Source organism: Labrys sp. 22185, from assembly GCF_052045555.1.
Lineage (GTDB): Bacteria > Pseudomonadota > Alphaproteobacteria > Rhizobiales > Labraceae > Labrys > Labrys neptuniae.
In genome coordinates this window covers 166006-222229 of sequence record NZ_JBQEPH010000006.1, presented here as the reverse complement: position 1 = coordinate 222229, position 56224 = coordinate 166006, and the positions used below count along the sequence as shown (strand labels likewise).

Annotated in this window: 50 protein-coding genes and 1 pseudogene (2 of these 51 running past the window's edge); 31 read left to right on the top strand and 20 right to left on the bottom strand. The window is 64.9% G+C overall.

What is annotated here, in order from left to right; all coding sequences use genetic code 11:
• Nucleotides 1-707, top strand: partial view of a 4-hydroxybenzoate octaprenyltransferase gene (gene ubiA, locus ACTJKX_RS14730; RefSeq protein WP_440725705.1) — the 3' portion only. It extends 256 nt beyond the left edge of the window; only the last 707 of its 963 coding nucleotides appear in the window; its start codon lies off the left edge, out of view; its stop codon occupies nt 705-707.
• 8 nt (nt 708-715) lie between these two features.
• On the opposite strand, the gene ACTJKX_RS14725 is transcribed toward ubiA, so the two are convergent.
• Entirely contained in the window at nt 716-1615 is a 900-nt protein-coding gene (locus ACTJKX_RS14725; protein WP_440725704.1) for a LysR family transcriptional regulator, read from the bottom strand.
• A 103-nt stretch (nt 1616-1718) separates the two neighbouring features.
• Here ACTJKX_RS14725 and ACTJKX_RS14720 point away from each other — a divergent pair, with 103 nt between their 5' ends.
• Nucleotides 1719-2708: a zinc-dependent alcohol dehydrogenase family protein gene (locus ACTJKX_RS14720; RefSeq protein ID WP_440725703.1), complete on the top strand. Its 990-nt coding sequence runs from the start codon at nt 1719-1721 to the stop codon at nt 2706-2708.
• A gap of 65 nt (nt 2709-2773) precedes the next feature.
• Here the strand turns inward: ACTJKX_RS14720 and ACTJKX_RS14715 are convergent, their stop codons facing one another.
• Both ACTJKX_RS14715 and ACTJKX_RS14710 read right to left on the bottom strand, forming a co-directional pair.
• Nucleotides 2774-3145, bottom strand: coding sequence for a bleomycin resistance protein (locus tag ACTJKX_RS14715; protein ID WP_311943268.1), 372 nt, complete (start codon nt 3143-3145; stop codon nt 2774-2776).
• The gene (locus ACTJKX_RS14710; protein ID WP_440725702.1) at nt 3142-4020 is read right to left on the bottom strand and encodes a ChuX/HutX family heme-like substrate-binding protein; all 879 of its coding nucleotides are present in this window, start codon (nt 4018-4020) and stop codon (nt 3142-3144) included. Before ACTJKX_RS14710 ends, ACTJKX_RS14715 begins: the two co-directional genes overlap by 4 nt.
• 246 nt (nt 4021-4266) lie before the next feature.
• On the opposite strand from ACTJKX_RS14710, the gene ACTJKX_RS14705 reads away from it, so the two are divergent.
• From ACTJKX_RS14705 to ACTJKX_RS14665, 9 genes are all read left to right on the top strand, one after another.
• Nucleotides 4267-6393: a TonB-dependent hemoglobin/transferrin/lactoferrin family receptor gene (locus tag ACTJKX_RS14705; RefSeq protein ID WP_440725701.1), complete on the top strand. Its 2127-nt coding sequence runs from the start codon at nt 4267-4269 to the stop codon at nt 6391-6393.
• A 10-nt stretch (nt 6394-6403) separates the two neighbouring features.
• Nucleotides 6404-7288 (top strand): heme/hemin ABC transporter substrate-binding protein, encoded by an 885-nt coding sequence (locus ACTJKX_RS14700; protein WP_440725700.1) that lies wholly within the window; start codon nt 6404-6406, stop codon nt 7286-7288.
• 73 nt (nt 7289-7361) lie between these two features.
• Nucleotides 7362-8348: a FecCD family ABC transporter permease gene (locus ACTJKX_RS14695; protein ID WP_440725699.1), complete on the top strand. Its 987-nt coding sequence runs from the start codon at nt 7362-7364 to the stop codon at nt 8346-8348.
• Nucleotides 8345-9175 carry an ATP-binding cassette domain-containing protein gene (locus ACTJKX_RS14690; protein WP_440725698.1) on the top strand — a complete coding sequence of 277 codons (831 nt, stop codon included), beginning with the start codon at nt 8345-8347 and terminating at the stop codon, nt 9173-9175. Before ACTJKX_RS14695 ends, ACTJKX_RS14690 begins: the two co-directional genes overlap by 4 nt.
• Complete coding sequence (locus tag ACTJKX_RS14685) at nt 9172-9603, top strand: hypothetical protein (protein ID WP_394311760.1); 432 nt, start codon at nt 9172-9174, stop codon at nt 9601-9603. The genes ACTJKX_RS14690 and ACTJKX_RS14685 overlap by 4 nt, the downstream gene beginning before the upstream one ends.
• A gap of 67 nt (nt 9604-9670) precedes the next feature.
• Nucleotides 9671-10339 carry a MotA/TolQ/ExbB proton channel family protein gene (locus ACTJKX_RS14680; RefSeq protein ID WP_394311761.1) on the top strand — a complete coding sequence of 223 codons (669 nt, stop codon included), beginning with the start codon at nt 9671-9673 and terminating at the stop codon, nt 10337-10339.
• Nucleotides 10336-10797 (top strand): ExbD/TolR family protein, encoded by a 462-nt coding sequence (locus ACTJKX_RS14675; protein WP_394311763.1) that lies wholly within the window; start codon nt 10336-10338, stop codon nt 10795-10797. Before ACTJKX_RS14680 ends, ACTJKX_RS14675 begins: the two co-directional genes overlap by 4 nt.
• Nucleotides 10794-11774, top strand: a complete 981-nt coding sequence (locus ACTJKX_RS14670; protein ID WP_440725697.1) for a TonB family protein — start codon at nt 10794-10796, stop codon at nt 11772-11774. Before ACTJKX_RS14675 ends, ACTJKX_RS14670 begins: the two co-directional genes overlap by 4 nt.
• A gap of 18 nt (nt 11775-11792) precedes the next feature.
• Nucleotides 11793-12128: an antibiotic biosynthesis monooxygenase family protein gene (locus ACTJKX_RS14665; RefSeq protein WP_149251786.1), complete on the top strand. Its 336-nt coding sequence runs from the start codon at nt 11793-11795 to the stop codon at nt 12126-12128.
• Between the two features lie 269 nt (nt 12129-12397).
• Here ACTJKX_RS14665 and ACTJKX_RS14660 read toward each other — a convergent pair whose 3' ends face one another.
• Both ACTJKX_RS14660 and ACTJKX_RS14655 read right to left on the bottom strand, forming a co-directional pair.
• The gene (locus ACTJKX_RS14660) at nt 12398-13240 is read right to left on the bottom strand and encodes a helix-turn-helix domain-containing protein (protein WP_394311767.1); all 843 of its coding nucleotides are present in this window, start codon (nt 13238-13240) and stop codon (nt 12398-12400) included.
• Nucleotides 13237-13602: a nuclear transport factor 2 family protein gene (locus tag ACTJKX_RS14655; protein WP_311943245.1), complete on the bottom strand. Its 366-nt coding sequence runs from the start codon at nt 13600-13602 to the stop codon at nt 13237-13239. The genes ACTJKX_RS14660 and ACTJKX_RS14655 overlap by 4 nt, the downstream gene beginning before the upstream one ends.
• A 338-nt stretch (nt 13603-13940) precedes the next feature.
• Between ACTJKX_RS14655 and ACTJKX_RS14650 the strand changes: the two genes are divergently transcribed.
• From ACTJKX_RS14650 to lpxK, 6 genes are all read left to right on the top strand, one after another.
• Complete coding sequence (locus tag ACTJKX_RS14650; RefSeq protein ID WP_440725696.1) at nt 13941-14459, top strand: GNAT family N-acetyltransferase; 519 nt, start codon at nt 13941-13943, stop codon at nt 14457-14459.
• Nucleotides 14460-14563: 104 nt separating this feature from the next.
• A complete protein-coding gene (locus ACTJKX_RS14645) occupies nt 14564-15355 on the top strand; it encodes a 3'(2'),5'-bisphosphate nucleotidase CysQ (RefSeq protein WP_394311769.1) in 792 nt (263 codons plus the stop codon).
• Nucleotides 15356-15473: 118 nt separating this feature from the next.
• Nucleotides 15474-15716 (top strand): DUF4170 domain-containing protein, encoded by a 243-nt coding sequence (locus ACTJKX_RS14640; protein WP_367626259.1) that lies wholly within the window; start codon nt 15474-15476, stop codon nt 15714-15716.
• A gap of 28 nt (nt 15717-15744) precedes the next feature.
• A complete protein-coding gene (locus tag ACTJKX_RS14635; RefSeq protein WP_311943238.1) occupies nt 15745-16449 on the top strand; it encodes a lysophospholipid acyltransferase family protein in 705 nt (234 codons plus the stop codon).
• Nucleotides 16446-17726: a 3-deoxy-D-manno-octulosonic acid transferase gene (locus ACTJKX_RS14630; protein ID WP_440725695.1), complete on the top strand. Its 1281-nt coding sequence runs from the start codon at nt 16446-16448 to the stop codon at nt 17724-17726. The genes ACTJKX_RS14635 and ACTJKX_RS14630 overlap by 4 nt, the downstream gene beginning before the upstream one ends.
• Complete coding sequence (gene lpxK, locus ACTJKX_RS14625) at nt 17723-18739, top strand: tetraacyldisaccharide 4'-kinase (protein WP_440725694.1); 1017 nt, start codon at nt 17723-17725, stop codon at nt 18737-18739. The genes ACTJKX_RS14630 and lpxK overlap by 4 nt, the downstream gene beginning before the upstream one ends.
• 93 nt (nt 18740-18832) lie before the next feature.
• Here the strand turns inward: lpxK and ACTJKX_RS14620 are convergent, their stop codons facing one another.
• On the bottom strand, nt 18833-19054 hold the full coding sequence (locus ACTJKX_RS14620) for a DUF2093 domain-containing protein (protein WP_105862435.1): 222 nt from the start codon (nt 19052-19054) through the stop codon (nt 18833-18835).
• A 54-nt stretch (nt 19055-19108) separates the two neighbouring features.
• Nucleotides 19109-20686 carry an exodeoxyribonuclease VII large subunit gene (gene xseA / locus ACTJKX_RS14615; protein WP_440725693.1) on the bottom strand — a complete coding sequence of 526 codons (1578 nt, stop codon included), beginning with the start codon at nt 20684-20686 and terminating at the stop codon, nt 19109-19111.
• Between the two features lie 199 nt (nt 20687-20885).
• On the opposite strand from xseA, the gene ACTJKX_RS14610 reads away from it, so the two are divergent.
• Together ACTJKX_RS14610 and ACTJKX_RS14605 are read left to right on the top strand one after the other, a co-directional pair.
• Nucleotides 20886-21905: a zinc-dependent alcohol dehydrogenase family protein gene (locus ACTJKX_RS14610; RefSeq protein ID WP_440725692.1), complete on the top strand. Its 1020-nt coding sequence runs from the start codon at nt 20886-20888 to the stop codon at nt 21903-21905.
• Between the two features lie 134 nt (nt 21906-22039).
• Nucleotides 22040-23203, top strand: coding sequence for a winged helix-turn-helix domain-containing protein (locus ACTJKX_RS14605; RefSeq protein WP_440725691.1), 1164 nt, complete (start codon nt 22040-22042; stop codon nt 23201-23203).
• A 166-nt stretch (nt 23204-23369) separates the two neighbouring features.
• Here the strand turns inward: ACTJKX_RS14605 and ACTJKX_RS14600 are convergent, their stop codons facing one another.
• The gene (locus tag ACTJKX_RS14600; protein WP_440725690.1) at nt 23370-25358 is read right to left on the bottom strand and encodes a M1 family metallopeptidase; all 1989 of its coding nucleotides are present in this window, start codon (nt 25356-25358) and stop codon (nt 23370-23372) included.
• A gap of 264 nt (nt 25359-25622) precedes the next feature.
• Here ACTJKX_RS14600 and ACTJKX_RS14595 point away from each other — a divergent pair, with 264 nt between their 5' ends.
• Nucleotides 25623-26645 carry a GlxA family transcriptional regulator gene (locus ACTJKX_RS14595; protein ID WP_440725689.1) on the top strand — a complete coding sequence of 341 codons (1023 nt, stop codon included), beginning with the start codon at nt 25623-25625 and terminating at the stop codon, nt 26643-26645.
• A 22-nt stretch (nt 26646-26667) separates the two neighbouring features.
• On the opposite strand, the pseudogene ACTJKX_RS14590 reads toward ACTJKX_RS14595, so the two are convergent.
• Both ACTJKX_RS14590 and ACTJKX_RS14585 read right to left on the bottom strand, forming a co-directional pair.
• Nucleotides 26668-27115: pseudogene (locus ACTJKX_RS14590) on the bottom strand (VOC family protein).
• A 3-nt stretch (nt 27116-27118) separates the two neighbouring features.
• On the bottom strand, nt 27119-27610 hold the full coding sequence (locus ACTJKX_RS14585; protein ID WP_440725688.1) for a tautomerase family protein: 492 nt from the start codon (nt 27608-27610) through the stop codon (nt 27119-27121).
• 118 nt (nt 27611-27728) lie between these two features.
• Here ACTJKX_RS14585 and ACTJKX_RS14580 point away from each other — a divergent pair, with 118 nt between their 5' ends.
• The gene (locus ACTJKX_RS14580; protein WP_440725778.1) at nt 27729-28337 is read left to right on the top strand and encodes a TetR/AcrR family transcriptional regulator; all 609 of its coding nucleotides are present in this window, start codon (nt 27729-27731) and stop codon (nt 28335-28337) included.
• A 98-nt stretch (nt 28338-28435) separates the two neighbouring features.
• On the opposite strand, the gene ACTJKX_RS14575 is transcribed toward ACTJKX_RS14580, so the two are convergent.
• Both ACTJKX_RS14575 and ACTJKX_RS14570 read right to left on the bottom strand, forming a co-directional pair.
• Nucleotides 28436-30634, bottom strand: coding sequence for a patatin-like phospholipase family protein (locus ACTJKX_RS14575; RefSeq protein ID WP_440725687.1), 2199 nt, complete (start codon nt 30632-30634; stop codon nt 28436-28438).
• Nucleotides 30635-31210: 576 nt separating this feature from the next.
• Nucleotides 31211-31687, bottom strand: coding sequence for an Lrp/AsnC family transcriptional regulator (locus tag ACTJKX_RS14570; protein WP_394311785.1), 477 nt, complete (start codon nt 31685-31687; stop codon nt 31211-31213).
• A 178-nt stretch (nt 31688-31865) separates the two neighbouring features.
• Here ACTJKX_RS14570 and putA point away from each other — a divergent pair, with 178 nt between their 5' ends.
• On the top strand, nt 31866-35564 hold the full coding sequence (gene putA, locus ACTJKX_RS14565; protein WP_440725686.1) for a trifunctional transcriptional regulator/proline dehydrogenase/L-glutamate gamma-semialdehyde dehydrogenase: 3699 nt from the start codon (nt 31866-31868) through the stop codon (nt 35562-35564).
• Nucleotides 35565-35815: 251 nt separating this feature from the next.
• Entirely contained in the window at nt 35816-36622 is an 807-nt protein-coding gene (locus tag ACTJKX_RS14560; RefSeq protein WP_440725685.1) for a hypothetical protein, read from the top strand.
• Between the two features lie 165 nt (nt 36623-36787).
• Here ACTJKX_RS14560 and zwf read toward each other — a convergent pair whose 3' ends face one another.
• The gene (zwf, locus tag ACTJKX_RS14555; protein WP_440725684.1) at nt 36788-38164 is read right to left on the bottom strand and encodes a glucose-6-phosphate dehydrogenase; all 1377 of its coding nucleotides are present in this window, start codon (nt 38162-38164) and stop codon (nt 36788-36790) included.
• A gap of 143 nt (nt 38165-38307) precedes the next feature.
• Nucleotides 38308-38907: a GNAT family N-acetyltransferase gene (locus tag ACTJKX_RS14550; protein WP_440725683.1), complete on the bottom strand. Its 600-nt coding sequence runs from the start codon at nt 38905-38907 to the stop codon at nt 38308-38310.
• Between the two features lie 221 nt (nt 38908-39128).
• Here ACTJKX_RS14550 and ACTJKX_RS14545 point away from each other — a divergent pair, with 221 nt between their 5' ends.
• The 4 genes from ACTJKX_RS14545 to ACTJKX_RS14530 all read left to right on the top strand — a co-directional run bounded on the left by ACTJKX_RS14545 (nt 39129) and on the right by ACTJKX_RS14530 (nt 43651).
• Nucleotides 39129-40475 (top strand): extracellular solute-binding protein, encoded by a 1347-nt coding sequence (locus tag ACTJKX_RS14545; protein ID WP_440725682.1) that lies wholly within the window; start codon nt 39129-39131, stop codon nt 40473-40475.
• A 210-nt stretch (nt 40476-40685) separates the two neighbouring features.
• Nucleotides 40686-41564, top strand: coding sequence for a carbohydrate ABC transporter permease (locus ACTJKX_RS14540; protein WP_311943209.1), 879 nt, complete (start codon nt 40686-40688; stop codon nt 41562-41564).
• On the top strand, nt 41564-42397 hold the full coding sequence (locus ACTJKX_RS14535; protein ID WP_367627052.1) for a carbohydrate ABC transporter permease: 834 nt from the start codon (nt 41564-41566) through the stop codon (nt 42395-42397). Before ACTJKX_RS14540 ends, ACTJKX_RS14535 begins: the two co-directional genes overlap by 1 nt.
• 102 nt (nt 42398-42499) lie before the next feature.
• Nucleotides 42500-43651 carry a Gfo/Idh/MocA family protein gene (locus ACTJKX_RS14530; protein WP_440725681.1) on the top strand — a complete coding sequence of 384 codons (1152 nt, stop codon included), beginning with the start codon at nt 42500-42502 and terminating at the stop codon, nt 43649-43651.
• A 4-nt stretch (nt 43652-43655) separates the two neighbouring features.
• Here ACTJKX_RS14530 and ACTJKX_RS14525 read toward each other — a convergent pair whose 3' ends face one another.
• The 3 genes from ACTJKX_RS14525 to ACTJKX_RS14515 are packed head-to-tail and all read right to left on the bottom strand — an operon-like array spanning nt 43656 to nt 45853.
• Entirely contained in the window at nt 43656-44354 is a 699-nt protein-coding gene (locus ACTJKX_RS14525; RefSeq protein ID WP_440725680.1) for a TPM domain-containing protein, read from the bottom strand.
• A 1-nt stretch (nt 44355) separates the two neighbouring features.
• Complete coding sequence (locus ACTJKX_RS14520; protein ID WP_440725679.1) at nt 44356-45237, bottom strand: TPM domain-containing protein; 882 nt, start codon at nt 45235-45237, stop codon at nt 44356-44358.
• A gap of 13 nt (nt 45238-45250) precedes the next feature.
• On the bottom strand, nt 45251-45853 hold the full coding sequence (locus ACTJKX_RS14515) for a LemA family protein (RefSeq protein WP_068291742.1): 603 nt from the start codon (nt 45851-45853) through the stop codon (nt 45251-45253).
• Between the two features lie 186 nt (nt 45854-46039).
• On the opposite strand from ACTJKX_RS14515, the gene ACTJKX_RS14510 reads away from it, so the two are divergent.
• Nucleotides 46040-47200, top strand: a complete 1161-nt coding sequence (locus ACTJKX_RS14510; protein ID WP_440725678.1) for a S8 family peptidase — start codon at nt 46040-46042, stop codon at nt 47198-47200.
• Between the two features lie 100 nt (nt 47201-47300).
• On the opposite strand, the gene ppdK is transcribed toward ACTJKX_RS14510, so the two are convergent.
• Complete coding sequence (gene ppdK / locus ACTJKX_RS14505; RefSeq protein WP_440725677.1) at nt 47301-49967, bottom strand: pyruvate, phosphate dikinase; 2667 nt, start codon at nt 49965-49967, stop codon at nt 47301-47303.
• A 371-nt stretch (nt 49968-50338) separates the two neighbouring features.
• Between ppdK and acuI the strand changes: the two genes are divergently transcribed.
• From acuI to ACTJKX_RS14490, 3 genes are all read left to right on the top strand, one after another.
• Complete coding sequence (gene acuI / locus ACTJKX_RS14500; protein ID WP_440725676.1) at nt 50339-51325, top strand: acrylyl-CoA reductase (NADPH); 987 nt, start codon at nt 50339-50341, stop codon at nt 51323-51325.
• 216 nt (nt 51326-51541) lie between these two features.
• Nucleotides 51542-52441: an EamA family transporter gene (locus ACTJKX_RS14495; RefSeq protein WP_440725675.1), complete on the top strand. Its 900-nt coding sequence runs from the start codon at nt 51542-51544 to the stop codon at nt 52439-52441.
• A 186-nt stretch (nt 52442-52627) separates the two neighbouring features.
• The gene (locus ACTJKX_RS14490; protein WP_440725674.1) at nt 52628-53812 is read left to right on the top strand and encodes an MFS transporter; all 1185 of its coding nucleotides are present in this window, start codon (nt 52628-52630) and stop codon (nt 53810-53812) included.
• A gap of 40 nt (nt 53813-53852) precedes the next feature.
• Here ACTJKX_RS14490 and ACTJKX_RS14485 read toward each other — a convergent pair whose 3' ends face one another.
• Together ACTJKX_RS14485 and glyS are read right to left on the bottom strand one after the other, a co-directional pair.
• Nucleotides 53853-54770 (bottom strand): LysR family transcriptional regulator, encoded by a 918-nt coding sequence (locus ACTJKX_RS14485; RefSeq protein ID WP_311943186.1) that lies wholly within the window; start codon nt 54768-54770, stop codon nt 53853-53855.
• 366 nt (nt 54771-55136) lie between these two features.
• Nucleotides 55137-56224: the 3' portion of a glycine--tRNA ligase subunit beta gene (glyS, locus tag ACTJKX_RS14480; protein ID WP_440725673.1), read on the bottom strand. 1018 nt of this gene lie beyond the right edge of the window; only the last 1088 of its 2106 coding nucleotides appear in the window; its start codon lies beyond the right edge, outside the window; its stop codon occupies nt 55137-55139.

The following is a 56224-nucleotide window of genomic DNA, read 5'->3' as shown; positions in this document are numbered from 1 at the left end:
TCATGCGCGGTGCCGGTTGCACGCTCAACGACCTCGTGGATCGCGACATCGATGACAAGGTCGAGCGTACGCGCTCGCGGCCGATCCCGTCCGGGCAGGTCACCGCCCTTGCTGCCGCGGCCTGGCTGGCAGCCCAGGCCCTGGCCGGCCTTGGCATCTTGCTGCAGTTCAATCTTTTCGCCGTGCTGCTGGGCATTTCCTCACTGGCGGTGGTGGCTATCTATCCCTTCATGAAGCGGATCACCTCCTGGCCGCAGGCCGTTCTCGGTCTTGCCTTTTCCTGGGGTGCGCTGATGGGCTGGGCGGGCGCTGCGGCAGGGCTGGCTCTGCCGGCGCTGTTGCTGTTCGCCGGATCGGTGCTGTGGGTGATCGCCTATGACACCATCTATGCCTGCCAGGACAAGGAGGACGATGCGATCGTCGGCGTACGCTCGACGGCGCTGCTGTTCGGCGACAAGGCCCGCGGTGCGGTCGGTGTCTTCTACGCCGGCGCCGTGGTGCTGATCGGGTTGGCCCTGGCAGCCAACGGCGCCGGCCTGCTGTCCTATCTCGGCCTCATCGGTTTTGCGTTTCATCTCGCCCAGCAGGTCGTGCGCTTCGATCATCGCGACGGTGCGCTGTGCCTGAACCTGTTCCGCTCCAACCGCGATGCCGGTGCCATCCTGTTTGCCGGCCTGATGGCGGATTGCCTCTGGAACTGGCTCTGAAGCGGCCGTCAAGCCATCATCGCCGGCAGGGCCGCAGCCAGGGCATCGACCGTCACGCGCACCTTGCGCGGCAGATGCGGCGTTTCCAGCCATAGCGCATAGGCATCGTAGAGATAGTCCGGCTGATCCGGCAGGAGCTTGACCAGTGTCCCGGCCTCGAGGCGCTCGCGGACCAGCCAGGAGGGCAGCCAGGCCAACCCCATGCCGGCCGCCGCCGTGTCGGCGATGGCGGCGAGATCGTCCAGCCGCAACCGGCCGTTCGGCGTGAATTCCCGCGGCAGTCCCTGCGCCGCCGGGAAAAGCCAGGGACGGATCCGGCCTGAGCGGCGATAGATCACGCAGGCATGACCGGCCAGGTCCTCGACCTGTAGGGGCGTGCCATGATCGGTGAGGTAGGAGGGGGCGGCACACAGGATCATGCGCTGGCGCGCGACACGGCGCGCGATGATGCCGGCCCTGTCGTCGAGCATGCCGGTGCGGATCGCCAGATCGCAACCGTTCTCGGCAAGGTCGATGATGGGATCGCCCAGCGACAGATCGAATTCGAGGGCAGGATGCCGTTGCGCGAGTTCCAGCAGGACCGGCATGACGCAGTGGCGGCCGAACAGGGCTGGCATGGCCACCCGCAATCTGCCCCGCGGTTCGGACAACTGGTCCGCCGCGAGAGCGTCCGCGGCCTCGGCCTCCGCGAGCACGATGCGGCAACGCTCGTAATAGGCCCGGCCGAAATCGGTCAGACTATGGCGGCGGGTGGTCCGGTTGAGCAGGCGGACGCCGAGGCGCTCTTCCAGGAAGCGGACATGCTTGCCCACCATCGGCCCCGACAGATCGAGGGCGGCCGCCGCCGCGGCGAAGGAGCCGAGATCGACGGCCCTGACGAAGACGGCCATGCTTTCGAGGCGATCCATTATTCAAAACCAGCGGTTTCTTCTGCTCTGCCAGAACCATCATTTATCGCGGAAACTCGCTGACGCATAGCTTATTCAGTTCAATTGATTAGGAGTTGCGTCGATGTCTCGCGTCATTCGCTTCCATCGGCATGGCGGCCCGGAGGTCCTGCTCATCGAGGAGGCAGAGCTTCCTTTGCCGGGTCGGGGCGAGATCCGTATCCAGGTCAAGGCACTGGGGCTCAACCGGGCGGAAGCCTTGCTGCGCAAGGGCAGCTATATCGAGACGCCGGGCCTGCCGTCGGGACTTGGCCTGGAGGCAGCGGGCGTGGTCGAAAGCATGGGTGCCGGTGTCGACGGTTTCTCGCTCGGCGATGCCGTCAGCATCATACCGCCGCAATCGATGGTACGCTGGCCGGCCTATGGCGAGTTGGCAACCTTTCCTGCCGACCTCCTCGTCAAGCATCCGTCGTCACTCGGCTGGGTCGATGCCGCAGCGCTCTGGATGCCATATCTCACCGCTTATGGGGCCTTGATCGACATTGCCGGGCTCCGGCCGGGGGAGTTCGTGGCGATCACGGCTGCCTCGAGCAGCGTAGGGCTGGCAGCGATCCAGATCGCCAACCATGTCGGCGCCCGGCCGATTGCGATCACGCGGACTTCCGCCAAACGGCAAGCCTTGCTGGCTCAGGGGGCCGGCGACGTCCTTGCGGCCGAGGAGGAAGATCTCGAAGCGCGCCTGAAGGCGATCGCCGGGCCGCAAGGGGTGAGGGTGGTGTTCGATGCGATCGGCGGCCCGCTCTTCGTACCGCTCACGGTCGCCATGGCGCGCGGCGGCATGCTGATCGAATATGGCGGCCTGAGCAGCGAACCGACGCCTTTTCCGCTGTTCACGGTATTGAGCAAGAGCCTGACGCTGCGTGGCTATCTCGTCCACGAGATCACGGGCGATCCCGCGCGCCTGGAAGCTGCCAAGGGCTTCATCCTCGATGGGGTGCAGAAAGGTGCGCTTCGCCCCGTGATCGCCAGGACCTTCGCCTTCGACGAGATCGTCGAGGCTCATCGCTTCCTGGAGAGCAACCTGCAGCTCGGCAAGGTCGTGGTGACATTGTGAGCGATCTGCCCCGGTTCCGGTCGGAACGTGGTTCTGTCCGGAACCGGGGCAGATTTCCGAAGTGTTCAGTGTTCCTGCAGCTGTTCGGCGAAGCGGATCAGATTGCCGTGGCAATCCGTGATCGAGAATTCGCGCGTCCCCCAGGGTTTGGCCTCGAGATGACCCTTGCGGTGCACGATGTTGAGCGCGTTGAAATGCTCGTAGAGTGTCGCGATGCCGGTGACTTCCAGCCAGCAGCTGGTCGCCTGCGGTACCCGGCGGTTGCCTGTCAGCCAGAAGCTGAGGCGCACGCCGTCTCGATGCAAGAGCAGGAAGGAAATGTCGCTGTGCAGCACCTCGAAGCCGAGCTTCTGGTAGAACTGCGTGGTCTCCTCGAAGCTGAGCGAGGCAAGGGTTGGGATAGCGCCGGTGAGGCGTGCGGTCACGGCCTGGTTCATGAGGTCGCCACCTTTTCCAGGATGCCACGCCAGGCTGCCTGTTGAACGGCAGTGGCACCATCGTCGGCGTGCAGCCGCGCGGCCTCGCCGCCCGAGGCAAGGTGCAGCACCAGGCTCGGCCTGTCGCCGGGCTCGACGCTGCCGCCCGACAAGGGCTTCTCGTTGAGGTGCCAGTCGAAGCCGGGGTCGAGCACGTTCAGCCAGGGTCCCATCCTGACGATCCTCACCAGCGGCCCGCGATGGCTCTGCCTGACGCCGTGATTGGCGACTTCCAGCCTGACCGGAATGGCTTCGGCGGCTACGGCCTCCAGCACGGTCTGCAGGTCGACGGGCTTGCCGGCCGGGGCGGCATCGGCTGCTGCCGCGGCAGGTCGGGAGAAGGAGATGGGCTGCACGTCTTCAGGCCAGGCAAGGTCGGCCAGGAGCCGCTCGAAAGCGGCATGATCGGCCCTGTCACGGGCGTAGATCTTCCAGAGCGCGCCGCCTGCCGCATCGAACAACTGGATGCTGCGCAACGGTCCCTTGGGGTTGGCATCCTCTACATAGAAGGCATGCGCAACCGTTGATGGTATTAAGGTAAGGTCAAATCCTGCGTCGGTGAAACGAATCTCGCCATCGGATTCGACGCCAGCAGGAAAGGTCACATCCTTTTCGTGCACGGCCGACTCGTTGCGGATGAGTGACATGACGGTACCCAGGTGCGGCAAGGCAGCGCAGAGCGCGTCGATCCGGACGGCCAGGCGTTTCACACCTTCGTCGATCCGGGTCTCCAGCAGGGCGGCTTCCGAAACCCCCAATTGCGCCGCGGCATCGCGAATGCGCAATCCGGACTGACTTTCCCGGAGAGACTGCCACCGTTGTTTTAACTCGCTCATTTCCCTTCTTTCCTTCGGTTCTGATCGGCGCAAAATAGAAAAATTCAAAACTGGACGTCAGAAGGAATTATGCAGTTTAGAATAAAGAAAAACTGCGCAAATTATGCTAATAAAATCAAGCATTAATTCCTTGACACGTCCTGTTTGCTGCCGCAAATCGCTCAAAATTGTATGAAACGGCGTCTGCTTCTACAAGATAAATTATCTGTAGCGCAGTTTTGAATAATTATACGTTGCGGAGCCGAGATGGTCAGGTCGAATTACATGCGCAGTCGCAGCCTTGCGACAGTAGCTGCTCTTGCCTTGCTGGCGGGAAGCGTGACGCTGGCGCGCGCCCAGCAGGCTCCTGCCGGCCAGGCTGCCGCGGCCGACGAGCCGGTGGTGCTCGATACCGTAACGGTAACGGCGACCAAGACGTCGGAGAAGCTGATCGACACGCTGGGTGGTGTCAGTCAGATCACCCAGGCAGAGATCGACCGGGCCCAGCCCGCTTCGGTTTCGGATCTGTTGAAGACGGTGCCGGGTGTCGCCACGCAGGTGAGCTCGAACGACCCCATGCAGTCGATCAACATTCGCGGCATGCAGGACTTCGGCCGCGTCAATGTCTTGGTCGATGGGGCGCGGCAGGACTATCAGATCACCGGCCACAATGCGCAGGGCAGCTTCTATCTCGAGCCTGAGTTCATCAACAATATCGACATCGTGCGCGGGCCGATCTCCAACCTCTACGGCTCGGGCGCCATCGGTGGCGTGGCCTCCTTCACCACCCGCGGCATCGATTCCATCCTCACCCCTGACCAGAACTGGGGCGTGGAGCAGAAGGTCGGCGTGTCCTCCAATGGTCTTGGCGCCTTCACCTCGACCTCGGCAGGCATGCGCTTCGGCACGGTCGCCGACATCTATGGCCAGTTCATCTATCGCGGCGCCGGCGACTATCGTGACGGCAACAACGATCGCGTCACCTATACCGGCAAGAACAATTTCGGCGGCCTGCTGAAGTTCAACTATCATCCGGGCGACGGCCAGACCGTCAGCCTGAGCGCGATGAGTCAGAAGTTCGACTTCGACAACAACAATACCAGCCGCGGCAATTCACGCTGGCGCAATGACGTGGTTACCTCGACCTTCACGGCCGGCTACAAGTTCGAAAGCCCCGACAACCCGCTGATCAATTTCAACGCCAAGGTCTATTATTCGGAAACCGAGAACGAGAAGACGATCATCGTTCCCGGGACCTATGCCAGCCTGGGCGTGCAGGCGGGCGATAAGCTCTCCGACAAGGTCGGGACGTTCGGCTTCGACGTCTACAATACGTCGCGCTTCTCGACGGGAGCCTTCGACCATGCCCTGACCTACGGTGTCGACGCAGCCTTCGATCGGGTCGAGACGCGGGACGGTGCCGGTGGCTTTGTTACAGCCTTCACTCCGTCGGGCACGAGGCGTCTTCTCGGCGCGTATGTCCAGGACGAGGTCCGCTACGGCGACTGGCTCCGTGTAGTCGGGGGCCTGCGCTACGATCACTACCAGCTCGAAGGCGGCAAATACGAGTCCGACGGCAGCCATTTGTCGCCCAAGATCACCATCGGCGTGACGCCGATCAAGGGCATCGAACTCTACGGTACCTACGCGGAAGGCTATCGCTCGCCGTCGATCAGCGAAACGCTCATGGACGGTATCCATCCCATCCCGTCCTTCCCCATCAAGCCCAACCCGAACCTGCGGCCGGAAGTCGGCCACACCTTCGAGATCGGCGTGAACACGAAATATGACAATGTCTTCCGGGATGGCGATACGTTCCGAGCCAAGCTGAACGGCTTCGTCAACAATGTCGACGACTACATCGATATCGTTGCCGGGGCTCCTTATGTGCCGGGCTTCCCGGGCATTCCTGCCTTTGTCTGCAACGTTCCCAATCCAAATCCGCAGATCTGCTTTCCCACCCAGCAATATCAGAATATCGCTAAGGCACGCCTGATGGGCGTCGAGCTCGAAGCGGCCTATGACTGGGGCGGCGGCTTCGTGTCGGTCGCAGGATCGCATACCAACGGCAAGAACCGTGTAACCGACCAACCATTGAATTCTGTAGCGCCCAACAAGGTCAGCGGCACATTGGGCCTGCGCTTTCTGGATGACCGCCTGACAATCGGTTCGCGCGTCACCCTGGTCGGAGCGACGTCCCGCAAGGTGGACGAGCCCAGCGGGGGCTATGGCCTGGTCGACGTCTTCGCCAGCTACAGATACAGCGACAATGTCAGCGCCAGCCTGGCGGTCGATAACATCTTCGACCGCCGCTACAAGGCGTTCCTCAATTCCGATTACTCCACCGGCCTGGCGGCGAAGTTCGCGCTCACCGTCAAGCTCGCAGGCAAGTGAGGGGGCGGTGATGGGAAATTCCGAACTCAATCGTCGTGGTGTCCTAGGTGGAGCCCTGGCCGGTGCGTTCGCCTTGCTGGCCCTGCCGTCCGTCGCGCGCGCCGAAGGCATCCAGCGCGTGGTCTGTGCCGGCGCGGATGTCACCGAGATCGTGGCCAGGCTGGCCGGCGTCTCAGTCATCCAGGGCGTCGATTCCACGTCCAAGGCCCCGGCCGAGGTGACCAAGCTGCCTTCCATCGGCTATCTCAGGCAGATCTCGGTGGAAGGCATCCTCTCCCTCAAGCCGGACCTCCTGATCGCCAATCGCGATCTGGGACCGCCGACGGCGGTGGAGCAGTTGCGCAGCACGGGACTGCGCATCGAGATCGTCTCCTTCCCCCTGAACGGGGAGGGCATGGCGGCCAAGATCAAGCATGTCGGCGCCTTGCTCGGCCGCGAGAAGGATGCCGAGGCGCTGGCTGCGACGGTAAGTGCCACCATGGTTGATGTCGCCAAGCGCCTTGACGGCATCACCAGCCATCCCAAGATCGGCTTCATCCGCTCCATCGACGGCGGCACGCCGATGGCGGGCGGCAAGATGGGGCTGGTCGATGCCACTTACGCCCTGGCCGGCGGCGCCAATGCCTTCGGCGATTTCCCCTTGTTCAAGCCGGTGTCACGCGAGGTGCTCGCTGCCACGCCGCCGGATTTCGTCCTGGCCGACAGCGCGGTCGTTGCCAATACGGGCGGGGCGACGGCCTTTCTCGATCAATTGGGACTGACCTCGGCCTTTGCCGGCAAGCCCGACCGGCTGGTCGAGACCGACCTTTCCACGCTGTTCAGTTTCGGACCGTCGGCGGCCACGCAGATCCAGTCGCTGGCGCGGCGCCTGCATCCGGATCGGTTCTCGGGGTAGGATGATGAGTCTGGTGCAAGTCACACCGCGAAGCCTTGCCCAAGGCCTCTCCCCGCACCGGCGGGAGGCTTTGGTGCAGGCTGGCCTCGCGCTGCTGCTGGCGGCGGTCCTGGCCATGGGCCTCAGCTTCGGCGGCGTGCGCATTCCGGTCTCGACCTGGTTCTCGACGGCGACGGGTAGCTGGGATCTCTATTCGGGTATCCTGGTCAATATTCGCCTGCCGCGCGTGCTGCTGGGCATGCTGGTCGGAGCCGGCCTTGCCATGTCCGGGGCCGGTATGCAGGCCCTGTTCCGCAACCCCCTGGCCGATCCCGGGCTGACGGGGGCGGCGTCCGGCGGCATCCTCGCCGTGGTCGCCGGTATCGTCTTGCTGGAGCATGTCGGTGGCACCGGTGGCCTCGGCAGCTATGCGCTGCCCGCCGCGGCAGCGGCGGCCTGTGGCCTGTCCACGGTGATCACCTATCGCATCGCGCGCGATCGTGACGGCCATGTCAGCATCGCCAATCTCCTGCTGGCGGGCATCGGCATCAACGCTTTGGCCATGGCCCTGATCGGCCTGTTCATCACCATCGCCGACGACGCCCAGCTTCGCTCGATCCAGTTCTGGATGATGGGCTCGCTTTCGCGTGCCAACTGGATCGCCGTGCTGGCGGCGGGCGTGGCGCTCGCAATTGCGGCCGTGCTGCTCGCACAACAGGCGCGTGGGCTCGACGCCTTCACGCTCGGCGAAAGCGAGGCCTTTCTTTCGGGCGTCGACACCGTCCATCTCAAGCGCATGGTGATCGCGGCGACGGCCCTGGCGATCGGCGCGGCCGTCGCCTTTACCGGCCTGATCGGTTTCGTCGGACTGATCGCACCCCATTGCGTGCGCCTGCTGGGCGGGCAACGCTACCGCTTCGTACTGCCGGCCTCGGCCCTGCTGGGAGCTGCACTGGTGGTGGCGGCCGATACGGTGGCCCGGGTCGCGATCACGCCGGCCGAGCTGCCGATCGGTCTCGTCACCAGCCTGATCGGCGGGCCGGTCTTCATCGCCATTCTGAAGAAGGCCCAGCGCGCATGAGCCTTCAATTCGGCAATCTTCAAGTCCGCGATCTCCAAGTCCGCGATCTCAAGGTCGAGCGCAATGGCCGCCCTGTGCTGCACGACATCTCGTTCGCAGCCGTATCAGGCCGCGTTCTCATCGTGATGGGGCCGAACGGCGCCGGCAAGACGACCTTGCTCGCCGCGATCGGCGGAGCCATCAAACCGGCCGGCGGCGGGGTCGACTTCGGCGGGGTCCCGCTCACCGGCCTGCGCCCGCAGGCGCTGGCGGCCCAGCGCGCCTATATGGCGCAGCATTTCGATTGCCCCTTTGCCTACAGCGTCGAGGATATCGTGGCCCTGGGCCGGCTTTGCCATGCCGGCACGCCGCGCGCCGCGCGGGACAAGGCTGCAATCGCGGCCGCGCTTGCCAGCGCCGATCTCGCTCCCCTGGCCCGCCGCGCCGTCACCACGCTCTCGGGTGGCGAACGCCAGCGCGTGGCCTTCGCCAAGGCCGCGGCCCAGATCTTCGATCGCAGCACGGCGGGCGAGCCGCATCTCGTCATTCTGGACGAGCCGGTGTCCAGCCTCGATCCCGAACACCAGCATCGCCTGCTCGGCCAGGCCCGGCAGCTGGCCAAGCAGGGCGCGACCGTGGTGGTCACCCTGCACGACCTGACGCTGGCCTCGATCTATGGTGACGATGCGCTGGTGCTCGATCGCGGCCGCATTGCGGCGCAGGGCGCCATGGCTGAAACCCTTACTCCTTCCCTCATCGAGCGTGTCTTCAAGGTGCGTGTGGGTGCCGCCATCCAGGATGGCGGCCCCAGCATCATGCACGCCGTTCCACAGGACCAAGCCGCATGACGAAATTGTCCCGCTTCGCTGCCGTACTGGCACCCGCGACGATGCTTTTCCTGGCACCCCTGCCGGCCCTGGCTGCCGATGTGTCGATCGACCTCAACAAGCTCGAGACCCAGAACGGTAATTGCCGGCTGACCATGGTGCTGGTGAACGGACGCGCGGAAGCGGCGCAGAGCCTGCGTGCCGATCTGGTGATGTTTGGAGCGGACGGCGTAGTCGCCAAGCGGCTGGCCGTCGAGCTCGCCCCGATCCCGGCCAACAAGACCATCGTCAAGGCTTTCGACGTCGCCGGGCTCGCCTGCGAGGGCATCGGCAGCATCCTGCTCAACGACGTGCCGAGCTGCCAGTTCGCCAATGGCAAGGCAGGGGCTCCTTCCTGCCTCGAGGCGGTCAGTGTCAGTTCGAAGGCCGGACCCAAATTTTTCAAGTGAGGCCGAATTCTTCAATTGAGGCTTGGTTCAAACAGGCGTCGAAACAAAGAGTGAGAGCGAGAGTGCCATGACCGAAACCGCCACGCATTTTTCCTTCGTGAATATGCTGCTCAACGCCGATCCGGTGGTGAAGGCCGTCATGCTGATCCTTGTGATCTCCTCGGTCTTGTCCTGGGGCCTGAGCTTCGAGACGGTGAGGCGGCAGGCGAAGCTGCGTCGGCTGCTGAAAGCGGCAACGGCCAAGGGCCTCGGCGCGGCGCCGGCCGTAGGGCAGGCCTTGCATGCGCAGGGCGAGCAATCGGCCGGGCTCGCCGTGCCCGGCGAAACCGGCGGCGAATATCGAGCCCGGATCGAGCGAGCCATGCGCGAGGCGGCCGGCGGGCTGGTCGGCGCCAGCGATGCCGGTCTGTCGATCCTCGCCACCATTGCCGCCGTGACGCCCTTCATCGGGCTGTTCGGCACGGTGTGGGGCGTGATGAACTCCTTCTCCGCCATTGCCGGCGCCAACGACACCTCGCTGGCCACCGTTGCTCCGGGCATTGCCGAAGCGCTGTTCACCACGGCGCTCGGCCTGGTTGCGGCCATTCCCGCTCTGATCGCCTATAATCGATTGTCGCAGGGCATGGCCGGCCTCGGCCGCTTGTTCGAGCAGGTCCTGCGCCGCGAAGCGGAAACCATGGCGGCCCGCCGCGGAACGTCCGCCAAGGCCATTGGCTTCAGGGAGGCGGCAGAATGAGCTTCTCCCTTCAGGACCCTGAAGGCGGCGATGCGCCCGGTCATGCATCTTGGGCGCCCAAGGCCGTTTCGGACATCAATGTGACCCCCTTCGTCGACGTGATGCTGGTGCTGCTCATCGTCTTCATGGTGACGGCGCCCATGCTGGCGGCTGGCGTCAAGGTCGACCTGCCCAAGGCGAGCGGCGTGGCGGCGATGTCGCCGACCAAGGAGCCGCTGGTGGTTTCCATCAAGGCGGATGGCTCGCTCTATATCGGGCAGGACGCCCGCAGCGGCGAGGCTTTCGATGCCGATATCCGTGCCCGTCTCGCCGCCGATCCCAAGGTGATGGCGCATATCCGCGCCGACGCCAGCGTGCCCTATGAGAAGGTGCTGGATCTGATGGCCGATCTCAGCCGCAACGGTGTGAGCCAACTTGCCTTCATCGGCAAGGCCGACAAGGCGGCTGCCCAGCCATGACGTCGGCCGACATCTTCAGGGATTGGCGGGTCGGCATGATCGCGGGAGCGGCGCTCCTGCATCTGACGGCGTTCGCCGGTGCCTGGGTGATGGTGCCGCATGACGGCGTGGAAACGCACTTGAATCGCCCGATCGAGGCATCGCTGATGCCAGCGCCTTCGAATGATGCCGTAAACGAGGTAAGTTCGCCGCTGTCGCAGGAGGTCGTCTCGCCGGTAGCCGAGAGCGAGGCGCTGACCGAGGATACCGTCACCGAGATATCGCCCGATGCGGTCGCCGCCGAGCCCGCGGCGCCTCACGAGCAAAGCGCGGAATCCCCGCCCGTACAGGTGGCCGAAGAGGCTCTCCCGACGCCTGTCGAGCCGGACAGGATGGCAGCGTTGGTGCCTGACGTCGTCACCACGACGTCGACGCAGCCCAGTGCGACCGTTGCACCTGTTCCCGACACTGTGCGGAGCGAGACGGTGACGGAGCCGAAAGAGCCGATGATCGAGAAGCCCATTCCGGAAAAGCCCAAGAAAAAGGTTGAGAAGCCTAAAGAGCAACCCTTGAAGACGAAGGCGGTCGAAACGCCGGTCAAGGATAAGCCGGAGGTCAAGCGATTGGCCAAGCTCGACACGACCACGCAGACTCGTCATGCGCAGAAAGGCGGGGAGGGGGCGATGTCGGACATCGGTGTCGCCGACAGCGCCCGAACCAATGGTGCTGCGGTGAAAAAATACAATGCCATTCTTGTCGCGGCCGTGAATAGTCGCGTGAGGGCCATGGGCGGAATCGCGTGCCAAGGTGGCAGGCGTGCCACTGTTGGCTTCAATGTCTCCGCATCGGGTAGCGTTGGCAGCGTACGTCTCAGCAGCCCGTCGGGGGACTCTGCACTGGACGGAGCCGCGCTGGCGGCCGTCCGCGGAATATCGCCGCCGCCTCCACCGGGAGGCGCCGTTTCGCGCATCGTCCCCGTTCAATGTCCAAGATCCTAACAACGAAAGGAACCACCCATGTTCATCGCCATGAACCGCTTCCAGGTGAAGAAGGAATCCACCGCGGATTTCGAGACCGTCTGGCGCGATCGTGAAGTGCATATCGACAAGCTGCCCGGCTTCGTCTCCTTCCACCTGCTGCGCGGGCCGGAGCGGGAGGACCATGTCCTGTATTCCTCGCATGTGGTCTGGCGGTCCAAGGCCGATTTCGAGGCCTGGACTCAGTCGGAGGCTTTCCGCCTGTCGCATCGTAATGCCGGCAAGGGCCCGGCGCTGACGCTCGGCCACCCCGTCTTCGAAGGTTTCGAGGTCTTGCAGACTTTGGATGCGCCGACTGAGAGCAAGGCGGCCTGATCATCACGCATTTCCCCGCGCTACGAGGGGAATGACGGGCGGGTTTCGGCCTCGTCCTCCCGGGAGAAGGCGACCTCCAGCTTCCGGGGAGACCAGGGCAGGAACCCGCCCGTTTTCTATGCACTGCCTTGTGGGAGATGCTACTTCCGGGATCGCAGGCATCTCGGTGACATGCTTGCATGTCGCGATTGCCTGCTCTTCTTCTCCAACGGTCGAAGGGCTCTAAAGGCAGGCAGGGATGCCTGTGATCCCAGAAGTAGCGATTCCTCTCACAGCACCGTCCGCTTGAGGATCTCCGCCGTCTCGGCGTTGGCGGGGTAGAAACATTCCAGCGCCAGCTCCGACAGGGTGATGTCGACGGGCGTGCCGAACACGGTGGTGGTGGAGAAGAAGCACATCAGGCCCTGCGGTGTCCTGAGCTCGAAGGGCACGACGATGCCGCCGAGATCGGCGCGGGGCTTGCTGCGCGAAGCCGGAACCGGATAGGCGGAAAGTTCCTCGAGGAGACGAGCGAGGATCTCGTCGCCGCTGACGGCGATCTGCTGGCGCAGGCGCTCGAGCAGATGATCGCGCCATTCGGGCAGATTGGCGGTGTGAGGCGCGAGACCGCCGGGATGCAGGCCGAGGCGCAGCACATTGACCGGCGGCTCCAGCAGGCTCTTGTCGGCAACTCCGACCAACAGGGGTGCGATCGCCTTGTTGGCGGCGACCAGCGTCCAATGGCGGTCGACCGCAAGGGCGGGGTAGGGCTCATGCCCGCCGATCACCAGGTCGATCGCCTCGCGGGCCGGGGCGAGGGCCGGATCATCCAGCCCGCGCTCTTGATAGACCGGTGCGTAACCGGCCGCGAGCAGCAGGGCATTGCGCTCGCGCAGCGGCACTTCCAGCCTCTCGGCCAGATGCAGCACCATCTCGCGGCTTGGCTTGGAACGGCCGCTTTCCATGAAGCTGAGATGGCGCTGGGAGATTTCCGCCTCCAGCGCGAAATCGAGCTGGCTCATGCGGCGATGCTGGCGCCAGGCGCGCAGATGGTCGCCGACTCCCCGGGGGGCCCTCGCCTGCGGCGAGCCGCCCGGTCGGCGGGCGACCTGGATGCTGCCACGGGCGCTCATGCCGCTGCCGGGACCTGGTCGAGGAAGCCATTCACTTCGCGCAGCCGCCCCTGGTCGAGCCGGGCGAAGTCGGTGCCTTTGATCGGCCCATCGGCGCCTTCCGGACCGAGCTGCCAGGAGAAGCGGATCTGATCGCCATGGCCGTCCGCCTCGCCGATCAGGGAGAAGCGAAAATCGGGGAAGCGCTGCTGCACGGCTGCGATCAGGCCATCGATCTCGTCATGGCCCTGGCCGCGCATCAGCGGGTCGACATAGAGGGCGTCATGCGTCCAGGAGGCATCCAGCAGGGCGCGCCGGCGCCCAGGATCGGTCTCGTTCCAGGTGGCGATATAGATACGGGCAATGGTGGCGGGATCGGTCATCGACATGTTCCTATTGGCAGGCCTGATTGCTTCAGGCCCGCTCAGCATGGCCGGGAGAAGGGGGCGTCTCAATTACGCGCCAGGTAATCAAGGCGGTCTTTCTGGACGAATCTTTCCGAAGGCACATTATCGTCGTTGTCGACATGTCCTGGCCTTCCGGTCGCGCCTGTTTACAAGGTTACAGGAAACACGGAGTGTCAGCCTCCGGCTGACATCTTGCTTCCTTTCTTCAAGATGTCAGCCAGAGGCTGACACTCCAAATCCGCTTTCATGAAAACCGCAAGCGGCGACAGGGATGTTTCGGTCGGCAGGCCGCAATTTCGTGAGCGGAGAACACTGTGTCCCTCGATCCACCGCCCGCCGGCCTTGTCAGCGAACGTCTTCTGCTCAGGTCCTTCACACCCGATGACGCCGACGAGATCTTTGCCTGCATCACGCCGAGCCTGACGCGTTTCATGGCATGGGAGCCTTTGCCGTCACGCGAGGCCTTTGCCTCGATTTGGCGCAATTGGGAGACCTTGGCCGAGGTGGGCAGCGATCACATTTTCGTCGTCCGCCGGCGGGATGGACTGTTTCTCGGCCTGGCAGGGCTGCATCGGGCCGCGAGCAAGACGCCGGAACTCGGTATCTGGATCCGGGAAGACGAACATGGGCGCGGCTATGGCCGTGAGGCTGTCGCTGCGATTGCCGACTGGGCGTCCGAGGACCCGGCCGTGCGATATTTCGAATATCCCGTCGCAGAGGCGAATCTGGCAAGCCGCCGGATTGCCGAGGACCTGGGTGGAATCCCGGCGGCCGAGCGGCGTGACAGGAAATATACCGCCGTGATTTATCACGTGCCGCGGCGACGCCGCTGACACGCCTTGCGTGGCCAACCGCTCAGAACCCATGGTTCTCGCTTGCACGTACTGGCCGGCTCGCCTAAATCCGAGCCATGATCGAGAAGGATGGGGCAGGGCGTATGGCCCGGGGGTTGAGTGCGGGCGAGGCGTTGCCTCTGCTGATCGAGGCTGTGAGGGAAGCGGGCGAGATCGGGCTCGGCTTTGCGCGCGAAGGGGCCCGTGTCTTCGACAAGGCCGACAAGTCGCCGGTCACCGAGGCCGATCTTGCCATCGATGCCCATCTGGCCAAGCGGCTGCGCCACGTCTCCAGCGCGGTCGGCTGGCTGTCGGAGGAAGCCGTCGACACCACTGAGCGGCTGGACAAGCAGCAGGTCTGGGTGGTCGATCCCATCGACGGCACGCGCGGCTTCATCGCCGGCAACGGCGAATGGGTGATCTCGGCCGCGCTGGTCGAGGCCGGGCGTCCGCTGGCGGGCGTGCTCTTGCGTCCCAGCAATGGCGATCTCTATACGGGCGGTCGCGGCCTGGGCGCCTTCAAGAACGACGTTGCGCTCAACGCCAGCCAAGGAGCTCTCGCTGCCATTCGCACGCTGGCGGGCCCCAAGCCGATGTTCGATCTGGCCCAGCGCGCCTTGCCGCGGGTCGAGCGGGCCTCGTCGATGTCGTCCTTGGCCCTGCGCATCGCCATGGTGGCGGAGGGTAGCGTCGACGGCGCTTTCGCTTCGGGATCCTCGCATGATTGGGACATTGCCGCAGCCGATATCATTCTCAGCGAGGCCGGCGGGCTTCTCACTACCGTGGCCGGCAGGGACATCGTCTATAACCGCCCCGACCCCGTGCACCGGCCGCTCGTGATGGCTGGGCGGGAGCGTCAGGGCGCCCTGGTTGCCCTGTTCGAGGGCATGAACTGAATTTTACAGCAAAATGACTTTTCCCTGAATTGTCATTTTGATCTAACTATTTGTTTTAACGCGTTTTCTTGATCTAAGAGTCTGTCAGATTTTCCGGAAAACGCTATAGGAGCATGGGATGAGCGAACCTCAGAAACAATTGCTGCATCTGGTCTTCGGCGGCGAGCTGAGCTCGATCGAAGGCGTGGAGTTCAAGGACCTTCAGGGCCTCGACATCGTCGGCATCTACCCCAACTATGCCAGCGCCCAGGCGGCCTGGAAGGCCAAGGCCCAGGCGAGCGTCGACAATGCCCAGATGCGCTATTTCATCGTGCATCTGCATCGCCTGCTCGATCCGACGACCGACACGACCAAGCGCTGATAACCATGGTCGATGATAGGCCCCTGGAATGATCAAGAATATCGGCCGATCCCGCTTCGTGCAGAAGGCCATCGGCGAGGGCCTCGCCGCATGGCTGAAGCTCGTGCACGGCACCAGCCGCTTTGCCGACAGTCCGGCCGATCTCTACGGGCCCATTCGCGACCAATATCCCTATATCGTGGCGATGTGGCACGGGCAGCATTTCCTGGTGCCCTTCATGCGCCGCGAGGGGCATGAGTTCCGCATCCTGATCTCGCGCCATGGCGACGGCGAGATCAACGCGGTTGCGGTGACGCGTCTGGGGCTCGGCCTGGTGCGCGGCTCGGGTGGCAGGCCCCAGCGCCAGCACCACAAGGGCGGTCCCGCGGCCCTGCGCGAGCTGGTGGCCACCCTGAAGGACGGCCAGTCGGTGGGCGTGACGGCGGACGTGCCGCGCACCGGCGGCGTGGCCGGGCTCGGCATCGTCACGCTTGCGCGCCTGTCGGGACGGCCGATCGTGCCGGTCGCCGTGGCGACCTCGAACATGATCCAGCTCTCGACCTGGGACAAGGCCGTGATCAACATGCCGTTTTCGCGCGGCGCCTTCGTGGTCGGTGATCTCGTGCATGTGCCCGAGGATGCCGACAAGGCGCTGATGGAGGCGAAGCGCCTGGAGGTCGAGAACGCCCTCGATGCGGCGCATCGCACCGCCTATGCCATGGTCGGGCGAACCTTCGTGAAGGCAGGTACGTGAGCACAGCGCTTCCCCTCAGCCTCAGGGCCTACCGGCTGGCGACCAGCTGCTTTCGTCCTTTCGCCGGCCTGTTGCTGGACAAGCGCCAGCGCCGCGGCAAGGAAGATGCCTCGCGCCGGTCCGAACGCCTTGGCATTGCCGGCCGGCCTCGGCCCGAGGGGCGGCTGGCCTGGCTGCATGGTGCCAGTGTCGGGGAAGCCATTACCCTGTTGCCGCTGGCTGCGCGCCTGGCGGCGGAGGGCTATCGTATCCTGATGACGACCGGTACCGTCACCTCGGCGGCCCTGATGGCGGAGCGCCTGCCGCCCGGGGCGATCCATCAGTTCGTGCCGCTCGATATTCCCGCCTATGTCAGGCGTTTCCTCGAGCACTGGCGGCCGGATCTCGTCTGTTTCCTGGAATCGGAACTCTGGCCGGGAATGATCGCCGAGATCAAGGCGGCGGGCATTCCCCTGGCGCTGGTCAACGGGCGGATGTCGCCGCGCTCCTTTGCGCGCTGGTGCCGCGTGCCGCGCACCAGCGCCGCGCTGCTCGGGCGCTTCGACCTCATTGCCGCACAGAGCGAGGATGACGGACGGCGCTTTGCCTCGCTGGGGGCGCCGCGCGTCGTGGTCACCGGCAATCTCAAATTCGACGCACCGCTGCCGCCCGCCGATCCCGGCGTGCTCGAAGGTTTGCGGCAGGCGGTGGCGGGTCGCCCGCTCTGGCTCGCGGCGGTGACGCATGAGGGGGAGGAGGCTCTGGCGGGCGAGGTGCATGCCGCACAGAAGGACCGTTTCCCCGGCCTGTTGACGCTGATCGTGCCGCGGCATCCCGAACGTGGCGAGGCGATCGCCTCAGCCTTGCGGGAAAAGGGATTGAACGTCGCCCTTCGCTCGCGGGGCACTGCCCTGGAAGTGCGGCACGATGTCTATGTCGCAGACACGGTCGGGGAAATGGGCGTGTTCTATCGCCTAGCCCGCATCGTCTTCATGGGCAAGTCGCTGCTCGGCAAGGGCGGGCAGAATCCGATCGAACCGGTCAAGCTCGGCGCAGCCGTGCTGCACGGGCCCCATGTCCAGAACTTCGTCGAGGCTTATGGCGCGCTCGATGGCATGGGGGGGGCCGTGGTCGTGCACGGCTCGGCTGAGCTGTCCGGTGCCGTTGCGCGGCTGCTGGCCGAGCCGGCTGAGGTCGAGCGCGTCGCAGCCGGCGGCGCCAAGGCAATCGCGACGCTGACCGGGGCGCTGGAGCGGACGCTCATTGCCCTGCTACCGCTCGGGGCGGGGCGGCCATGAGCATGCGCATGAGCCTGAAGGCGCCGGCCTTCTGGTACCGGCCGCGGGGCTGGCTGGCCCGCCTGCTCATGCCGCTGTCCCGTTTCTATGGCGGAAAGGTCGCGGCGCGCATGCGCCAGCCAGGCAGCCGGGCCGGCGTTCCCGTGGTCTGCATCGGCAATTTCACGCTTGGCGGCGCCGGCAAGACGCCGCTGGCGCTGGCGGTTGCCGATATCCTGATCGCGGCGGGCCAGCGCCCGGCCTTCCTTACCCGCGGCTATGGCGGCAGCGAGAAGGGGCCGCTGGTGGTCAAGCCCGACGCCGCCGCCGACAAGGTAGGCGACGAGGCTCTGCTGCTGGCGCGCAAGGCCCTGACGGTGAAGTCGATCGACCGGCCGGCTGGTGCGGCGCTGGCCATCGAGCAGGGGGCCAGCATCATCATCATGGATGATGGCTTCCAGAACCCCTCTCTCACCAAGGATTGCTCGATCATCGCCGTCGATGGCGAGACGGGCATCGGCAACGGCCTGGCCTTTCCGGCCGGCCCCTTGCGGGCCGATATCCATGACCAGATCGGCTTTGCTTCGGCGGTAGTGGTGATCGGGCCCGGCGATGCGGGAACGGCCGTCTATGATTTCGCCCGCGGCTCGAGTGTCGCCGTCTTCCGGGCCCGCATCGGCCTCGATCCGCAGGCGCCGTCCCTGCGCGGCAAGCGGGTGCTGGCCTTTGCCGGCATCGGTCGTCCCGAGAAGTTCTTCAAGACCCTGGCCGATATGGGGGCCATCATCGCCGCGACGGAGGTCTTCGCCGACCACCATGCCTTCAGTGAGGAGGAGGCGGCCAGGATCGCGGCGCGGGCACAAGCGGCCAAGCTTATTCCTGTGACGACGACCAAGGATATGACGCGCCTCACCGGAGGCCCTGCGCGCATCGGCCTCGCCTCGATCAGCCAGACCGTGCCGATCCAGCTTTCCTTCGACGACGAGGAAGCAATGCACGATTTCCTGGTGAAGCGCTTCCGCCTGGCGGGGTGAGGACGCCTTGGAGCGCGGACATCCTGTCCGCTCTTGCTTGACTGCAAGCGCGCTGTTTCCAAGAGCGGACGAGACGTCCGCGCACCCGGATTGTCAGATCTCGCCGAGCCCCTTCAGCCGCTCCAGCACGGCCTCGCGGCTGGCATAGGCTTCCTGGCGGTCGACGTTCCAATAGCGCAACTCATCGATCGGGATATGCGTGCCGGTCACGGCGCAGCGCACATAGTTGCCCGGCTTGAGGATGCGGAAATCGGAATCGAGGTACTGGACCTGTGCTTCGCCGGGCAAAGTCATGCGGCTTTCGTGACGGTTCATGGAGGCGCTGGCCTATGTGTTGCTGATCTTGTCTAAACTATAACAGAGCCAATTCTAATCGTCGAACAGGCTCGGCTGCGGACCGGCCTGTCCGCTCTTCGGCTTGGCTTTCGCCACGCCTGGGGACGGCGGGGGCGCACCCTTGCCCACGATGAAATGGCCATCGGCGAATTGCAGGTCAAGGCTCGCTGCGGCCTGGGCTGCCGCGACATTGCGTATGGGGCTGCCTTGCTCGTCGCGCACCAGGGCAAAGCCGCGCTGCAGCACGCCCTGGTAGGAATAGGCTTCCAAGAGCACAGCGAAGCGGTCGAGCCTTTCGCGCTGGGCCGATGTGCGCGCGGCCGCGGCCTGCAGCAGGCGGCCGGCGAGGCTCGACAGGCGCTCGCGCCCGGCCTCGCTGCGGCGGGACAGCAAGAGCGGGGTGAGCTGGCCGGCTCGGCCGGCAAAGGCCTCGCGCTTGCGGGCGAGGGCGATGCGCGCCGAAGCCTCCAGGCGTTCGGCGATGGCGTGGAAGCGGTCGCGGCTGCGGTCGAGCCGGTTGGCGGGGCTCTGCGTCAGCAGCCGGCGGGTGAGCGCATCGTAGCGCTGGTGGTGGCGGCGGGTGTTGAGCGTGAGCGCGTGCACCAGGCGGCCGGCGGCAAGGTCGAGTTTCTGGCGCGGAGTCGCGAGCAGGGCCTCGCCACTGGGCAGGGCCCGGCCGAGATTGCGCAGGTCCTGGCGCCGGCGCTCGATCATGCGTAGCGCATGGCCGGTGAGGCGGGCGCCGAGATCGTGCAGATTGGCGAAGAGGTCGGCCCTGACCGGGACGGCCATTTCGGCGGCACCGGTCGGCGTCGGGGCCCGGCGGTCGGCGACATGGTCGATCAGCGTCCAGTCGGTCTCATGGCCGACCGCCGAGATCAGCGGGATCGAGCACGCCGCGGCGGCGCGCACCACGACTTCCTCGTTGAACGACCACAGATCCTCCAGGCTGCCGCCGCCGCGCGCCACGATCAGCACGTCCGGGCGCGGGATCGGGCCGCCGGCCGGCAGGGCATCGAAACCGGCGATGGCATTGGCGATCTCGGCGGCCGATGTCTCGCCCTGCACCCGCACCGGCCAGACGATGACCCGGCGCGGAAAGCGGTCAGTGATGCGATGCAGGATGTCGCGAATCACGGCGCCGGTCGGTGAGGTGACCACGCCGATCACGCGCGGCAGGAAGGGCAGGGAACGCTTGCGGCCCTCGTCGAACAGGCCTTCGGCCGCGAGCTTGCGGCGGCGCTCCTCCAGGAGCGCCATCAGCGCACCGAGGCCGGCCGGTTCGAGCCGGTCGATGATGATCTGATAGGAGGACTTGCCGGGGAAGGTGGTCAGCCGGCCATGGGCGATCACCTCCATGCCCTCCTCGGGGCGCTGGCGCAGCCGGGCGAGATTGCCCTTCCAGATCACCGCATCGATCTTGGCGCCTTCGTCCTTGAGGGCGAAATAGGCGTGTCCCGACGCCACCGGGCCGCGATAGCCCGAGATCTCGCCCCGCACGCGCACATAGCCGAAGGCATCCTCCACGGTGCGCTTGAGGGCGCCGGAGAGCTCGGAAACGGACCATTCAGGGGCGTTGGAGGGCTGAGAATCAGGAGAATTGTCGGGCATGGCGGCTATCTTACATGGAGCGCGGACATCTTGTCCGCTCTTCACTCTGAACGCTGGCGGTTCAAGAGCGGACATCCCAGCGACATAAGCATGTCGCTGGGATGTCCGCACTCCAAGGAAATGCCGGCGGGTACTATCCCGCGGCCCCGAATCCGGCCTAGAATTGTATGAACAATCAAAACAACAGGCGGAGGCAACGATGAAGGCGGTGCGGCTCGATGCGGTGGGAGAGCTTTTTCTGAAGGAGGTGGAAAGGCCGAAGCCTGGTCCGGGCGACCTGCTGGTGCGGGTCGAGGCCTCCGGCATCTGCGGCACGGACCGCCATCTGCTCAAGGGCGAGTTTCCCTCCAAGCCGCCGGTGACCCTGGGCCACGAATTCTGCGGCATCGTCGAGGAGATCGGCCCGGGTGTGCAGGGCTTGCGTGTCGGTATGCGGGTGACGGGTGATCCCAATATCGTGTGCGGGCGCTGCGTGCACTGCCAGAACGGGCGGATCAATCTGTGTCGCAATCTCACCGCCATCGGCATTCACCGCGACGGCGGGCTGGCCGACTATGTGATCGTGCCGCAGCAGCAGGCCCACGAGCTGCCGCTGTCCCTGAAGGCCAGCCATGGCGCCTTCTGCGAGCCGATCGCCTGCTGCCTGCACGGCATCGACATCGCCGACATCCAGCCGGGTTCGTCGGTGATCGTGCTCGGCGGCGGCGTGATCGGGCTGATCACGGTGCAGTTGGCCAGGCTTGCCGGCGCGTCACGCGTGGTGCTCTCTACCCGCCAGGCGGTGAAGCGCGAGCTGGCCGAGCGCGTGGGCGCCACCGCCAGCATCGATCCCACCCAGGGCGATTTCATCGCCAACGTCACCGGCCCCGACGGCCTGCTGCCCGGCGGCGCCGACGTGGTGATCGAATGCGCTGGCGTGGCCGAAACGGTGGAGCAGTCCTTCCGGCTCGCCCGTCCCGGCGGCACGGTGGTGATCCTCGGCGTGATGGCGCAGGGCGAGAAGGTGGCAGTCGAGCCCTTCGATATCCTGTTCCGCGAGCTGAAGGTGTTCGGCTCCTTCATCAACCCCTTCACCCATCGGCGGGCGGCCGAACTGGTGGCCAGCGGAGCCCTCAAGCTCGACGAGCTGATCTCGCGCGAGGTCAGGCTGGAGGAGGTGCCCGCCATCATTGCCAGGCCGGCCGGGCCGGGCGAGGTCAAGATCCTCTTCGTGCCCTGACAAGCCGCCGGACCGTAAACGTTTCGTGAACAAAAAGCTGGCGCGGGGCTGGCGACTCGGCCGGGAAGACCTATCTTGCAGGGCATGAAGGCTGGGAGCCTGCTCCCAGCCGCCCCGTATTCTGGCGAGATTGCATGCCCCGTAAACCGCCTTCCATCGACAAGACGCAGGCCCGGCGCATCTGGCTGAGGGCCCAGCGTCTCGACAGCCTGGCTCCCTTCGGCGACGGGCCGCAGGCGACTCCTGCGGCGACCGCGCATCTGGGCTATGTGCAGATCGACACCATCAACGTGATCGAGCGCAGCCACCATCACATCTTGTGGACGCGCATTCCCGACTATCGCCGCGACCATCTCGTCCAGGCGCAGAGCGCCGACAAGTCGGTGTTCGAATATTGGACGCATGCGCTGTCCTATATTCCCACCCAGGACCTGCGCTACTTCCTGCCCGACATGAAGGCCTATCTCGACCGGCCCAATGGCTGGTTCGAGAGCGTGTCGAAGGCCGATCTGCGCAAGGTCCTCAGCCTGATCCGCAAGGGCGGGGCTCTCTCCATCCGCGACATCGACGATGACGTGCTGGTGGAGAAGACCCATCCTTGGGCCAGCCGCAAGCCTTCGAAGAAAGCGCTGCAGCTTGCCTTCTATACCGGCGTGCTGACCATCAGCGCCCGCGTGGGCATGCTCAAGACCTATGAGCTGATGGAGCGTCATTTCGGCTGGGCCGAGCAGCGAGACCTCAAGCCCAAGCCGGCCACCGAGCGCCAGCGGCTCGACTACATCATCGACCGGGCGCTACGCTCGCAGGGGCTGATCAGCCTCGATTCGATCTGTCATCTCGATGCCGGCCGCAAGGGTGCGGTGCGCGAGCGCCTCGAAAGCCGGGTGCGGCGCAAAGACCTGGTGGCCGTGGAGGTCGAGGGGGCCGGCAAGACCGAGCATTGGGCCAGCCCCGAAACGCTCGACGCCGTCGCCGCGGCGCCGCCGGCCGAGCTCGTGCATATCCTCTCGCCCTTCGACCCCCTGGTGATCCAGCGCAAGCGGTTGAAACTCTTCTTCGACTATGATCACCGCTTCGAGGCCTATGTGCCGAAGGAAAAACGGGTTTTCGGCTATTTCGCCCTGCCGGTGCTGGTGGGCGAAGAGGTGGTGGCGGCCATCGATCTCAAAACGGACCGCGCCGCCGGCAAGGTGCTGATCCAGCAATGGAACTGGGTGGGTAAGGGCGATGCCGCCGCCCACAAGCCCGCGATCGAGGAAGCGCTGGGGCGCTTCGAGGCCTTCCAGCTGGCGGAGTGATGCCGGCACGTTATCGATGCTGATGGGCAGCATCCACTGTTGCCTAAAAGACATGTCATCCCGGGCGGGGTCTTCGGCCGCGCCGGGGATGACGGGAGTACTCGGACCGGATGCTCGTTCGTTCTGGTTTGCCGTGCCCTTTCACGGGCACGGCGTTACTGGTCGGCTATTTTGCGTCGGCGCGCAGCTTGTCGTTGCCGCGGTTCCCGTCGGGGATCTTGTGGTCGGGATCGAGGGTGGCCTGCACCACCTTCTTGCCGGGCTCCACGATGACGGTGGTCGAGGCTTGCCTGATCCAGCTTTCGGCGGGCAGACGATAGTCGCGATGGCTGCCGTCGGCGAAGTCGACCCGCAAGGTCACCGGCATGACCAGCTTGTCGTGGCTGCCGACGGTGATGGCCGTGCCCTTGGGCGCCTTGTCCTTGTTGTCCTTGTCGTCGGTCGCCGGCCCGATCTTGTCGATGGCGAGGTCGAGCGTCCAATTGTGGTCGTACCAGCCGCGCCACCACCAGGACAGGTCCTCGCCGGTGCTGCTTTCCATCGCCCGGAAGAAATCGTCCGGCTTGGGATGCTTGAAGGCCCAGGCCGCGGTGAACTGGCGGAAGGCCGCGTCGAAGCGCTCCGGCCCGAGGATCTGCTCGCGCAGCAGGACGAGGCCGAGCGCCGATTTGAAATAGGTCACCGGGTGGCGGTATTTCTCGATCACCGTGTCGGCGCGCGAGAGGATCGGCGGAGCCTCGCGGTCCTTCAAAACCTCGATGATCTCGTCGACGGGATTGCCGCCGCCCGGCGCATATTCGACATCGCGTTTGGGCGCATATTCGCCATGGTTGAAGTCGTCCGATTCATAGACGTCGATGAAGGTGTTGAAGCCTTCGTCCATCCAGGCGTCGCGCCGCTCGTCGAAACCGACGACCATCGGAAACCAGGTGTGGCCGATCTCATGGGCGGTGACCCAGAACAGGTCCTTGGTCTTGTCGCCGATGCCGTCGAAAAGCAGGCCGGGATACTCCATGCCGGCGAGATCGTCGGGCCCCGCGATGTTGACAGCGACCGGCCAGGGATAGGGATACCAGCGGGCCGAAAAGCGTTCGACGGCGTCCTTGAGATATTCGGTCGAGCGTCCCCAGCGCTCGCTGCCCTGGCTTTCAGCGGGATAGAAGGACATGGCGAGCGCCAACTTGCCGCCCGGTAGGTTGATGCGCGCCGCGTCCCAGGCAAAGGCGGCCGAGGCTGCGAAAACCACGTCGCGGCTGTTCTGCATGCGATAGTGCCAGGTCAGCGTGCCGTCCTTCTTCGGGCGTGACTTGGGATCGTCGATCTCCGGGACGCTGCGGATGGTCACGGTCTTGTCGCTGGCGCGGGCCTTCTTGAGCCGGCTTTGCTGCTCGGATGTCAGCACCTCCTGCGGGTTTACCAGTTCACCCGAGCCCGCCACCAGCATGGTGCTCGGCGCCGTCACCCAATAGTCGAAATTGCCATAGTCGAGATAAAACTCCTGGGCCAGGTAGGGCAGCGTGTCCCAGCCGCGGATGTCGTCATAGACGGCCATGCGCGGATACCATTGCGCGATCTCGTAGACGGGCCCGGCCTTGGCCTTGCCCCAGCCCATGCGCCCGCCCCATTCGCCGGGAATGGTGAAGTGATAGCGGATGTGGAGCTTGACCTGCCCGCCCTTGGCGGCCAGCGGCATCGGCAGGGCGATACGCAGGCGTGTGTCGCTGACGGTATAGGAAACGGGTGCTGCCTTGCCGCCGCCGATCGCGACGCTGTCGAGCACGAAGCCGTCCGTGGTGCCCTCGCGCGCCTTGCCGCTGGCGTAACCGCTGCGGCTGTCGGTCTTGTAGATGTTCTGGTCGAGTTGCAGCCAGAGCTCGGTCAGCCGGTCGGGGCTGTTGTTGGTATAGGTGATGACCTCATCGCCGCTGATGGCAGGCTGATCAGGCTGGAGCGTGGCATGGATCTGATAATCGGCCTTGTTCTGCCAATATTGCGGGCCGGGCAGGCCATTGGCCGAGCGATAGGCGTTGACGGCCTGCGCCGGCGGGCGCGGCGCAAAGGTTTCCCGGGGCTGATACTGTGCCAGGGCCGGCGTCGCAGCCAGACAAAGGAATGCAATCGGAAAAAGATGCGCGGGCCGCCGCCTATGATGCAAGAATCGTTGGTATATTTCTGCCGTATTCATGGAAATACCTGCTGTCGATGGACTGTCCCCTCCATCCCAATCGGATATCCCCGCTCACTTCTTAGAGCATGAACGCTGTCCTCGCCATGATTTGTACGACCGATGCAACAAATTGATGCCGGCGGCGGGACGACTGCCCGGTCCCGGCATCTTGCCGGGTGTCGTCGACATGAATAGGATGGGTGCGTCGATCGGATGTTACATGTGCGACGTCCCGGCACAGGGAGGCGCTGCGTGAGCGAAGCGGGGACAAGGAAGCCGGCTCGGTCCGAAAAGCAGGCGCCGCGGCTGTCCGTCGGCTTCATCCTGGCGCGTCACTTCACCCTGAACGCCTTTGCCAATTTCGTCGACGTGCTGCGCCTGGCGGCAGATGAAGGCGACCGCAGCCGGCCGATCCGCTTCGAATGGAGCGTGCTGTCCGACACCATGAGCCCGATCGCCTCCAGCAGCGGCGTGGTGGTCGCGCCCAGCGAGAGGCTGGGGGACCCCGGCAAGTTTGACTATATCGTGGTGGTGGGCGGGTTGATCGACGAGGTCCCGAAACTCAGCCCCGCCTATTCGCGCTATCTCCAGCGGGCGGCGGCGGCCAGGGTGCCGCTCGTCGGCGTGTGCACCGGCGCCTTCATCCTGCACCATGCCGGGCTGATGGAGGGCTATCGCTGCTGCGTGAGCTGGTTCCACCACACCGATTTCCTGGAGCAGTTCGACGGTCTCCAGCCGGTGTCCGACCAGATCTTCATCGTCGATCGTGACCGCCTCACCTGTCCGGGCGGTGCGAGCGCGGCCCATCTGGCGGCCTTTCTGGTCGAGCGGCATCTGGGCAAGGCCGCCGCGACCAAGAGCCTGCACATCATGATGATCAACGGGGCGGAGGTCGGCGAGGCGCCGCAGCCGAGCCCGACGCTCGATTTCAACACCTCCGATCCCTTCGTCAGGAAGGCGCTGCTGCTGGTGCAGCAAAGCCTGGATGCGCCGCTCTCCGTCGGCCAGATCGCCCGGCATCTGGGCATCACCAAGCGCCGGCTCGAGCGCCATTTCGAGAGCGCGCTCGCCACCTCGCCGCGCGCGGCCTTCATGGAGATGCGGCTGTCGCTCGCCCGGCACATGGTCGAGACCTCCAACAAATCCTTCGCCAAGATCGCCATCGAATGCGGCTTTTCGGATTCCGCCCATTTCAGCCGGCGCTTCCGCCAGCGCTTCACGACGACGCCGAGCGAATTCCGCAAAGAGCGGCAGGAAGGGATGGCTCAGGCATGAGGTTGGGCGGCCCGGCAGATGGTCAGCCGCCGATCTTGCGCTCTGTGGTGGGGGTTTCATGCCCGCAACGCCCATCATCCGCGCAATCGAGCATCCACTGCACGCCAAAGCGATCGGTCAGCTTTCCGTAGAAACTTCCCCAGGGCTGTACCGCGAGCGGTGTCGTCACGGTGCCGCCATCGGCAAGGCTGGCGAAGAGCCGGGCGGTCGTGCTGCGGTTAGGCATGATCAGCATGTGGGCGGAGCCGCGCATCGGCTCCGCGTCATGATTATCCGAGGCGAAGAACAGAATACCGGGGCCCTCGAAGCGGGCATGCATCACCTTTCCCCGCATTGCCTCATGGGCCAGAGGGGGGGCCGAGGTCGCCATGGCGCAGCAGGATCGAGGCCCGCCCCAAGCCGCATTGGGCGTAGAAGGCGAGAGCCTCCTCGCAATGCCGGGTGAAGAACAGGTAATTGGCAAGCTGCATGGTTCATCCCTGCCGAGGTGCCGGACCTTCACGATCAATGGCTTGCCGGGTATCCGTGGAGGAGGCCTGAGGCCGCTCCCCGGCAGCCTGGATGGCATCGACGAGGTCGTCATTGCCGAGGCTACGGCCGGCGATGCCCCAGGCCCATTCGGGCGCGTAGACGATGTTGGTCCAGATGTGCTCGCGCTTCAGCCGGCCTTCGCCTGCCTGTTCCAGGATATCCGTCGCCTTTTCGATGAAGGCTCTTTTCGTCTCGGGAGACGCCAGGGCGATCTCTGGCAGCTTGAGTTCGATGAAGGCGGCGGGCGCCGGTCTTCCCGCTGCTAACACGTGGTCCCGCGCAAGCACGTTGACCGTGCCGACGATATTGGCTGTCATGAAGCTGTTGCCGGTGAGGCCGGAGACCTCGAGGAGCGCGTTCGTCAAGGCGGCAAAGGCCTCGGCCTGAGCCTGCGGGGACAGCAGGCCTTCTGGCAGGGTGAGCGTGATCGGCATCGAAATCTCCTTGTTCGAGGGATGGTTGGCATCTTATATATCGATTGCTCTCTATGGATATAGACCGATCACTCTCTTTGCAAGCAATAAAGAGTAATCGCTCTCAATGGGTGACATCATGCGCTATAACGCCGAGCATAAACGGGAAACCCGGGAGCGGGTAATCGCGGCGGCAGGACAGATCTTTCGCAAGGAAGGCTATGGCGGCGCCGGCATCGATGCGCTGACCAAGGCGGCTGGCGTGACCAACGGCGCGTTTTACGGCCATTTCAAATCGAAGAGCGAAGCCTTTCGCACGGCCGTGCTGACGGGGCTGGAAGAGCTACGGCAGGGGATAGCAGCCTTGAGAGCGGAGCAGCCGCGCGGATGGCTGAAGAGCTTCATCGGCTATTATCTCGGCTACAAGCGCACCTGCGGGCTGGGCGAAAGCTGTGCCCTGCCAAGCCTCTCCCCCGACGTCATGCGCGCCGATGACGAAACGCGGCGTGCCTATACGGCCGAGTTGAAGCGCATCGTCTCGGAGGTTGCCGGCGGTCTGTCCGGGGATGCGGGACAGGTGCGATCAGGCCTTTCGAAGGAGGACAGGGCCATCCTGCTGCTCGCCGTGCTCAGTGGCGGCGTGACGCTCGCCCGTGCCGTTTCCGATCCGGATCTGTCCGAGCATATTGCGGGTCTCATCACGCGAACGGTACTGGCGGTCGAAAGCCCGGACCAGACGTTTCCATGATCCGCCCCTGATCCTGTTCCGGAGCGGAGCCGGGCGACGTCAAGGTAGGGCGCCTGTCCTGAAGCATAGGCGAGCCACACGAGTTCGTCTCATCGCGGCTATAGCCCCATGACATATCTGAACAGGCGGGCCAGGTCCCTTTGGCTGGTCCGCAGACTTTCCTTCGGGGTGTTGGGCAAAGGCGATACGGAGTCGTCCAGGCAGACGACGTCGCTGCCCTGGAATACGCCATTGGCAATATGAAAGCCCAAGGCGCGATAGGCCTCGAACTGCTCCTCCGAGAAGAACTGATCGCCGGTGGTCTCATGGGGAAAGGCTCCGTAGCGGCGGCCGTAATCGCGGATATAGTCGTTCTCGTCGCCGGTCAGCGAAGATTTGAGATAGAGCAGGCAACCCTTGTAGCCATCGCCATAATCGATGGTGCCGAGTGCCGCGTGAGGCCCGCTCCTGCAATCGCCGGCGCCGGCATTGGCGCCCATATGGCTTAGCGTGGTGGCTGCAATGGCCTGCCAGGGCAGTGAAATGCGGATGCCCAGATCGATGCGCGCGTAACGCTGCAGCCTTACGAAAGAACCGAAGGTCATGCCGGCATCCGCTTCGGCGTCGGCCAGGATGATCACCCGGCAGCGCCGACGCAGCAGTTCATAGATACCCAGATTGTCGATGTGGCCGCCGTCGGTCAGATAGATCGAATCCATCTTCTCCGACAGCAAGCCGAAGACCTCCGCTCCGAGATAGAGCCAGCCCTGCCGGTTGAACCAGCCCTTGAGGCGCTGCCAGCCATGAAGAGAGGGGGGCGATGCGGTAAGCTTATACGGATTGGTAAGCCAATAACCGAGGCGGGCATTGAGAAGCGCAAGCGTGAAGGTCAGCGGGCGGATGGAGTTGGCGCCCATGTTGGAGGAAACTGCGGCCCCTGAAATGGCGATCGCGCGCGCGAGGTCCAGTGAGGTCTCGCTCCGCTCGAATTGCTGCATGCTGGCATATCCGGTGGCTGCACTACCGGTGTACAGGGGCGAGAAGATGAAGAAATCCGCATCACGGCCTCTCTTGTTGAGGTAGTGCGAACCCTGCAGGTTCACCGTGGCGTTGATCAGGTGATAGGGCGCGTAGACTGGGTCGAGGCTGCTCACCTTCCGGGTGTCGTCCGGCGGAAAATCGGGGCTCCGCGGATCGAACAGGAAGGCCTTGCCGATACGGTCGCGATAAAGTTGGTGAAGCGAATTGGCGTTTCCGCGCAGGCGAAAGACGCCGATGAGGCCGAGCAGGCCCAGTACGCCGTAAACGATGGCGGTGTCGTAGCGGCCCGCCGCTGCCAGCCAGCCGGCGAGCCAGGACAGCCATGCCGGCCGGTGCAGCGTCGGTTCATGCAACGACAGGCCGGCCATGCCCCAGTAGCAGAAGTCAAGGTAAAGCAACCACAGCAGCAAAGGCAGGACCAGAGCGGCCACCCACACCACGGCCTTGCCGGCGACACGGCCGATGATGGCGCTCAGGCTGCCGGCAACTTTGGCACGGTCGAGCAGCGGGACCAGCTTGTCGTAGAACAAGGTGACGGCGGCTGCGATCGGCACAAGGATCGACTGGGTCCAGGTCGTCAGGGCGCCGAAGCCTTGATGTTCGAACAGAATCTGCAGAGCTAGGCGCTGGATGTCGAGCGCGAAGACGGCGAGTGTTGCGCCCAGGAGCCAGACGGGCGCGACGCGTCGCTCGGGTGCGCCTCTTTGGCTGATTTGTGAACGGTTGATCGCCCATATCGCATAAGCCAGAAACAACACGCCAGCCGCGACGAGGCTGGGTAGGAGATGCGCAGGCTTCCCAAGCGGCAGCCGCCAGCCAAAGATGTGCAGACTGTCGAGTTCGAGTGCACTGGGATTGAAGAACACCGTAATGGCAGCAAGGAGGAACAGTACCGTCAGCACGATGAGTCCATTGGCGGCGATACCGCGCAGGACGACCGTGGCGGACCGGAAGACGTCGGGCAGGCCGTTGGGAATGAGGTAGTTGGAATAGTCGCGGATGCGTCCGACCACCTTGGTGTCGGCGATCTCCTGGGGCGCCGGTGTCACGGGAGAGGGCGCGCTGGCAAGGAGGCATTTTCCATTGCTGCGTGTCAGGGTCGAGGTCAGGGCGCCACCGGTGAAGCCGCCGCCCGATACCGTCGACAGGTAGTCTATCCGTTTCAGAAGGCGGTTGGAGGTGACGGCCTGCACGACGCCGAGCGCGAAGGCTGCGGACCGCACGCCGCCGCCGGACAGGGCCAGCCCGACGAGTTCGCGCTTTTCGTCTGGGGGCACCGTGGGCGCGTTTGGATCGCGCGGGGGAGGTGTGGGCGGCGCTGGCATGCCCAGCGGCGGGGGGCCTTGCCATGGCGGACCGGGGTCTGAGGGCCAATCCGACCCGGAAGGGGGCTGCGAAGGCTGTTTGCGCCGGCCGAGTATGGCTTGATATTCCTTGTCGAGAACGAGGCGAAGGGGGTCGTCTTCCGCAATACGCTCCAGGCCTCTTCGAGTGGCCGTGGGCAGCGGATCGTTCGCCAATTTGGCAATGGGAGGACGGGCTTCCACTTCGGCCTGGAGCCGTCGGAAGTGCTCGCTGCCAGGCTCGGCACCGCCTTGCGCTTCGGTCCCTCGGTCTTCCGGTTCGGCCACTGCTCCCTCCATCCGGGTTGGGGACAGGCAGTTCGTTCGAAGATGGTCGCGTACCGGAAAATCTTTGCCAGACTCGGGCGGAATTCAAGGCTCTGCAATCTCGGCGGAAGGACGATGTCACGGACGGTTCACGCGGCGGCTCCCCACGCGTGGTCGTCAGCCAGCTTGCGCTGCCGTCGTCGCGTTCGCGTAATGCTCTGAAAAAGCGCAGTCGCGCACGGTTCAGGGCACCAGGTCGGTGTCCTTGACCGATTCCATCACCACGAAGGTGGAGGTGTTGGCGACATGGGGCAGGCTGGAGATACGCTCGCCCAGTACCTGGCGGTAGCGGCGGATATTGGCGGTCCGCACTTTGAGGAGATAGTCGTAGGAGCTTGCGATCATGTGGCATTCCTCGACTTCCGGGATCTTGAACACGGCCGCGTTGAAGGCCTTCAGCGCGGCCTCGCGGGTGTCCGAAAGCTTCACCTCCGTATAGGCGATATGGTCGAGGCCCATCTTGCTGGAGTCGAGAATGGCGCGGAAGCCACGGATATAGCCCTCGTCGATCAAACGCTTCAGGCGCTGATGGCACGGCGTCTTGGAAAGCCCAATCTTTTCAGACAGTTCGGTGATGGAGATGCGGCCGTTTTCGACCAGCGCATCGATGATCTTGCGGTCGTAACCGTCCAGATTTCCTGTTTCTGTGTTTTTTGCCATCTAAAAATCCTACGAAAATCAAAAACAAAAGATCTAATACCTATGGATGCACATATCGTTGGTAAAAAAGCAACATCGCGCTGTGCTATCTGATCGTCGAAACGTCAAAGCGTTTTGCTTGAGGTATCATCGCCAATCCGGGCCAATGGCACCTGACGTTTTCAAGAGCGAGACCGCCATGACGACATCTGCCGCACTCAGCCAAAATCCTCAGCCAGCCGCCAAGCCCTTCGCCGATTTTGCGCCGCCGATCCGGCCGCAGACACCGCTGCGCCAGGCGATCACGGCGGCCTATCGGCGCTCCGAGGAGGAATGCGTGGCGGCGCTCCTGGAGCAGGCCAGCCTGCCGGCGGGTGTCAGGGAGGCGATCAGCGCCACCGGCCGCAAGCTGATCGAGGCGTTGCGTTCCAAGCGCCGGGGCGGTGGTGTCGAAGCGCTGGTGCATGAATATTCGCTCTCCAGCCAGGAAGGCGTGGCGCTGATGTGCCTCGCCGAGGCCCTGCTGCGCATCCCCGACATGGCCACGCGAGACGCCCTGATCCGTGACAAGATCGCCGATGGCGATTGGCGCTCCCATGTCGGCGGCGGGCGCTCGCTCTTCGTCAACGCCGCGACCTGGGGCCTGGTGGTTACGGGCAAACTCTCGAACACCGTCAATGACCGCGGCCTGTCGGCGGCGCTGACCCGGCTGATCGCCCGTTGCGGCGAGCCGGTGATCCGCCGCGGCGTCGACATGGCGATGCGCATGATGGGCGAGCAGTTCGTCACCGGCGAGACCATCGCGGAAGCGCTGAAACGCGCCCGGCCGCTGGAGGAGAGGGGCTTTCGCTATTCCTACGACATGCTGGGCGAGGCGGCGACCACCGCTGCCGATGCGACGCGCTACTACAAGGACTACGAGACCGCCATCCACGCCATCGGCCGCGCTTCGGCCGGCCGCGGCATCTATGACGGGCCCGGCATCTCCATCAAGCTCTCGGCGCTGCATCCGCGCTATGTGCGCGCCCAGGCCGAGCGGGTGATGGCGGAATTGCTGCCCAAGGTGAAGGCGCTGGCCGCGATCGCCAAGCAATACGACATCGGCCTCAACATCGACGCCGAAGAGGCCGACCGGCTGGAGCTCTCGCTCGATCTCCTAGAGAGCTTGTGCGAGGACCCCGACCTCAAGGGCTGGGACGGCATCGGCTTCGTGGTCCAGGCCTATGGCAAGCGTTGTCCGTTCGTGCTCGATTTCATCATCGACCTGGCGCGCCGCACCGGGCACCGCATCATGGTGCGCCTGGTCAAGGGCGCCTATTGGGATGCCGAGATCAAGCGGGCGCAGGTCGACGGCCTGCCCGACTTTCCGGTCTTCACCCGCAAGGTGCACACCGACGTTTCCTATATCGCCTGCGCGCGCAAGCTGCTGGAGGCCACCGACGCCGTCTTCCCGCAATTTGCCACGCACAATGCCCAGTCGCTCGCCACCATCTATCATCTGGCCGGTTCCGACTTCAAAACCGGCCAATACGAGTTCCAATGCCTGCACGGCATGGGCGAGCCGCTCTATGACGAGGTGGTCGGGGCGCATAAGCTGCGCCGGCCGGCCCGCATTTATGCGCCTGTCGGCACGCATGAGACGCTGCTTGCCTATCTCGTGCGCCGTCTCCTGGAGAACGGAGCGAATTCCTCTTTCGTCAATCGCATCGGCGACCCCAATGTTTCGGTCGACGAACTGATCGCCGATCCGGCCGAGGTGATCAGCGCGATGGCGGTGGTCGGGGCGCGCCACGACCAGATTTCCCTGCCCGCCCAGCTCTATGACGAGCGCGCCAATTCCGCCGGACTCGACCTTTCCAACGAGACGACGCTTGCCGAGATCGGCGCAATCCTCAAGGAGAGCGCCGGCCGGGCCTGGACGTCCGTGCCGCAGCTTGCTGGCGCTCGCAGCGCCGGAGAAAGCCGGCCCGTGCTCAATCCCGGCGACCATGAGGATGTCGTCGGTGAGGTGACCGAGGCCACCGAGGCCGATGTCGCCACGGCGATGGCGAACGCGCAAAAGGCGATGCAGGGCTGGTCCCGCTGGACACCGGGCGAGCGCGCGACCGCATTGGAGCGCGCCGCCGACATCATGCAGAGCGAGATGCCGGTGCTGCTCGGCCTGATCATGCGCGAGGCGGGCAAGTCGATGCCGAACGCCATCGCCGAGGTGCGCGAGGCCATCGACTTCCTGCGCTATTACGCCGACCAGGCCCGCCTTACGCTGGGCGTCGCCCATAAGCCGCTCGGGCAGGTCGTCTGTATCAGCCCGTGGAATTTCCCGCTGGCGATCTTCTCCGGCCAGGTTGCCGCCGCTTTGGTGGCGGGCAATGCCGTGCTCGCCAAGCCGGCGGAGGAAACGCCATTGATCGCCGCCCAGGCCGTGCGCATCCTGCACGAGGCCGGTGTCCCGGCCGATGCCCTGCAGCTCCTGCCGGGCGACGGCCGGGTCGGCGCGGCACTCGTCGCCGCGCCGGAGACCTCTGGCGTGATGTTCACCGGCTCGACCGAGGTGGCGCGCCTGATCCAGGCCCAGCTTGCCACGCGCCTTGGATCCAATGGCAAGCCGATCCCGCTGATCGCCGAAACCGGCGGCCAGAACGCCATGATCGTCGATTCATCGGCCCTGGCCGAGCAGGTGGTCGCGGATGTGATCGCCTCTGCCTTCGATAGCGCCGGGCAGCGCTGTTCGGCCCTGCGCGTGCTCTGCCTGCAGGAGGATGTCGCCGACCGCACCCTCACCATGCTCAAGGGCGCGCTGAAGGAGCTCAGCATCGGTTCAACCGACAGCCTGAAGGTCGATATCGGCCCCGTCATCACCGCCGAGGCCAAGGCCACCATCGAGGGCCATGTCGAGGCCATGCGCGGCCGCGGCCGCAAGGTGGAGCAGGTGGCGCTGGGCGAAGCGACGCAGGCCGGTACCTTCGTGGCGCCCACCATCATCGAGATCAACGAGCTGGCCGATCTCTCGCGCGAGGTCTTCGGGCCGGTACTGCATGTGGTGCGCTACAAGCGCGACGATCTGGAACGCCTGATCGATGCGATCAACGCCACCGGCTACGGCCTGACCTTCGGCCTGCACACCCGCCTCGACGAGACCATCGCCCATGTCACCAGCCTGGTGAAAACAGGCAATGTCTACATCAACCGCAACACCATCGGCGCGGTCGTCGGCGTGCAGCCCTTCGGCGGGCGCGGCCTGTCGGGCACCGGTCCCAAGGCGGGCGGCCCCCTCTATCTCGGACGTCTGGTCGACACCCCGCCAATCCCCCCGCGGCACAGCTCGGTCCATACCGATCCGGTGCTGACCGACTTCGCCAAATGGCTGGGACAGCGCGGCATGAACAATCTGGCCCAGGATGCGCGCGAAATCGGCGGCGACTCCGCCCTCGGCCTGGAGATCGAGCTGACCGGCCCCGTCGGCGAGCGCAACCTCTATGCCCTGCATCCCCGGGGCCAGATCCTGCTGGTGCCGCAAACCGAGATCGGCCTGCACCGGCAGCTCACCGCGGCGCTCGCCACCGGCAACAGCGTGGTCATCGACGCCACCTCCGGCCTGCAGCCCGTGCTCAAGACCCTGCCGGCCAGCGTGGCGGCGCGGGTGAGCTGGAGCAAGGACTGGAAGAAATCGGGACCGTTCGCCGGTGCCCTGGTCGAGGGCAGCGCGGAGCAGATCCAGGAAGCGAGCAAGGCCATCGCCGCCTTGCCGGGGCCGCTCGTCCTGGTGCAAGCGGCCTCCTCGCAGGAACTTGCGGCGAAGGCGGACGCCTATTGCCTCAACTGGCTCCTGGAGGAAGTTTCCACCTCGATCAACACCACGGCCGCCGGCGGCAATGCCAGCCTGATGACGATTGGGTAGGGGACAGGCAGATGCTCGCCTTACCGTGCCCGAATGAACATCGCCTTGTTCCCCCGGAAACCTCTATCCCCAGCCGAGCTTGAAACTTCGCTCCATGGCGATTGTCTTGTCGCCGCGCGCCGATATCTTGGCGCCTGCGCCGATCCCATGAATCGGCAGCAGTGGAGACGACAATGACGGATGGACGGCGGGCTGTGGCGAATACCGGGAAAGGCCGGACTTTCCTCGCGGCATCTTTGGCGAGCGCGTTGATGCTGGGCGCCCCGGCGGCCATGGCTGCGGCGATGGGCATGGGGGACGAGCCGCCCTCCACCAGCAGCGAGGTCAAGGGCGTGGCATTCCGCCTTCTGACCACCCTGCCGCGTGCCCCCCGGGCGGTGGAAGGAGCAGACGAGTGCAGCCAGCTGGTTGTCAAGCCTGCCTCTGAAGCCGGCCGCGTCGTGGCGGAGCGCGGCTGGGCCGTGACGGGCGAGGCCAAGCTGGGGGCCTCCCTGCGCGCCGTCAGCTTCGCCGGCGGCTTCGAGCCGGGCACCAGCGGCACCTGTCTCGTCAATGACGGCAATGTCGGTGTTTTCGACGGCGGCAAGCTGGTTGCCCTGCTCTATGCCGAAAAAGGCTCCAAGCAGTCGCTGGGCCGCGTCCAGGCTCTCGAAGGGGGCGGGGTGCGTGTCATCGACGGCGATTATCTCGCCACACCGATCGGCGATATCCGCTCGATCGACGACTACAAGTTCGAGTTCAACCCGGTGGCGGCCAGTGACGGCGTCTGCGGTGGCCGTGCCAAGGTGCCCAACATCAACAACATGCCGATCGACAAGGCGCGTGCTGCGCTGAAGGCGAATGGCTGGGAGCCGGTGCCTTCGAGCGAGCAGGATCGCACCGACAGCCGCGTCGCCGAACTCGTCAAGCTCGGCGTGATCGAGGCGGAAGCCTGCTCGGGCACCGGCCTCGGCTATTGCAATTTCAATTATCGCGGCGAGGCGGGCACCCTGTCGGTCACCACGGCGGGCGACAACGACTACCCCTCGGTGTCGGACTATGACGTGAAGTGCAATTGAGGCTTCGGCCGGCGCAAGCGGGCTTGAACTCACGCGACCATTGTCATTGTCGGGCTTGACCCGGCAATCCAGCTCTTTTCTCGCCATTGCGTAGGGCATTGCAGTGGGTGCCCGGGTCAAGCCCGGGCATGACAAAGCTCAGCGCCGCCCTTCATGGACGGGTCCTCACACCGTCGGGTCGACCCAGCCGAAGGGCGGTTCGAAGCCGGCCATGGTCGACGGGCCCCAGGTACCGGGCTGGTAGGGGGTAACGGGCACGACATTGCCGATGACGGGATCGAAGATGCGCCAGGCGATTTCGGCGGCGTCCTGCCGGGTGAACAGGGCGTTGTCGCCTTCCATGGCGTCGCCGATCAGCCGCTCATAGGGAGCGAGGTCGCCGGTGCCGTCATCGACGGCGACGAGTTCGACCGGCTCACCCACCAGGTTCTCGCCGGGCGCCTTGATACGCGAGCCGAGTCCGATGGTGATCTGCGGATTGATGCGGAAGCGAAGCTCGTTGGAGGGCCCCTGCAACCGTTCGGCGAACACGTCGTGCGGCGGCTTCCTGAAGCGGACCACCACCTCGGTGCAGCGCACCGGCAGGTTCTTGCCGGCGCGGATATAGAAGGGCACGTCGGCCCAGCGCCAGCTGTCGACGAACATCCTCACCGCCGCGAAGGTCTCCACGGTGGAATTCGGTGCCACGCCGGGCTCGTCGTGATAGCCGACGAACTGGCCGCGCACCACGTCCTGCGGCGTCAGCGTGCGGATCGCCTTGAAGATCTTGACCTTCTCCTCGATCAGATCGTCCTCGAGCCGGCCGGCCGGCGGCTCCATGGCGAGCAGGATCAGCACGTTGACGAGATGGTTCTGGATCACGTCTCTGATGGTACCGACCTCGTCATAGAACTTGCCGCGGCCCTGCACGCCGAAGTTCTCGGCCATGGTGATCTGGATGCTCTCGATGAAATTGCGGTTCCAGACCGGCTCGAGGAAGGCGTTCGCGAAGCGGAAATAGAGCAGGTTCTGGATGGCTTCCTTGCCGACATAGTGGTCGATGCGGAAGATGGCGCTCTCGTCGAAGAAGCGATGCAGGACGGCGTTGAGTTCCTTGGCGGAAGCCTCGTCATGCCCGAAGGGCTTTTCCACCATCAGCCTGGCATTGGCGGCACAGCCCGATTGCTGCAGGCCCTCAGCCACCGTTTCGAACAGGCTCGGCGGGATCGCCAGATAGTGCAGGGGGCGGCTGGCCTGGCCCAGGGCCGCCTTCAGCTTGGCGAAAGTCTCGGGGCTGCGATAATCGCCGCTGACATAGCCGAGAAGATCGGAAAATCTGGCGAATACGCTCTCGTCGAAGGCATCGCCATAGGCCTTCACCGCGCTCTCGCGGGCCCGGGCGCGCAGCTTCTCCACGTCCCAGGGATCGAAGGCGACGCCGATCACCGGGACGGAGAGGGCGTTGCGCCGGACCATGGCGTAGAGGGCAGGAAAGATCTGCTTGAAGGCGAGATCACCCGTGGCGCCGAAGAGAACGAAAGCGTCGGAATGCGGTGCCGGCATGATGTCTTCCCGAATTGAACTGCCACCCAGCGGAACTACCAGTTGGTAAAACGGAAGAGGCCTGATGGGAAGTCGGAAAGACGTTACGTCAGCGCAGCAGGCGACGGACACCGGCAGGATGGACCTTTTGCCCGCCAGCGCCCCTATAGCCGCATGCCCATATAGATGCTTGCCGGTCGTGCGATCTCCCGAAAACCCAGTTTCTCGTAGAAGCCGATCACCTTGGCGTTGCCGGCGCTGACGCCGAGATGCAGGCCCGGCACGCCTTTGGCTCTGAGAGCCGCGAGTTCGGTCTCGACCAGGCGGCGGCCCCAGCCGCTGCTTTGGAACGGCGGCAGCAGATTGATGTGGAGATGGGCCGGATAATCGGCGATCATGGCAGGATCCTTCCGCTCGGGGCGGCGGATCAGCGACAGGGCTCGTTCGTCACTGGCCTTGCTGGGCGTCAGGTGGGCAACCTCGAGGCGCACCTGCGGCCACCATTCGCTGTCCAGTCGGTCGGCGAAGGCGGTGGTGTCTGGCGCGGCCACGACATAGCCCACGGCTCCGCTGCCGGCGTCGAGGACGAAGGCAAAATCGGGTGCCAGGGCCTGGTAGGGTACGGCCCAGATGAAGCCCGGCAGGCGCGGCTCGGAATAGAGATGGCCGGCATCGGAGCCGTTGTCGGCCGTACGCAGGCAGATTTCAAAAAGGGCGGGGCGGTCGGCCTCGGTGGCGGGGCGGATGACGGCGGTGTCGGCCAAGGAGGAACTCCGTGCGGAACCGGCGGGGAGGGGAGGTATGGGAAAAGGCTCCTGGCCGGCCATTCAGCCACTATCGTCTTACCAATACGTAATTGCAACTTGCCAACGGCCTGCTTCCCCGTGATGGTAGCGCCAACCAAGAATGGGGCGCGGCCGTTCGCACGTCCAATTCGGACAGGCGACCAGCGTCCAGCATAGCGCAACGCAGAGGGGGACCACCGATGTTGCGGACTGGGACATCTTCTTTGAGAACCAATGCTCTATTGCGCCGGCTTGTGCCGCCGCTGGCAGTTGCTGCCCTGTGGTGGGGAGGTACCATTCAGGGCGCCGGTGCGCAGACTCTGACGGTCTGGGACGACAATGCGCTGCCTTCCCAGGCCAAGGTCATCACCGATATCAACGCCAAGTTCGAGGCGGCGCATCCGGGTGTGAAGATCGCGCGCACGGCCCGGACCTTCGATGATCTCGCCATGACCCTGAAACTGACGCTCTCCACGGGCGAGGGGCCCGCGGTGACCAAGGCCAATCAAGGCGCCCAGGAAATGGGGGCGATGGTCAAGCAGAAGCTCTTGCTGCCTATCGACGACTACATCAAGAAATATGGCTGGGACAAGAAACAGTCGGACAGCGTGCTGGCGCGCGACCGCTGGTCCGAGAAGGGTGAGTTCGGCACTGGCCCGACCTATGGCATTTCGGCCCTCGGCGAGTTGGTGGGCCTCTATTACAACGCCAAGGTGCTGAAGGAGGCCGGTATCGACAAGCCACCGGCCACGCTGGACGAACTGGCCAAGGACGTCGAGACCTTGAAGGCCAAGGGGGCCGTGCCCTTCACCATCGGCCTGACCAAGGGCCACATGTCGCTCCATATGTACGCTGCCTTGTCGCAGGCCATGATCGGCGCTGCCGATCGCAAGGGGCTCGATGACCTCGTCTATGGCCGGGGCGGCAGCTGGAATACGCCGAGCTATATCGCCGCTGCCAAGCAGATCCAGGATTGGGCCAATGGCGGCGCCTTCAACGATGGCTATCAGGGCATTGCCGATGACGATGCCGTGCAGCTCTTCGTGGGCGGGCAGGGCGCCTTCCAGGTCACCGGGACCTGGCGTTTGGGCGACATGCAGGCCAATCCCGACATCCATTTCATGGCGCTGCCGCCCGCGGCCGGCGTGAAGGACCCGCTGGTGGTCGGCGGGGTGGAGCTTGCCTGGGCCATCACGGCGCTCGCCAAGGACAAGGCGACGCAGGATCTTGCCGGCGACTATATCAACTATCTCCTGTCCGACGATGCCGCGGCGGCCTGGGCGGCGGCGGGCTACCTGCCTGTCGCGGCGCTGGAGAAACCCGACAAGGTGCAGATCCCGGCCCTGCTCGGCGAGACCATCAAGGTGTGGAACACGGTCAACGCCGCCAATGCCCTCGGCCATTATCCGGATTGGGCCAGCCCTACCATGCTGAAGACGCTCTCCGATGGCCTGACTCGGGTGATTGCCAAGGAGGATACACCCGAAGTGTTCGTCGCTGCGGTCGACAAGGACTATCAGGGCTATATTGCGAGCCTGAAGAAATAAGGCGGCCACCGGGATCATTCCCCAGAGAGGCGCTGTCAGCCTTCTCCCCTTGCGGGAGAAGGTGGACCGGCGAAGCCGGGCCGGATGAGGGGTGTTGGCGCATACCCCGGTGAGGTCGCGTATCCCCCTCATCCGCCCCCTTCGGGGCACCTTCCCCCGCAAGGGGAGAAGGCTCCGCGCGTCTCACTGGATCGGACCCGAGACAGCCCCATGCTCGACGCCTCCAAATACCGCAATCTTCTCTATGTGTTGCCGTCGCTCCTGATCTATGGCGCTTTCGTTCTGGTGCCGATCCTCAGCTCCATCGTCCTTGGTTTTACGGCCTGGGACGGTATCAGCGCGCCACGTTTCGTCGGCTTGGAAAACTATATTGCGCTGTTTTCCGACCCGGTGTTCACCATCGCGCTCAAGAACAATCTCCTGCTGCTGGTCTTCTACGTGGCCTTGCCTTTGCTGCTGGGCCTGGTGATGGCGGCCATCGTCACTTCGATCCGAAGCAGTGAGCAACTCGTTCTCCGCACGCTCTATTTCATGCCTTATGTGATGCCCACGGCCGTACTCGGCATCATCTGGCGCTGGCTCTACAATCCCGCCTTCGGGCCGCTCAACCAGGTCTTGAAGGCGATCGGCCTCAAATCGCTTGCTCTGCCCTGGCTCGGCAGCTTCACCTTTGCCCTGCCGGCCGTCGGCTTCGTCGCCACCTGGTATTATGCAGGGTTCTGCATGGCCATCTTCATGGCGGGCCTCGCGCGTATCGAGCCCTCGCTCTACGATGCCGCCAAGGTCGACGGCGCCACGCCGATCCAGTCCTTCCGCCACATCAGCGTGCCTTCGCTGCTGCCGGAAATGCGCATCGTGCTGCTCCTGACCGTGATCGCCTCGATCAAGAGCTTCGATCTCGTCTTCACCATGACGCGTGGCGGCCCCGCCAATGCAACCCTGGTGCCCAACCTCTACATGTATCAGCTCGGTTTCGATCTCGGGCGCTACGGCTATGCCTCGGCGGTGGCGGTGATCGGGGCGATCCTGATCTTTGTGGTGAATGCCGTCATCCATCGCTTCATGCCAGAGCGGGGAGGGGATCGCTGATGGCCGCCTCACCACGCCGCGCCGCCTCCATGCTGCCGCTACGGGCCTTGCTCTGGCTGTTTGCCCTGCTGACGGTCTCGCCCTTTGCGCTGCTGCTGCTGACTTCGCTCAAAAGCCAGAAGGACCTTCTGGCCGGCGCTTTCGTCCTGCCCCAGCAGCCGCATTTCGAGAATTTCGTGCGGGCCTGGGTAGACGGGCATTTCGGCACCTATTTCCTCAATTCCGTGCTGGTGGTGGTGCCCGTGGTCGCCATTGCCGTCATGCTCGGCATTCTCTCGGGCTTTGCCTTCGCCTTCCTCACATTGCCGCTCAAGCGCACGCTCTTCGTGATGCTGACGATCGGCATGATGGTGCCGACCGAGGCCTTCATCATTCCCTTGTTCTACGAGTTCCACTGGCTCGGCCTGCTCAACACCTATTGGGCGCTGATCCTGCCGCAGATCGGCATGTCGATCCCTTTCGCGACCCTGTTCATGGCAAGTACCATGCGGCAATTGCCGACCGAGCTCGTCGACGCCGCGGTGATCGATGGCGCGACGCGATTGCAGGTGCTGCGCCATGTCATCCTGCCCTTGATGAAGCCGGCGATGTCGACGCTCGCACTTTTCCTGTTCATCTGGACCTGGAACGAATTCCTGATCCCGTTGATCCTGGTCAACAACGATGCCGTGCGCACGCTGCCGATCGGCATGCTGTTCTTCCAGGGCAAATATATCGTCGACATCCCGACCCTGACGGCGGGCGCGGTGATCATCGTGGCGCCGATCATCGTGGTCTATCTGATCTTCCAGCGAAATTTCATCCAGGGCCTCACGGCCGGAGCGGTCAAGTGAGGTGCCTCCAGGCTGTGGGGGAACGTCCGTTGCCACCAAGGATGTGTTCAATCGCTCGCGGAAGCCCTGTAGGAATTGTCTGAACAGTCATGGAGCGAAACGATGAAGGTCGGCATTATCGGGCTCGGCTATCGCATGGGCTATCTCGCCCGCATCTTCAGCCTGATGGTGCCGGGCTTCACCGTGGTCGGCTATGTCGACCCGGCGCCGGCGGGCCTCGGCTACATGAAGGAGCATGGCATCGAGGCGGGACGCGTCCATGACAGCCCCGAGGCCTTGCTCACCGCCGAAAAACTCGACCTCCTGATGGTCGGCTCGCCCAATGCGATGCATCTCGGCCATATCCAGGCGGGACTCGAGCATGGCGTGAAAGTCTTTGCCGAAAAGCCGGTGGTGACCTCGCAGGAGGACACCTTCAAGCTGCTTGAACTCTTGCGCATCCATGGCACCAACAGCGTGATGGTCGGCCTGGTGCTGCGCTATGCCTCGCTCTATCGCGATCTCACCCGCATGCGGGACGAGGGTGTGCTGGGCGACATCGTCTCGATCGAGGCGTCCGAGCATCTGGCACCCTATCACGGCGCCTTCTTCATGCGCGACTGGCGGCGCTACCAGCATTATTCCGGCGGCTTCATGCTGGAAAAATGCTGCCACGACATCGATCTCTACCAGGGCCTGGTCGGCTCGCGCCCGGTGCGGGTGGCAAGCTTCGGCGGCCGCCGCACCTTCCTGCCAGGCAATGCCCCCACGGCCGTCGGCATCAACGACATGGAGGTCTATCACCGCAAGCCGAGCGGCTGGCTGAGCACGGACAAAGTGTTCGATTCCGATGCCGACATCATCGATTTCCAGGTGGCGATCGTTGAGTTCGAGAACGGCGTTGCCCTCAATTTCCACACCAATATCAACGTGCCCGACCAGTTCCGGCGTTTCTGCGTGATCGGCTCCAAGGGCATGGCGGAAGGCGATTTCGTGCGCAACTACTTCCGGGTGCACGATGCGCGCACCTCGCAGAAACTGATCGACAAGAGCTATGAGGTGACCGAGCTTTCCGCTCATTACGGCGCCGACGAGCAGATGGCCGCCGATATCGGCAAGCATCTGATCGACGGCGCGCCGCTGCCGGTCTCGGTGGTGGACGCGCTCGCGGCGGGCCTGACCGCTATCAAGATGGACGAGGCTCGCGCCAGCCGCGCCGTGCTCGACCTTACCGACAGCTGGCGCCGCTTCGATGAGGCGTTGACGGGCGCGTAGCGCCCTATAGCTCCACCACGCGGTTCGGCAACTGGTTCCGCGGCTGGCTCTCGGGCGGAAAATGCTGCGCCAACAGGTTTCCGCATTGGGCGATGGCGGTGACCAGGCCCTCGGCGAGACGCCCGGTCGCAGCAGCCTCGGTCAGGCCGGCGATGGTGTCGTCCCAGACCTGCTGCTCGACCTTGGCGTCGATACCATCATCGGCGATGAGCACGGCCTGCCGCTCGGCCATGGCGATGAACAGCAGAAGGCCGGTGCGATCGGCTGTCTGCTGCAGGCCCTGGGCCAGGAACTGGCTGCGGGCTGCGAGCATCACCTTGTGCCGGCGCATGGGCGGCGGTGCGAACCAGAGCCGCACGCGCTGCGGCCAACTCAGGGCCATCACCACCGCAAAAACGGCGATCTGGATCAGGCTGAGGGTGAGCAATCCCCTTCTGAGGGAGGACGCCATGTCGGCCTGGCTGAAATTGCCGCTGCTCCAGTCCGCGCCGAACAGTGAGGCGTGCAGCAGCCCGGGCGCCAGCAGGCCGATCAGCACGGGAGTGAGCAGGACGGCCACCGCGCCCAGGGTTACCGGGATCCAGCGATAGCTCGCCACGGCATGGCTGACGACGCAATAGATCTCGCCGGACGTGCCCGCTTCCGCCGCGGTGATGGCCGCTGCGATGTGCCGATGATCGTCCTGCGTCAGCACCCGGGTCATCTCACCAGCTCCCACTCGAACCGCCGCCGCCAAAGGAGCCGCCTCCGCCGGAAAAGCCGCCGCCGGACGATCCTCCCCCACCGCCCCAGCTCGAGCCACCACCCCAGCCCGACGAGGTCGGGATGAAGACGGGACCGGAGCCGCGCCGCCTGGCGCCCGGTCCTCGCGGGCCGCCGCGCGAGGAATCGATCCAGCCCGAGGCGATCACGAAGATGAAGAACAGGATGAAGAGAATCACGAAGACGGTCTGCGGGTCGAAACCCTCGTCGCTGCGGGCGCCATCCCTGGCGCGCTGCTTCCATTCGCTCTCGTTGTTGAGCAGCACGTCCTCGATGGCGGCGACACCGGCCTTGATGCCGGCTGGCATGTCCCCAGCCTTGAATTTGGGCAGGATCGCCTGCTGGATCACCACGCTGGAGAGTGCGTCGGTCAGGGTGCCTTCCAGCCCGTAGCCGACTTCGATGCGTACCTTGCGTTCGTTGGGGGCGACGATCAGCAGCACGCCATTGCTGAGCTTGCCTTGGCCGATGCCCCAATGACGGCCGAGCTGATAACCGTAATCGGCGATCTCCAGGCCTTCCAGGCTCTTAAGGGTGACGACGACGAGCTGGTCGCTCGATTTGTCCTCCAGAGCCTTCAGGGACTGGTCGAGGCTGGTGCGTTCGCCGGCGGGAATGATGCCTGCCTGGTCGACCACGCGATCCGTCAGTGCGGGAAAGTCGATCGCGAAGGCGGAGGAGAGGAAGAAAAGCAGCAAGGCGAGCGCAGCAAGCAGCGATGTGCCGATCTTCTCGGCTCCACCGAGAGATGGAGCGAGACCGGCTTGTCCTGCAACGCATGTCGGTCTGACGACCGGCACAACGAAGAACGCGCGATCGCTCATGCCGATTCCGGCCTCAGTTGAAGTTGACCTTCGGGGCCGCCTGGTTCTCCGGCGCCGCGCTGAAGGTCTCCATCGGCTTGGTGGAGCTGTAGAAGATCGCCTTGTAGATGCTCTGCGGGAAAGTGCGCAGGTCTGTGTTGAAGACCCGGACCGCCTCGATATAGTCCTTGCGCGCCACGGCGATGCGGTTCTCGGTGCCTTCGAGCTGCGACTGCAGCGACAGGAAGTTCTGGTTCGACTTCAAGTCCGGATAGGCTTCCCGCAAGGCGATCAGGCGGCCGAGAGCGCCGGACAGGCCCTGCTGGGCTTCCTGGAACTGCTTGAATTTCTCGGGATCGGTGATGGTGCTGGCGTCGATCTTCACGCTGGTTGCCTTGGCGCGGGCTTCGACCACCTCGGTCAGGACCTTTTCTTCCTGCTTGGCATAGCCCTTCACGGTTTCCACCAGGTTGGGCACCAGGTCGGCGCGGCGCTGATACTGGTTCTGCACCTCGCTCCAGGCAGCCTTGGCCTTCTCCTCGTCGGTCGGAATGGTGTTGATGCCGCCGCTGACCACCAGGCCGACGACCACCACGATAACGGCAAGGATCGCAAGAATTCGTGCCAATCCCGACATGTAAGGCCCCCTTTGTCGCGCCGGCGATGAGCCGGCCATCATGTCCTTATATCCACGCGGCCGGCGGGGGCAAAGCATCCCGAAGAACAGCCCACAGCCCCGTATGTCGTTGTCACGGCGCGATAACGCCCGCCATTGCATGACAACAGGCGGAACGTTCGGCACGACGGCAGGCAGGGGGAGGTCATGAGATCCTATGTCATTCTGCGTCGACCCAAGGCGGCTCCGCCCGGTCGGATGGGGCTGGAGAGGCTCAAGCCCAAGCCGCCGGAAATCACGGTTGAGAACCTGCCGGACCATGCCCTGCGCGAGCTGGAGGCCGATCCCGACACCTCCTATGCCGAGAACATGCCGACGGCGCTGATAGAACCCCTCGACAGCCCTGCGCCGGCGGCGGCCGAGGCTGGCGCAAGCTGGGGGATTGCGGCCGTCGGCGCCGATACCAGCCCGTTTAGCGGCGCCGGGGTCACGGTTGCCGTGCTCGATACCGGCATCGATGCGGCCCACCCGGCCTTTGCCGGCGTGGCGCTGGTGGAGAAGGATTTCACCGGCATCGGCAATGGCGACGTCAAGGGCCATGGCACCCATTGCGCCGGCACCATTTTCGGCCGCGACGTCGGCGGCCGGCGTATCGGCATCGCGCGCGGTGTCGGCAAGGCCCTGATCGGCAAGGTGCTCCGCGATGACGGCAAGGGTGATTCCGGCATGATCTTCGAAGCCCTGCAATGGGCGTTGACGGAGAAGGCCGACATCGTCTCGATGTCGCTCGGCTTCGATTTCCCGGGGCTGGTGAAGCGCCTGATTTCGGAGGGCTGGGACATCGAGCCGGCCACCTCGATGGCATTGGTGGGCTATCGCAGCAATCTGCGCATGCTCGACACTATCATGGCGATGCTCAAGGCCCATGGCGCCCTCGGCACCTCGCCGTTGGTGGTGGCGGCGGCGGGCAATGAGAGCAAGCGGGCCGCGGCGATACCTTATCGCATCGCCGCATCCCTGCCGGCTGCGGCCGATGGCGTGATTGCGGTGGCTGCGATCGGGCGGGACGCCGACACCTACAAGGTGGCGGCCTTTTCCAACATGCTGGCCGCGGTGGCGGCGCCCGGGGTCGACATCACCTCGGCCTGGCCAGGTGGCGGCCTTCACACCATCAGCGGCACCAGCATGGCCTGCCCGCATGTCTCGGGCGTGGCTGCCTTGTGGTGGCAGGCGCTCGAGCAGAAGGGCGTCAGCGGCAGCGCCGCCAGCGTCGGCGCCCGCATTCTCGCCAGCGCCCGCAGGACCGTGTTCGCCGCTGATGTCCCCGAGGTCGATATCGGCCAGGGCATGGTTACGGCACCGGAATGAGATGTTCGGAAGTCGATTGTGATAGTCGGACTTGACCCGGCTATCACAAAGGTCGTGCGAACTCGAAGACGCCTAAGTGAACCGCATTCGAGGTCAAGGCCTACTTTTTAGCCTCGAGTGCGGCCTGTGCGGCGGCCAGCCTGGCGATCGGCACGCGGAAGGGCGAGCAGGAGACGTAGTCGAGCCCGCTGCGCTCGCAAAAAGCGATCGAGGCCGGGTCGCCGCCATGCTCGCCGCAAATGCCGAGCTTGAGATTGGCCCGCTGCTTGCGGCCACGCTCGACGCCGATCTCCACCAGCGCGCCGACGCCTTCCTGGTCGATCGAGACGAAGGGGTCGGTAGCGAAGATGCCCTTCTGCACATAGGTACCGAGGAAGGAGGCCGCGTCGTCGCGCGAGATGCCGATGGTGGTCTGGGTGAGGTCGTTGGTGCCGAAGGAGAAGAATTCGGCGCTTTCGGCGATCTCGCCGGCGCGAATGGCGGCGCGCGGCAGCTCGATCATCGTGCCGACCTGATAGACCAGCTTGACGCCCTTCTCCTTTTCCACCGCCTGCGCCATGGCATCGATGCGGGCCTTGACGAGGTCGAGTTCGGCCCGGGTCGCCACCAGCGGCACCATGATCTCGGGCGTCACCGGCTGGCCGGTGGAAGCGGCAGCCTCCACCGCCGCCTCGAAGATGGCGCGCGCCTGCATCTCGGCGATCTCCGGGAAGGCGATCGCCAGGCGGCAGCCGCGGAAGCCGAGCATCGGGTTGAACTCGTGCAATTCCTGGGCGCGGGCCCTGAGCTTGGCGGCCGAGGCTCCCATCGCGGTCGCGACTTCGGCGATTTCCTCCTCCGAATGGGGCAGGAACTCGTGCAGCGGCGGGTCGAGCAGGCGGATGGTGACCGGCAGGCCCGACATGATCTCGAAGAGCTGGCGGAAATCCTCGCGCTGCATCGGCAGGAGCTTGGCAAGAGCCGCGCGCCGGCCCTTCTCGTCGTCGGACAGGATCATCTCGCGCATGGCGACGATGCGGCCCTCGTCGAAGAACATGTGTTCGGTGCGGCACAGGCCGATGCCTTCGGCCCCGAAACTGCGGGCCTGGCGGGCATCGGCCGGGGTCTCGGCATTGGTGCGCACCTTCATGCGCCGGACACCGTCGGCCCAGGTCATCAGCTCGGCGAACTCGCCGGAGAGCTCAGGCTGCACCATGGCGATCTTGCCGGCCAGCACCTGTCCGGTCGAGCCGTCGATGGTGATGACGTCGCCCTTCTTGTAGGTCTTGCCGCCGGCCAGCAGCGTGCCGGCGGCGGTGTCGACGCGGATGCTGCCCGCGCCGGAGACGCAGGGCTTGCCCCAGCCGCGCGCCACCACGGCGGCGTGCGAGGTCATGCCGCCGAGGCGGGTGAGGATGCCCGAGGCGGCCAGCATGCCCTTGATGTCCTCCGGGCTGGTTTCCTGGCGCACCAGGATGACGGTCTTGCCGGCTGCCTTGCCGGCTTCGGCCTCCTCGGAGGTGAAGACGATCTCGCCCGAAGCGGCGCCGGGGGAGGCCGGCAGGCCACGGGCGATCTCGATGCGCTCGGCCTTGGGGTCGATGGTGGGGTGGAGAAGCTGGTCGAGGGCGCCGGGATCGATGCGGCCGACCGCTTCTTCCTCGCTGATCAGGCCTTCCTTGGCCATCTCGACCGCGATGCGCAGCGAGGCCTTGGCGGTGCGCTTGCCCGAACGCGTCTGCAGCATCCACAGCTTGTTGTCCTCGACCGTGAACTCGATGTCCTGCATGTCGCGGTAATGCTTCTCGAGCACCTTGGTGATGCCGACGAATTCGGCGAAGGCTGATGGCATCGCCTCTTCCATCGAGGGCTTGTTCGAGGCGCCGGCCAGGGCCGCCGCCTTGGAGATCGGCTGCGGCGTGCGGATGCCGGCCACCACGTCCTCGCCCTGGGCGTTGATCAGGAACTCGCCATAGAGCGCGTGCTCGCCGGTGGAGGGGTTGCGGGTGAAGGCGACGCCGGTGGCGGAGGTATCGCCGCGATTGCCGAACACCATGGCCTGCACATTGACGGCCGTGCCCCATTCGGCGGGGATGGCGTGCAGCGAGCGATAGGTGATGGCGCGGGCGTTCATCCAGGAGGCGAACACGGCGCCGATCGCGCCCCAGAGCTGCTCCTGCGGATCCTCCGGGAAGGGCTTGCCGAGCTCTTCGAGCACCAGGGCCTTGTACTGGCCGACCAGCGTCTTCCAGTCGGCCGCCTGGAGGTCGGTGTCGAGCACATAGCCCTTGCGTTCCTTGTAGGTGTCGAGGATCTCCTCGAAATGGCCGTGGTCGACGCCGAGAACCACATCGGAGAACATGGTGATGAAGCGCCGGTAGGAGTCCCAGGCGAAGCGCTCATTGTTGGAGGCGGCTGCTACCGCAGCGACTGTGGTGTCGTTGAGGCCGAGATTGAGCACGGTGTCCATCATGCCCGGCATCGAGGCGCGCGCACCCGAGCGCACCGAGACCAGCAGCGGGTTCCTGGCATCGCCGAAAGCCTTGCCGGTGATGCGGCCGATCTCGGCCAGGGCCGCTTCGACTTGGGCCCGCAGCTCCGGTGGGTAGCTGCGGTCATTGGCGTAGTAATAGGTGCAGACTTCGGTGGTGACGGTGAAGCCGGGCGGCACCGGCAAGCCCAGATTCGACATCTCCGCCAGGTTGGCGCCCTTGCCGCCCAGCAGGTTCTTCATGCCCTGTTCGCCTTCGGCCTTGCCGTCGCCGAACCCATACACCCACTTCGTCATTGCACTTCCTCAGTGATTTCGGATTGGCCGATTGTGCCGGCACGTATTTGGCGCAGAGCCTTTCCACAGCTGGCCGATAAATTCAATTCTTCAAACGTCTAAATCGATAGGTTGGGCGGATAACAAAATGTGTCAGAGTGTAATAATTGCGCCTGATCCCGCTTTTGTCTGAAGAACTGGCATGTTTGGGGCGCAATATGTCGGATTAATCCGGTCGAACGCTCGATGATGGCTTTGCCTGTCGCTTGTTTGCCGGACGAGCGCGGCGGTTCGCCGGACATGCGGCCATTTTTCCGCTTGCCATAACCGGCCCGGGCCTTGAAAACGCCAGGATACGATCTGGACACCAGACAGCAATTGCAGGAGCGTGCATGTCGACTTTCAAGGCTCTCGTCGTCACCAAGCCGGATACCGGCTATGCCTGCAACTTCGCCGAATTCGACGAGCGCGATCTGATGGACGGCGATGTCACGGTCCGCGTCACCCACTCGACCGTCAACTACAAGGACGGTCTTGCCGTCACCGGCAAGGGGCCGGTGGTGCGGCGTTTTCCGATGATCCCGGGGGTCGACTTCGCCGGCGAGGTGATCGCCTCCTCCTCGAAGGACTGGGATCCCGGCGACCATGTCATCCTCAATGGCTGGGGCGTGGGCGAGACCCATCTCGGCGGCTATGCCGAGCGAGCCCGCGTCAAGGGCGAATGGCTGGTTAGGGTGCCCTATGGCATGACCCATGCGCAGGCGATGGCGATCGGCACGGCCGGTTATACCGCCATGCTCAGCCTGATGGCGCTCGAGGCCCATGCCATCACCCCCTCGCGCGGACCGGTGCTGGTGACTGGGGCGGCCGGCGGTGTCGGCTCGACCGCGGTCGCCTTGCTCGCCCGGGCGGGCTACACGGTGATCGCCTCCACGGGACGCCCGGAGGAGGCCGATTATCTCAAGAATCTCGGCGCCTCCGAGGTGATCGACCGCGCAGAGCTGACCGGGCCGGTGCGCCCTCTCGGCAAGGAACGCTTTGCCGGTGCCGTCGACACGGTCGGCTCGCTCACCCTGGCCAATGTGATCTCGCAGATCAAATATGGCGGCGCCGTCGCCGCCTGCGGCCTGGCCGGCGGGGCCGACCTGCCCTCCAGCGTGATGCCCTTCATCCTCCGGGGGGTCTCGCTGCTCGGCATCGATTCGGTGCAATGCCCCCAGGTGGTCCGCCAGGAAGCCTGGCGGCGTCTGGCCAACGAACTCGACCGCGACAAGCTCGACGCCATGACGAGCTCGATCCCCTTCGACGAAGTCCGCGAGACCGCTGCCAACATCCTGGAAGGCAAGGTCAGGGGGCGCGTCGTGGTGGAGATCGGCTGAGGCGCGGCAAGGACCGCTTGCGCGACCTTTGTCATTGCCGGGCTTGACCCGGCAATCCAACCGCGACTGCCGAGCCCCTGGATGCCCGGGGCAAGCCCGGGCATGACAAAGGTTGCGTTTTGCCCCCAAGCACTCTCCGCAATGGGCAAGCCAATCAGACGCGTCATTTACGAGGCACCAGCCTCGACGCTCATTCTCCCTCATGCCAAGGCCGCCATGCGCAAGGATCTCTTTGTGGGCATCGTGCTCGTCCTCATCGGGGCCTCCTGCTATGGCCTGCAGTCGACCTGCGTGAAGCTCGCCTATGGCCAGGGCTATTCGCCGGGCGAGGTTATCGGCACGCAATTCGTCATCGGCGCCGTCGTCCTCGGGCTGATCAAGCTGGCCAGCCGGATGCGGCCGGCCAGGCCCGGCAGCCTGCCGGTGCGCTGGCCCGACCGGCTCAAATTGATCGCCGGCGGTGCCAGCATCGGCTTCACCGGCTCCTTCTATTATCTGTCGGTGGCCTATACCTCGGTCTCGGCGGCGATCGTGCTGCTGATGCAGAGCGTGTGGATGGGCGTGGCGCTCGATGCGGTGCTGAGCCGGTCCTGGCCGTCGTCGACCAAGCTGGTCTCGTCCCTGCTGGTGCTGCTCGGCACCGTATTGGCGACCAATCTCCTCGGCGATGCCGCCCATTTGAGCGTGCTCGGCGTCGGTTTCGGCCTGCTCGCTGCCGTGAGTTACACCGCGGTGATCTGGTGTTCCAACCACGTGGCGGTGCATGTCGACGTGATCAGCCGAAGCTTCCTGATGGTGTTCGGCGGTGCGGTGGTCGCAGTGCTGATCGCCCTGCCGCAATTGTCTGTGCGGTTCGATCCCAGCATCATCTGGGGCTGGGGCCTCGTCATCGCCCTGTTCGGCACGGTGCTGCCGCCGTTCCTGTTCAACAAGGGCATTCCGGCCACCGGGGTGGGCCTGGCGGCGATGCTGTCCTCGGTGGAACTGCCGGTGGCGGTCGTCATGGCCGGGCTGATACTGCACGAGGCCTTCCTGCCCTCGCAATGGGCGGGCGTCGGCATCATCCTCGGCGCCATCGGACTAGCCAATGTCGGCGCAGGGCGGGCGGCGGCGTAGGACGAAACCGGTGTGCGGGTCTTCGGACCGGCAATCCTGGCAACGCGGCGTTCCGTCCTGAGGCAGGCGCCAGTCTGAAGAGGCGCACGGCAATTCCAAATCCGCGATTTTCGTGCTATCCAGCCGCTTCGGAGGGATAACCGAAGCGCTGCCTCGAAACCCGATCTCACATATCGGGAAGACCAGATGGATCGGCGCGTCCTGCTCCTCGCACTTGCCACTTTCGTCACCGGCACCGCCGAGAACATCGTCATCGGCATCCTGCCCGACATTGCCGGCAGCCTCGATGTTTCTCTCGGCCTGGCCGGCCAGCTTACCACGGCCTTTTCCATCACTTTTGCGCTGGCGGCGCCTGCCGCACTGCTGCTGACCGCGCGTTTCGAGCACAAGGCAGCCTTCCTCGCTGCCCTGGCCGCCTTCGCTCTTTGCAATCTCCTTGCAGCCGCCAGCCCCGGCTACGGCGCGCTGTTTGCCGCCCGTGTCGGCATGGCGGCGGCGAGTGCCACCATCGCGCTGCTGGCGACCATGCTCGCCACCGAGCTCGTCGACGAGAGCATGAAGGGCCGGGCGATCGGCGTGATCTTCATGGGGGTGAGCGGCTCGCTGGTGCTCGGCGTGCCGATCGGCATGCTGGTCTGCTCGCTTGCGGGCTGGCGCAGCGTGTTCCTGGTGCTTGCCGCCCTGGCCGTCATCGTCCTGGTGGTCTGCCGCTCGAAGCTGCCCGATGTCGGTGCCCGCCGGCAGGGGCCGCCCGACTACCTTGCCCATTTGCGGTCTCCTCCCCTGATCTGTGCCCAGCTCGTCTCGATCCTGATGATATCAGGCCATTTCGTGCTGTTTGCCTATCTCGCCCCCTATCTAGGTGCCGTTCTCGGCATTGTCGGCATGGGTACCGTGCTGGCCTTCATCGCCTTCGGCATTGCCGGCGTCTCGGGCGGCTATCTCGGCGGTCTCGCCGCCGACAAGCTCACGCCGCGCCGGGCGATCATGCTGGTGCCGGCGGGCTACCTCACGGCCCTGATGTTGATTCCGCTGGTGACGGGCACGAGCCTGTCCTTCTTCCCGGTGATGATGGCTTGGGCCTGCCTGAGCTGGATGATTTCGCCGGCAGTGCAGAGCTTCCTGATCGCGATGGGGCCTGACACCGCGGAGGCTGGGGTGAGTCTCAATCTTTCCGCCATGCATGTCGGTGTCGGCCTCGGCACGGCGCTCGGCGGCGTCGCGGTGGAGCGGGTGCCGATCGCCTATCTGCCGGGCATCGGTGCGGCTCTGGCCGCCATGGCCCTGATCGCGGCAGCGCTGGCCCATCGTGGTACTGCAAGGCCAGCGGAGATGGCCGCGCAGAGGGAAGCAGGCGATCGCCTTGCTTGAAGGGTAGAGCGGCGATCGAGCCTGGGGAAACGGAGCGCGCTCAGACCTCTGCCGTTCCCTCCAGCACGGGCCTGAGCTTCGTCAGTGCTTCCCAGCCATGGTCCATGAAGGCGCGAACCTTGGCGGAGTGCTTGAGATCGGGATGGGTCAGCAACCACAGGCCGGCGCCGACGCCCGGCAGCGGCTCGGAAAGGCGCGGCAGCGGCAGGGCGTCGCCGATATAGCAGGGCAGCAAGCCGACCCCGAACCCTGACCGCAGGGCCTCGGCGACGCCGAGAATTGTGTTGAGGCGCATCACGATGCGCTCGTTCGGCACTTCACGTTCCACCCAGCGTGCCGGCGGAATGTTGGAAAGACCTTCGCCGGTGGCGATCCAGCGCTCGGCGAAGAGGTCGGCGAGCTCGGCACCCTTCAGCCGCTCCGGGCCGTAAATGGCCCAGGCAATGGTGCAGACCCGCCGCCCCACCAGCGTGTCCGGCGGCGCCGAGGTGGCACGGATCGCCACGTCCGCATCCCGCTTGGACAAGTTCAGCGGCAGGTTGGAGACGACGACGTCGAGGCGGATGTCGGGAAAGCTGGTCAGGAAACTGGTGAAGACCGGCATGGTCAGGTGCGCCATGATGCTGTCATTGGTGGTGACGCGCAATTCCCCGGACGGCTTGACATCCCGGCCCGCCACACGGCGCTCGAAGCCGCTGATGTCGTCGGCCATGCGGCCGGCGAGGGCCACCATCTCCTCCCCCGCCGCGGTAAGGGCGTAACCGCTGCGCCCTCGTTCGAACAAGCGGGCGCCGAGCAATTCCTCGACGGCATTGATGCGGCGGAAGACAGTAGAATGGTTGACGCCGAGGGCCGTCGCGGCGCCCACCAGGGATTTGGTCTCCGCCACGGCGCGGACATAGCGGTAGTCATCCCAATTGGGGGAGGGACGCTGTAGGGCAGAGTCAGAAACGGTCATGCAGGCGTCCCCGGCGACAAGAAACGCAGATCCGGTGAAAGCTTTCTAGTGTTAGCACCGGCGAGCAATGGTGCAAGATCGTCTTGTGGAGACGAGCTCGGCCTGTGTTTTCATAGCAAGGATATCCGTCATTGCGAGCGCAGCGAAACAATCCAGCCTTCGCAAGATCGCTGGCCTATAGCCCCTGGATTGCTTCGCTGTGCTCGCGATGACGGGTCGATGAGGCTTGTTGGGGCCGAGTAGGAGAGCAAAGTGCGTTTAGGCGAAAACGCGTGTTTGCTCTCCCTCGTTGGTTCCAAGCCAATCCTGCGGATTGGCTGGAGCGTCTTTGCGAATCTTGGCGATTCCGCCAGATCGCAAAACGCTTCAGCCCTCGATGCGCGAGAAATCGGCGACGCTACGGGTTGCCGTGCGGATCTCTTCCAGCAGCTTCAGGCGGTTGAGGCGCAGGGCTGCATCGTCGGCGTTGACGAGGATCTTGTCGAAGAAAGCGTCGACGGGCCGGCGCAGCTGCGAAAGGGCCGTCATGGCGCCTTCATAGTCCTCGGCGGCAATGGCAGCCGATGCTGCCTGCCGGGCCGCCTGCAAGGCGGCCTGCAGCGCCTTTTCCTCCGGCTCGGTGAGGCGAGAGGCATCCGCGCCGCCGGCATAGGCACCCGCGCCGTCCTTCTTCTCCTCGATGCGCAGGATATTGGCGGCGCGCTTGGCTCCCGCCAGCAGGGCCTTGCCGTCCTCGCTGCCGAGGAAGCGGCCGAGTGCCTCGACCCGCCGGACGATGAGCAGGAGATCGTCCTGCCCGCCGAGACCGAAGACCGCGTCGACGAGATCGTGGCGCGCGCCCTGTTCACGCAACTGCACCTTCAGGCGGTCGGCGAAGAAGGCCAGAAGATCGTCGGCGATGTCGTTGCTCTTGGCGAAGGGAGCCTTGGCGACGGTCGTGAGGAGGGGCAGGCGCAGCCTGTTGTCGAGCACCAGGCGGATGACACCGAGGGCGGCCCGGCGCAGGGCATAGGGATCCTTGCTGCCGGTCGGCTTCTCGTCGATGGTCCAGAAGCCGATCAGCGTGTCGAGCTTGTCGGCGAGCGCCACGGCGACCGCGACCGGATCGCTCGGCGCGCCGTCACCGGCGCCCTTGGGACGGTAATGATCCTCGAGCGCGGCGGCGATGGCGGCGTCCTCGCCCTGGGCGGTGGCGTAATAGCGGCCCATCAGCCCCTGCAGTTCGGGAAACTCGCCGACCATTTCGGTGGCAAGATCCGCCTTGGCGAGCCTGGCCGCCCGCTCGGCCTTGGCGGGGTCGGCACCCACGACAGGCGCTAGCGCCTTGGCCAAAGCGGCGATGCGCTCGATGCGCTGGCCCTGCGTGCCGAGCTTCTCGTGGAACACCACATTCGAGGCGATGATCTTGGCGAGGCGCTGGTCGAGCGGCTTGCCTTCAGCTTCATAACCGGGCA

What these genes read in the sequence shown, in the direction of transcription:
- ACTJKX_RS14725 (WP_440725704.1), bottom strand. Translation starts at nt 1,615, where the DNA reads ATGGATCGCCTCGAAAGCATGGCCGTCTTCGTCAGGGCCGTCGATCTC.
- ACTJKX_RS14720 (WP_440725703.1), top strand. Translation starts at nt 1,719, where the DNA reads ATGTCTCGCGTCATTCGCTTCCATCGGCATGGCGGCCCGGAGGTCCTG.
- ACTJKX_RS14715 (WP_311943268.1), bottom strand. Translation starts at nt 3,145, where the DNA reads ATGAACCAGGCCGTGACCGCACGCCTCACCGGCGCTATCCCAACCCTT.
- ACTJKX_RS14710 (WP_440725702.1), bottom strand. Translation starts at nt 4,020, where the DNA reads ATGAGCGAGTTAAAACAACGGTGGCAGTCTCTCCGGGAAAGTCAGTCC.
- ACTJKX_RS14705 (WP_440725701.1), top strand. Translation starts at nt 4,267, where the DNA reads ATGGTCAGGTCGAATTACATGCGCAGTCGCAGCCTTGCGACAGTAGCT.
- ACTJKX_RS14700 (WP_440725700.1), top strand. Translation starts at nt 6,404, where the DNA reads ATGGGAAATTCCGAACTCAATCGTCGTGGTGTCCTAGGTGGAGCCCTG.
- ACTJKX_RS14690 (WP_440725698.1), top strand. Translation starts at nt 8,345, where the DNA reads ATGAGCCTTCAATTCGGCAATCTTCAAGTCCGCGATCTCCAAGTCCGC.
- ACTJKX_RS14685 (WP_394311760.1), top strand. Translation starts at nt 9,172, where the DNA reads ATGACGAAATTGTCCCGCTTCGCTGCCGTACTGGCACCCGCGACGATG.
- ACTJKX_RS14680 (WP_394311761.1), top strand. Translation starts at nt 9,671, where the DNA reads ATGACCGAAACCGCCACGCATTTTTCCTTCGTGAATATGCTGCTCAAC.
- ACTJKX_RS14675 (WP_394311763.1), top strand. Translation starts at nt 10,336, where the DNA reads ATGAGCTTCTCCCTTCAGGACCCTGAAGGCGGCGATGCGCCCGGTCAT.
- ACTJKX_RS14670 (WP_440725697.1), top strand. Translation starts at nt 10,794, where the DNA reads ATGACGTCGGCCGACATCTTCAGGGATTGGCGGGTCGGCATGATCGCG.
- ACTJKX_RS14665 (WP_149251786.1), top strand. Translation starts at nt 11,793, where the DNA reads ATGTTCATCGCCATGAACCGCTTCCAGGTGAAGAAGGAATCCACCGCG.
- ACTJKX_RS14660 (WP_394311767.1), bottom strand. Translation starts at nt 13,240, where the DNA reads ATGAGCGCCCGTGGCAGCATCCAGGTCGCCCGCCGACCGGGCGGCTCG.
- ACTJKX_RS14655 (WP_311943245.1), bottom strand. Translation starts at nt 13,602, where the DNA reads ATGACCGATCCCGCCACCATTGCCCGTATCTATATCGCCACCTGGAAC.
- ACTJKX_RS14645 (WP_394311769.1), top strand. Translation starts at nt 14,564, where the DNA reads ATGGCCCGGGGGTTGAGTGCGGGCGAGGCGTTGCCTCTGCTGATCGAG.
- ACTJKX_RS14640 (WP_367626259.1), top strand. Translation starts at nt 15,474, where the DNA reads ATGAGCGAACCTCAGAAACAATTGCTGCATCTGGTCTTCGGCGGCGAG.
- ACTJKX_RS14635 (WP_311943238.1), top strand. Translation starts at nt 15,745, where the DNA reads ATGATCAAGAATATCGGCCGATCCCGCTTCGTGCAGAAGGCCATCGGC.
- lpxK (WP_440725694.1), top strand. Translation starts at nt 17,723, where the DNA reads ATGAGCATGCGCATGAGCCTGAAGGCGCCGGCCTTCTGGTACCGGCCG.
- ACTJKX_RS14620 (WP_105862435.1), bottom strand. Translation starts at nt 19,054, where the DNA reads ATGAACCGTCACGAAAGCCGCATGACTTTGCCCGGCGAAGCACAGGTC.
- xseA (WP_440725693.1), bottom strand. Translation starts at nt 20,686, where the DNA reads ATGCCCGACAATTCTCCTGATTCTCAGCCCTCCAACGCCCCTGAATGG.
- ACTJKX_RS14610 (WP_440725692.1), top strand. Translation starts at nt 20,886, where the DNA reads ATGAAGGCGGTGCGGCTCGATGCGGTGGGAGAGCTTTTTCTGAAGGAG.
- ACTJKX_RS14605 (WP_440725691.1), top strand. Translation starts at nt 22,040, where the DNA reads ATGCCCCGTAAACCGCCTTCCATCGACAAGACGCAGGCCCGGCGCATC.
- ACTJKX_RS14585 (WP_440725688.1), bottom strand. Translation starts at nt 27,610, where the DNA reads ATGCCGATCACGCTCACCCTGCCAGAAGGCCTGCTGTCCCCGCAGGCT.
- ACTJKX_RS14580 (WP_440725778.1), top strand. Translation starts at nt 27,729, where the DNA reads ATGCGCTATAACGCCGAGCATAAACGGGAAACCCGGGAGCGGGTAATC.
- ACTJKX_RS14570 (WP_394311785.1), bottom strand. Translation starts at nt 31,687, where the DNA reads ATGGCAAAAAACACAGAAACAGGAAATCTGGACGGTTACGACCGCAAG.
- putA (WP_440725686.1), top strand. Translation starts at nt 31,866, where the DNA reads ATGACGACATCTGCCGCACTCAGCCAAAATCCTCAGCCAGCCGCCAAG.
- ACTJKX_RS14560 (WP_440725685.1), top strand. Translation starts at nt 35,816, where the DNA reads ATGCTGGGCGCCCCGGCGGCCATGGCTGCGGCGATGGGCATGGGGGAC.
- zwf (WP_440725684.1), bottom strand. Translation starts at nt 38,164, where the DNA reads ATGCCGGCACCGCATTCCGACGCTTTCGTTCTCTTCGGCGCCACGGGT.
- ACTJKX_RS14545 (WP_440725682.1), top strand. Translation starts at nt 39,129, where the DNA reads ATGTTGCGGACTGGGACATCTTCTTTGAGAACCAATGCTCTATTGCGC.
- ACTJKX_RS14540 (WP_311943209.1), top strand. Translation starts at nt 40,686, where the DNA reads ATGCTCGACGCCTCCAAATACCGCAATCTTCTCTATGTGTTGCCGTCG.
- ACTJKX_RS14535 (WP_367627052.1), top strand. Translation starts at nt 41,564, where the DNA reads ATGGCCGCCTCACCACGCCGCGCCGCCTCCATGCTGCCGCTACGGGCC.
- ACTJKX_RS14530 (WP_440725681.1), top strand. Translation starts at nt 42,500, where the DNA reads ATGAAGGTCGGCATTATCGGGCTCGGCTATCGCATGGGCTATCTCGCC.
- ACTJKX_RS14525 (WP_440725680.1), bottom strand. Translation starts at nt 44,354, where the DNA reads ATGACCCGGGTGCTGACGCAGGACGATCATCGGCACATCGCAGCGGCC.
- ACTJKX_RS14520 (WP_440725679.1), bottom strand. Translation starts at nt 45,237, where the DNA reads ATGAGCGATCGCGCGTTCTTCGTTGTGCCGGTCGTCAGACCGACATGC.
- ACTJKX_RS14515 (WP_068291742.1), bottom strand. Translation starts at nt 45,853, where the DNA reads ATGTCGGGATTGGCACGAATTCTTGCGATCCTTGCCGTTATCGTGGTG.
- ACTJKX_RS14510 (WP_440725678.1), top strand. Translation starts at nt 46,040, where the DNA reads ATGAGATCCTATGTCATTCTGCGTCGACCCAAGGCGGCTCCGCCCGGT.
- ppdK (WP_440725677.1), bottom strand. Translation starts at nt 49,967, where the DNA reads ATGACGAAGTGGGTGTATGGGTTCGGCGACGGCAAGGCCGAAGGCGAA.
- acuI (WP_440725676.1), top strand. Translation starts at nt 50,339, where the DNA reads ATGTCGACTTTCAAGGCTCTCGTCGTCACCAAGCCGGATACCGGCTAT.
- ACTJKX_RS14495 (WP_440725675.1), top strand. Translation starts at nt 51,542, where the DNA reads ATGCGCAAGGATCTCTTTGTGGGCATCGTGCTCGTCCTCATCGGGGCC.
- ACTJKX_RS14490 (WP_440725674.1), top strand. Translation starts at nt 52,628, where the DNA reads ATGGATCGGCGCGTCCTGCTCCTCGCACTTGCCACTTTCGTCACCGGC.
- ACTJKX_RS14485 (WP_311943186.1), bottom strand. Translation starts at nt 54,770, where the DNA reads ATGACCGTTTCTGACTCTGCCCTACAGCGTCCCTCCCCCAATTGGGAT.